We start from the raw sequence: 57,671 nt of genomic DNA, 5'->3' as shown, positions 1-57,671 counted from the left end.
ACAGGTTGCCAGCGGCGTTGAAGCTTTGATTGTGCCAGGCTCAGGTCTGGTAAAACAGCAGGCTGAACAAGAGGGCCTGGCGGATATCTTTATAGCGGCAGGCTTTGAATGGCGTGAACCGGGTTGCTCTATGTGTCTGGCAATGAACGACGACCGTCTGGGGATGGGTAAACGCTGCGCATCAACCTCCAACCGCAATTTCGAAGGGCGTCAGGGACGCGGTGGCAGAACCCACTTGGTGAGCCCGGCTATGGCAGCAGCCGCAGCAATTGCGGGTCACTTCACTGATATTCAAGGAGAGCAGGCATGAGTGTTTTTCATTGCGGATTGTTAGCACCACTGGATAAAAATAATGTCGATACCGATCAGATCATTCCTAAGCAATTCTTAACCTCTACCAGCCGGGACGGCTTTGACAAGGCGCTTTTTTACGACTGGCGCTACACAGAACAAGGCGAGCCGGATCCGGATTTTATTCTCAATGCGCCGCAATATCAGGGTGCCAGCGTGTTGCTGACACGGGATAATTTTGGCTGTGGTTCATCGCGGGAGCATGCGCCCTGGGCGCTCAAACAATACGGCTTTACCGTGATCCTGGCACAGAGTTTTGCGGATATCTTTTTTAACAACTGTGGCAATAATCAGATGCTTTGCATTAGCCTGCCAGCGAGCACCCTGGATAGCCTGTTTGGCTTGTGTGAGCGCCAGGCCGATATTCAGATTGAAGTCGATCTGGCAGCTCAGCAACTGCGCAGTGAGCACTTTGCGCCGATTGCATTTGATGTTCGCCCGGACATTAAAGCCCGACTGCTCAGTGGCTTGGATTTTATCGGCGAAACAGAGCAGCTCAATGCCCAGATAGATCAGTTTGAACAGCAGCTTCAGGCGACACGCCCCTGGCAGTAACTGTGTGATCACCGCATTTAATTGGCAAAGGCCGCTAAGTGAATTACGCTGCGGCCTTTATTATTTTTTAGGAACAATGATATGAAACTCGTTTATGCAGCCGCTTTGCTGATCAGTGGCACAGTCATGGCGCGCCCGGCGCCACTAGTGTCTATTCCCACGCATGATGCGTTCTTCGACCAAATCAAGCAACATTGCGGAAAAGCGTATGAAGGCAAAGTGACCGTCGATAATCAAGGGCCCAGTGCGTTCAGCGATGCGCGTCTGATCATGCACGTACGTCGTTGTAACGACCAAGAGCTGCAAATTCCGTTTCATGTTGGCCAAAATGCTTCACGCACCTGGATCATTACCAAGACAGGCAGTGGCCTGAGCCTCAAGCACGACCACCGTCATAAGGATGGCAGTGATGATGAATCGACTATGTATGGCGGCCATACAGTCGATGCGGGGTATGACAATGTGCAGTCTTTTCCTGCGGATCAGTACTCCAAGGAGTTATTTGTAAAGCGCGGTATTCCACAGTCAGTGGGTAACACCTGGCAGATGTACATTTACGATGAGCGCTTTACTTATCGTCTGGTAAGAGAAGGACGTGAGTTCAGAGTTGATTTTGACCTGACTAAACCCGTTCAGGCACCCAAAGCACCCTGGGGTTATCAGGACTGATAGGGTTGCACGGCAGGATTACGCAGCTCAGCAGTTAATACTGAGCTGCGCGATTATTATGGCTTTTTCACGCAGCGCACTTCTACTTGCAGATCGGGCGCATAAGGTCTGGGGTAGGTGGGCAAGCGGTCAAAGTTCTGCACCCCCGCGATCACGACCAATTGCGGCAAGCTACCCTGACAAAGCCGTTGGCTGTGCCTGAGCAAAAACACACTTTGTTGCAAAAAGTGCTGATAAGTATCCGATCTTATCTGTAAATAGTAGTGGTCATCATTATACTTAATCTGTTCATAGTGCACTTTGTGATCAAAGTCATAGAGCTTTTCGACGACGCCATTGGGCGGCGGAGTATAGCTGCTACAGGCACTGGCAAGTAAAGAGAGTGCAACCAATGGCAGGGTGCGTCTTACTTGTTTAATCACCTGAGTTGTCATAAAGCGTAGCTGTGGCATACAAAACCTGTTAATCCATTATCACCTTACTGAAGTGTATCATATTTGGAGGTGCGCTTGTTTGCACAACTGAGAAAGTTCATTAATACGTTGGCCGAGCAGCCACCATCTCAACAAGCTCCCGATTTTACCACGGCCCTGGCTGCATTAATGGTCGAGATTATGCGCGCCGATGGTGAAGTCCATGTCGATGAGTGCCATATGATAGCCCGGCTACTGACCCAGCACAGTGGTATTTCAACACAGGCCAGCGAGCTTATTCGCGATCAGGCTATCGAGATGGTGGATGAAGCGATTGATTTACATCGGTTTGTACGTGTCGTCAACGCGCATACCGGGGAGTTGGAGCGCATAGAAGTAATAGAGCTGCTGTGGCTGGTTGCTTTTGCCGATGGTCGCTTAGACCCTCATGAGGAGCATATGGTCAGAAAAATCGCTGGTCTGCTCTACGTGGCGCACGCTGACTTTATTTCAGCAAAACTCACTGCCTGCCAGCAGCTAAAGCTCACCGACTAGTGGGTGAGCTGAGCCGTCCCCAGTTCCGTTTTGCACGACTGGATGGCTTCTTTGATCAGGAAGTTGACCAGAGTCGGTGAAATACTGTACATCTGGGCAATTTCTTTTTGCTTTAACCGCCCGTCACGATAAAAACTCACCACGTTTTGATGGCGTTTAGACAGCTTAGCAATGGTGTGATTCACCTTCTCAGACAGCTGTGCGTCAATAAAGCGGGTTTCAATGTTAGATTCTTCATCATCAAAGTGCTCGCCATGCACAGACTCCATATCTACCAGGCTTTCCCGGCTCTGTTTGCGCAACATGTCGATGGCGATATTGCGGGCCACCTGATAGCAAAAACTCTTTGAGTTTTTAACCTGGCAATTCTGACAGGCAGACATGCCAGACAGGCGAATAAAGGTATCTTGTAACGCATCCTCAGCGAGATAGGGGCAGCGCAGAATATTATTCAAATAAGCGAGTAGCTTAGCTTCGTTTTCTGCAATGACATTTGACCACTTTTCACACGACTGCGGCACGGTAAGTTCTCCTGGTGTATTTGAATTAGATCCGTTATGGCGAATGATAATAGTTATCACTATTATGTTATTTCCTTTTGTATTTTGCCGTCAAGTAATTTTCTACTCTAATGCGGGCCTTAAATAGGGTCTGTGTGGTGAGCCTTGCTGTCCTGTTTGCATTGACTCACCAGCGGCACCTTAATAGCGGGTGTTGTGGATTGAGCGCATTGGGGTGGTTTTTTGTTTATACCTCGCGTCTAGCAAAAGAAGTCTCTCAGTCTGTTTTCTGGGGGGTTCTGTGTATATCTAAACAAAAGGATTACTATGAAATTATTTACACTGAGTATTGCAGGGCTCGCCATTTTTACGGGCAGCGCACAGGCTGCTCCACTTTTCCCTCCGGCCCTGACCCATGCTCACAGCAATGAAGCCGTTAGCGTAACCCGCACCCAGTTTGGTATAGCGCATGTTAAAGCGCAGAGTTTATATGGGCTGGGTTATGGTAATGCTTATGCTCAGGTGCAAGATCACGGCTGTCTGCTGGCTGACGGCTACCTGCGGCTGCGTGGTGAGCGTGCCCAATACCTTGGTGCACATCGTCACGAAGGAGATAACCATTACCTTATATCGGATATTGGTTATCGTATTTTGGACTTGCCAGGTCGGGCTGCACAGCAATATTCAAGCTTATCAGCAAGCACGCGCGCACTGGCAGAGGGCTTTGCCGCCGGCTATAACCACTACCTTGAGGAGGTTGCTGCGGGCAATGAACAGCTGGGTGAGATCTGTCGCGATGCTCCCTGGGTTAAACCCATCACCGCACAGGACGTGATTGCCAATGTATTGCTGATGGGCGTGCAGGGCAGTGTGGGTCGGTTACTGCCACAGTTAGTGCAGGCCAGGCCGGACAACGGGGCCACGCCAGCACAGCAGGATCGCACTATGGCACTGACACCTGCCGAGCAACTCACACAGGGGTCAAATGGCTGGGCGATTGGTAAAACCCTGAGCCACAATGGCCGGGGTATGGTACTGGCCAACCCACATTTTCCGTTCAATGGTAATTTCCGTTTCTGGACCCATCATGCCACGGTGCCGGGTGAACTGGATGTAATGGGCGCTTCCGTTCTGGGTATGCCCGGCGTGGTCAATATCGGCTTCAACCGTAACCTGGCCTGGACCCACACCTACTCAACGGCACTGCATCATGTATTTTATGAATTGACGCTGGACCCGGACAATCCTCGCCGCTATCGGTATGAAGGACAGTGGCACACTATGCGTGAGCGTGAGATCCAGGTGGCTGTGAAAACGGCAACGGGGATGCAAACGCACACCCACATGGCGTATGCCACACACTTTGGTTTAATGCTCGAAGACGCAGAGCGTTTTCCCTGGCAGGACGGGGTGGCCTATGCGGTCAGTGATGTCAATCTGGATAATTTTTCTGCCATAGATCATTGGCTGTCTTACAACCGGGCCGAGTCAGTTGCACGATTGCGTGCAGCATCCAGACGCTTTAACGGCCTGTCTTTCAATAACACGCTGGCAGCAGATAAATATGGCAACGCCTTCTATACCGATGATTCCAATGTCCCTAACCTTTCAGCGGCTGCGTTGAGCTGGTTACAGACGAACCCCAAATCTGCAGCCATTTTTGCCGCCACAGGCCAGGTGGTGTTGCCAGGTGATCGCGAAGAGATGATTTTCGATGGGGCCGTTGAGCTGGCCGAGGCACCGTCACTCAGCCGTCGTGATTATGTGCAAAATTCCAATGATTCATTCTGGCTGAGTAATGCCTCACAGCCACTGCGCGATGTCTCTCCTTTGTATGGTCAGGTAGATGTACAGCAGTCGGAGCGCAGCCGCTATGCCTATGCATTACTGCGCTCAGGGTCGGGACGAGATGGCCGGTTCAGTCTCGACGAACTTGAGCATATCCTGCTGGGCAACGGCAGTTATTTTGCCAGTGAGCGAGGGGTTATCGCGGGCTTATGTCAGCAGTATGCGGGTCAGCGCTGGGCGTTGAACGACCAGCTGGAGGTCGATGTCGATCCCGTTTGCGGCGCATTTGCACAATGGGATGGACGCTTTGATTTGACATCAAAAGCGGCCCATCTGGCGCGGGAGTTTTTCCGTGTGCTCGACAAGCACGAAGACTTTGCGGTGCCGTTTGACCCCAGATTGCCAACCACCACGCCACACACACTGAAATCGGACCCAGATATTCTGCGAAAACTGCTCCGTGCTGCGGCCGATTTAGCGCACTATGGGTTTGCGCTGGATGCACCATTTGCCGAGATCCAGTATTTGCAAAAAGGCACGGAACGCTTGTCCTGGGCCGGGCCTGAACATCAAAGTGGCGGGTTTAACGTGTTTGCCACCCACAACACGATGGACTTGACCAGCTTTGCGGCTGAGGCATCACCGCCACTGACCAGTGTGGTTGATGGCCGACCCCTGTGGTCCGGACTGCGCGAGGAAGGCTACGGCGTGAACTTTGGCTCCAGCTGGATGATGGTGGTGGGCTTTGATGATAACGGACCGGTTGCTCGCGGCCTGCTGAGTTATTCGCAAAGTGCCAATCGCGACTCAGAGCATTTTAGTGACAGCAGTCGTCACTACAGTGCGCAACGGGGATTAGTTGAATTGCCATTCTACCCCTGGCAGGTGTCCATCAATAAGCTCAGCACCACCAAACTGATCGTGAAAAAAGACTAAAAAACCCGGACTGTCGCGCGTCACTATGCCGACAGTCTGATTTTTGGAGAAAACGATGAGCTTTGATAATGACAATGGCACCTTCAAGGTCCTGGTTAACCATGAAGAACAATACTCACTCTGGCCTAGTTATAAAAGCGTGCCAGGTGGTTGGCAGGATGTGGGTGTCGAAGGTGATAAAGAGACCTGTCTGGCCTACATCAATACGCACTGGACTGATATGCGTCCGTTGAGCCTTCGCCAGGCGATGGATCAGTAAGTTTTCCGGCGTCGCCTGATAAGCCTAGCTGCTGATCAGCGCCAGTGCGGGGCGAACACCCAGCCGCACTGCCTTGCCACACTGCCAGTTTATTCACGGAGTACCCCATGACCGCCACGACGATAATGGATCGCCTTGCCCACCACGCAGCACAACAGCCCGAGCAAACCGCGCTGATCTGCGTAGATAAAAAAGCACATACACGCTTTAGTTTTCAGGCCTTGTATGAACAGAGTTTACAGCTGGCAGGGCATCTGCAGCATCACGTCAGTGCGGGGGATCGCGCCCTGATCCTGATGGATACCGGCATTGAATATGTGACCAGCTTTCTCGCTTGTCAGCACCTGGGGGTGACCGCTATCCCGAGCTTTCCACCCGAGTCGACCAAAGCGCAACACATTGCCCGTACCGTGGGCATTGCCGAAGACGCCAGTGCCCGGCTGGTGCTAACCACCTCTCGTTTTAGTGAAACGGTCGCGGGCATGTGCGAGGCACTGGATGGCATTATTATCCAGGTGGTGGACGAATTAAACACGCCAGCGGCCGATGCGCCTCGCCACCCGGCGCACAGCGACGAAATTGCCTTTTTGCAGTACACCTCGGGCTCAACCGCCAAACCAAAAGGCGTGATGGTCAGCCATGGCAATTTGCTGGCCAATGAAGCGGTGATCACCGAGCGAATGCAAACCACCCAATCCGATGTGATGGTCAGCTGGTTGCCGCTGTTTCATGATATGGGACTGATTGGCGGGCTGTTGCAGCCGATCTACGTTGGTTATCCGTTGGTATTGTGCTCGCCACGATTCTTTATGGAACGCCCGGCGCGCTGGCTACAGCTGATCGGTGAATATGGCGGCACTGTCTCAGGTGGCCCCGATTTTTCTTTCCGTTTATGTCTGGAGCGGATCCGCGATAAGCAACTGAGCGAATTAGACCTGAGCAGTTGGCGCGTCGCCTTCTCCGGTGCAGAACCCATTCGCCACGATACTCTGCTGGATTTTGCGGAGCGCTTTGCGCCGCAGGGGATGCAGGCATCGGCCATTTACCCTTGCTATGGTTTGGCCGAGGGCACCCTGATGGTGACGGGTACCCAAGCCGGTGGCGGCGCCGTGATCCGTGCCTTTGATAATCAGGGGCTGGCTGCGGGCCGCGCAGAGCTGGCCGATGCCCGCGATCTGCGCGACAGCGATGCATACTGCCATCAGGTAGGCTGTGGTCAGGTCGCCAGTGGCCACCTGCTCAGGATCACGTGTCCACAGTCACATCAGGCACTGGCCGACGGTGAAATTGGTGAGATCTGGACCGCCGGACCCAGCATCGCGCTGGGGTACTGGCAAAATGAACAAGCGACTCAGGACACCTTTGTGGAGCTCGACGGTCACCGCTGGCTAAGAACCGGTGACGTTGGCTATATGTTCGACGGCCAGCTCTATATCTCGGGCCGACAAAAAGACTTGATCATCATGAATGGTCACAATGTTTATCCGCAGGATATTGAGCGCGCCATTGAAGCTGAGCTGAGCTTTGTGCGTAAAGGCCGGGTCTCGGCGTTTCCGGTCCCCAGTGCCGAGAGTGGCGAAGGCATTGGTCTGGCAATCGAAACCAGCAACAGCTATCGCAATGAGGTCCCGGCGCAGCAAACGGCGTTGATCGTTCGTGACTTTATCACTGAGCACTTTGCTGCCTGTCCTGAGCTGGTATTGCTCCTGGATCAGGGGGGCTTGCCAAAAACCTCCAGCGGTAAGCTTCAGCGCAGTGCCTGTTTGAAGTTACGCAATGCCAACGAGCTGGCCAGTTATGGTGATTTTAACCTGGCTCAGCTGCAACAACTGACGGCGCAAGACTCGCTGCCCGGCAATGCCCACTGGGATCACCTGACCCAACAACTGGCACAGTGCTGGCAAGGCGTGCTGCGTTATCCGGTTAACCACGACGATGCAGACTTTTTTGCGCTGGGGGGCAGCTCGATTAAAGCCGCTCAGTTACTGGCACAGATCCAGAGCGAACTGGATTGTCAGCTCGACCCCAGCAGCTTGTTCGCAGCGCATCGCTTTGGTGATTTCTGCCAGCGTGTACGAGACGTGATGGATGCACCCAGTGTGCAGATCGCTGCGCAACAGCTGGATGATTACCCACTCAGTGCCCAGCAACAAAGGCAGTTGTTCTTATGGCAACTGGAGCCAGGCAGCAGTGCCTATCATATTGGCGCAACGATAAAATTATCAGGCGCAATTAATCCGCAGCGTCTTGAGCAGGCCTGTGCACAGGTACTGGCCCAGCAACCTGCGTTGCAACAAGCCTATTTTAAAACGGCCGAAGGCCAGTGGCGTCAGCGCACCGCTGCGCAGCCTTTGCAGTGGCATTATCACGACCTCAACGAGGCTGCGGATGCAGCCACGCAGGCGGATGCCTTGCAGCGTACTTGCTATGAAACCCCGTTTGCACTGGGCGACGGAGAAAATTTCCGTGCTTCATTGATCCGTGAGTCTGAACAGACATATCGCCTGGTGCTGGTTATGCACCACATTGCCAGTGATGCCTGGAGCTTTGATTTGCTGCTGGGGGCCATCTCGCATCACTACAACACGCAGGGTGAAGGCGCGCTCGACAGCAGCGACATCCAGTATGGTGATTTTGCCCTGTGGCAGCAGGAGTGGCTGACCTCAGAGGCCGCCGCGACGCAGCTGGCTTACTGGCAGGAACGGCTGGATGGTCAGGGTGATGAAGAGTTGCTGGTGCCTGAGCAGGCACGACGCAGCGATTTGGCAGCGCCCATGGGCGTGATGCGTTTTACCCTGGATCACAAACACACCGACAAGCTGCAACAGCTGGCTCATGGTCAAAATGCCAGTTTGTTTATGCTGTTGCTGAGCAGTTTGCAGGTGCTGTTTTATCGCCTCAGTGGCAAACGTCAGCCACAGATTGGTGTGGCGGTGGCCAACCGCAATCTGGCACAGCTGCACAAGCTGGTGGGCTTTTTCATCAATACTCAGGTGATCCGTGGCTCGGTATCTCCGGAGCAGAGCTTTACCCAGTTGCTCGAAGCGTGTAAACACACAGCACTGGAGGCACAGCGTTATCAGGATTATCCGTTTGAAAAGCTGGTGGAAGTGCTGAATCCACAGCGCGCACTGGGACAGACACCGCTATTCCAGGTGATGTTTAACCACCTTGAACAGGATGTGGCTAAGGCACTGACGCTGGCCGACTGCGCCACAGTTGATGCGCAGTCATTGCAGCAGCAGGCGCAGTTTGACCTCAGCATCGATTCGCGACTGGATGAGCAAGGCCAGCTGAGCATTGAATTACAGTACAATCAGGCGCTCTATCAGCACAGCACCATAGCGCGATTGTCTGCGGCTTTTCAGCAGCTACTTAATCAGCTGCCACAACAGGCGCAGCAGGCCATTGGCAATCTATCTTTGGGTACTGAACTGACACACATCCCGGCGGCAACGGGCGCTGATGCGTCGGCACCCGCTGCACAGTGGCTCACATCAATCAGCGAGTATGCAGCCAGCAATCCGGATGCCACGGCGGTAATTTTTGACGACCAGCACTATAGCTATGAGTGGCTGGAGCAAACGGCCAACCGGCTCGCACATGGTCTGGTCGCTCAGGGTCTGACAGATCAGGTAGTGGGGATCATGCAGGCGCGTAAGCCTCTGATGCTGGCCTCGGTGTTGGCGTGTTTGAAGGCCAATGCCGCCTACTTACCGTTAGATCCTAACTTCCCGCAAGCGAAGTTAGCACATATGGTTAGCGACAGTGGCTGTGCGGCGATACTCGGTGAGCAGACTGACAGCTCCTTACCTGTGCCCTGTATTTCTCCGGTTGCTTTACTTAGCGAACATCATGAACACAGCACCCCGCCTGTGGTGCTACATCATGCTCATTCACTGGCCTACTTAAACTATACCTCTGGCTCGACGGGTCAGGCGAAGGGGGTGGCGATTGAGCATCAGGCGCTGGCCTGTTACATCGAATCGGCAAAAGCGTTTATTGAACTAAGCCACGCCGATGTTGTGCTGCAATTTGCCACCATTAACTTTGATGCCTTTGTCGAGCAGCTGTTCCCCAGCTGGGCTGTGGGCGCTGCCGTGGTGTTACGTGGCGATACGCTGTGGGATGCCGACACCCTGTACCAGCAAGCGCAGCGTCACAAGATCAGCGTGATGGATCTCAGTGCGGCCTATTGGCGCAGCATTGCCGCCAGTTGGGCGCGAATGGCGACCACCACGCCATTGTCACTGCCCCATTTGCGTCAGGTGCATTCGGGTGGTGAAGCCATGTCAGAGCAGGGCATTACGGACTGGCGCTCGGCAGGTTTGGGTGAGGTGCGTCTGCTTAATACTTACGGACCAACAGAAATCGTGGTTGAGGCCGCTATTCATGATTGCCGCACCCTGACAGCGGGCGAGCAGGTTCCGCTCGGTCATGCCCTGAATGGTCGCCGCCTGTATGTGCTCGACAGCAACCTTCAGCCGGTGGCCGAAGGCCAGGTGGGTGAACTTTATATCGGCGGCGAGCTGCTCGCGCGCGGATACTGGCAACGTCCGGCGCAGACGGCTACTTGCTTCATTGCCGATCCGTTTGCAGATGATGGTGCGCGCATGTACGCCAGTGGCGATCTGGTTAGCTGGCAAAATGGCGCGCTGCATTATCATGGCCGCAGCGATCATCAGGTTAAAATTCGCGGTTTCCGGGTTGAGTTGGGTGAAATCGAAACCCGCTTAACGCAGCTGCCGGACGTCGATGTGGCGGTGGTGATCACCGAGCAGCAGGCACAGTCGTTAAGCCTGATTGCCTATGTACAAAGCGAGCGCCATGACGACCCGGATTATGCACTCAGGCTCAAGCGTGCGCTGACCGAGCAGCTGCCCGACTATATGGTCCCGGCGCAGATTGTGGTGCTGGCACAGCTACCTGTTAATGCCAGCGGCAAGCTGGAGCGTCAGCAACTGCCAAAAGTCCAGCCCGCGCAGGCGCCGGTAGCCAGTACGGCAACCAATCAGACAGAGCAGGCGCTGGAAACAATCTGGATGAAGCATCTGGCGGTCGCTCAGGTTGACCGCAATGCAAACTTCTTCGATCTTGGAGGCCATTCGCTGTTGCTGATGGCGGTCTTCGACGACTTAAAACCGCAGTTTGCCCAGTTGCAGCTGACCGACTTATTCGCCTATCCCAGCATCGCCAGCCTGGCTGCGTATCTGGACCAGTCACAAACAACACAGTCACAAACAACGAGCGCCCCGAGTGGCGCCCGGCAGCGCCGCGGCATGGGTGCCGTCGCTGCCCGTAAACGTAAAGTAAGAGAATCATAATCATGTCAGAACAGCACTATAGTGAACTGGATATTGCCATCATAGGAATGGCCGGGCGTTTCCCCGATGCGGATAACGTCGATGCCTTGTGGCAAAATATTCGTGCCGGCCGCTGCGCCGTGCAAAGTTATGACGACGAGGCGCTGCGCCGCGCCGGGGTGAGCGAGTCTGACTTAAACGACCCGGACTATGTGAAACGCGGCATACCATTTGACGGACTGGCGCAATTTGATGCCGAGTTTTTTGGCTACACGCCAAAAGAGGCCGAGCAACTGGACCCTCAGCAGCGTCACTTTTTACAAACCTGCTGGCATGCCATGGCCCATGCCGGACTGACACAGGGTGAGCTGACCGGCGTTTATGCCGGGTGTGGTGTCCCTGCCTATCTGATGCAAAACTTGTTGCAGGGACAGCAGCGCGATATCACCAGCCTGCTGGCGCTGACCAACGGCAACGACAAAGATTCACTGGCGACCCGGGTGAGCTATGAGCTGGACCTCAAAGGTCCGGCGGTCACGGTTCAGACTGCTTGTTCTACCTCACTGGTTGCGGTGCATATGGCGTGTAGGGCGCTGCAAAACTTTGAGTGTGACTCGGCCCTGGCAGGCGGGGTATGGCTTAATCTGACGCAGGATCAGGGGTATCACGCCCCGGCCGGTGGCAGCTTGTCGCCATCTGGTCAGTTGAGTGCTTTTGGTGAGCAGGCCGATGGCATATTGATCGGCAGCGGCAGTGCGGCCGTGGTATTAAAGCGTTTGGCGGAAGCGCAGGAAGACGGCGACCATATTCTGGCGGTGATCAAAGGCTCTGCCATCAATAATGATGGCCGCGACAAGGTCGGCTACACCGCGCCGAGCGTTAATGGCCAGGCCAATGCGATTATGGCGGCGCTGGAGTTTGCAGACATTGAGCCGCACAGCGTGGGCTACATTGAAGCCCATGGCACCGGCACTGAGCTGGGAGACCCGATTGAAATTGCTGCACTGAGCCAGGCCTATGGTGGTGACATAAAGCAATACTGTGCGATTGGCTCGGCCAAAACCAACCTTGGCCACCTTGATGCCGCAGCTGGGGTGACTGGCCTTATCAAGGCGGTCCAGGCGCTGCGTCATAAGGAGTTACCGCCCAGCCTGCACAGTCAGCCTTTGAACAGCAAAATCGATTTTGCCAACAGCCCCTTCTACGTTAATACTGAGCTGAAACCCTGGCACAGCGAAGGCGTTCGTCGTGCAGCGGTGAGTTCATTAGGCATGGGGGGCACCAACGCCCATGTGATTCTGGAAGAATACAGCCAGCAAGGCACGGAGCAAAACAGCAATGCGCCTTGGCACATGCTGCCGATCAGCGCCAGCAGCCAGAGCGCGCTCATTCGCCAGACTCAGGCGCTGGCCGACACATTGCAGCGCTCGCCAGAGCAGTTTGCCCAGCTGGCTGCCCAGTTGCAGCATAAACGCAGCGCGCTGGCGGTGCGTTATGCCTGTGTGGCAGAAAATGCCGAGCAGGCCATTGCGCAGCTGCTGCGTGAGCCGCAGGGCGATAAAGCAACAGCGCCTCGGGTAGCATTGATGTTTTCAGGGCAGGGCTCACAGTATGTCACCATGGCCCAGCCATTACTGCGCTCAGTACCGGCATTTAAGGCCGCCTTTGATGAGGTAATGGGGCATTTCCCAGAGACCTTACAGCAGGAGCTGCACAGCGTCTTTAGTCCGGCAGACAGCGAGATCCTGACGGCCAATCAGCTACTGAATCAGACCCGCATTACGCAACCTGCCTTGTTTGTGGTCGCTTATGCCATGGCAAAATGTTACGAAGCCCATGGCGTGGTCATCAGTGCCATGCTGGGCCACAGCATTGGCGAATATGCGGCGGCTTGTCTGGCTGGGGTGATGACCCTGGAAGTGGCAACTCAGCTTGTTACTGCACGCGGTGAAGTGCTGCAAAACATGGCACCGGGCACCATGCTTTCTGCTATGGCCGATGGTGAAACCATGGCGCCTTATCTCAATGATGGGCTCGACATCGCGGCGCTGAACAGCCCGACCAATACCGTGATTGCCGGTACGCGCGAAGCGATTAAGGCCTTGCAGGGTGAGCTGAAAGCGGCCGATATCGCCGCAACGCGCCTGCACGTTTCACACGCTTTCCACAGCCACCTGACCGAAGCCGTTTTACCTGACTTTGCCAGCACGCTGGAGCAGGTACTGAGTGCATCGCCGCTGCACGCGCCGGAGGTGCCGTTTGTGTCTAACATCACAGGCGACTGGATCACCGCCGAGCAGGCCTGCTCAGCGCAGTACTGGCTGGATCATATTCGTCAGCCGGTGAACTTTGTGGCTGGTGTGAAGGTACTGGCACAGAGCGCTGATGTGCTGATTGAAGCCGGACCGGGCGATACCCTGCAAAAACTGGCCAAGCAAACGGTGAGTGAAGACAAGGTCGTATTGCACTCCGTGTCTCACGCACGCGACCTCAAAGCGCCATTACCACCGTTTGCCAAAACCTTAGCTAAGTTATGGCAGCTCGGTTGTGCGATTGACTTTGCACAGCTTACAACGCGTCCACATGGCCAGGCCAACCTGCTGCCTGAGTATGTGTTTGCGGATACCGAGTACTGGGTTGAGCCAGGTGCCGTGACAGCAACGACAGCGGATGTGACCAACAATGCGGTTCAACAAGGCGCGCAGCTTTATGCACCGCAATGGCAGCAGTGCGTTGCGCCTCAGGGTGTTGCGTCACTGGCTGGCAAACGGGTGTTGCTGCTGGCAGCCGATGTGCCTTTGGTCACACAGCTGAGCGCAGCGTTAACCGAGGCTGGTGCCCTGCTGACTCAAATCTGGCAGGGTGAGGCATTTTCAGCCATCGATGCACAGACTTATCGCTTGAATCTGCAAGATGCAGCGCAACTGAGTGAGCTGGGTGCGGCGGTAGGGGAGTTTGATCAGGTGATCGACACCCGCTTTATGCAATCACAAAGTACCGATGTGCTGGCCTATAACACTTTACTACCTGTGGTGCAGTGGCTGATGTCGCTTGGCGGACGTCCGCTGAGTATCGTCGCAACTGAGCTATTTAATGTGCTGGGCGATGACGTGGTTAGTGCACAAAAAGCTTCCCTATTAGGCCTCACGCGGGTTGCACCTTTGGAGCTGGCAGCACAAAGTTGTCAGGTACTGGCACTGACGCAGCAGATGGCAGACAGCCCGAGTCAAAAACTCAGCAATCGTCTGGTCGCTGATCTGGCTCGGGGGGAAGGGGAAATTGCCTATCGCGGTACACATCGTTTTACTTTAACGCAAACTGCCGTGACCGTTCAGCCTGCACCAGGTGTTGCACCTGAGGTGACATTAATCACAGGTGGATTAGGCGGCATTGGCCTTACGCTGGCGCAGCATCTGGCCGGACAGGGACATACTCTGGTGCTGCAAACGCGCCAGTCAATGGCAGAGCCTGCGCAGTGGGCACAGCTGAGCGAAGATGAGCAACAACCGCAGAAGGTGCGTGCGCGCTATCAGCAACTTCATGCTCTGCAGCAAAGCGGCGCCAGGCTAAAAGTGATCAGCGCCGATGTGACTGATCTGACACAGATGCAAATCGCGCTTAACGAAGTGCAGGCAGAAACGGGCCCCATGACTCAGGTGATCCATGCCGCGGGCTTGCCCGGCGGTGGTTTGCTTCATGAGATCTCGCCAGAGCAGGCACAGCAAAGCGCCGTGGCCAAAGTGCAGGGCACACAAACGTTATTGCAGCTGTTTGCCGATACGCCATTGTCGCGCATGGTGCTGTGTTCCTGTCTTGCTTCCATTGTGGGTGCCTTTGCGCAAAGTGATTACTGCGCCGCCAACAGTTATCTGGACGCGGTTGCGCAGCAGGACCACCCATTTACCGTGCAGGTACTGAACTGGGATGCCTGGATAAACACGGGGATGACGGCCAATATGACGCTGGCTGATGGACTGGGGCTGAGTCACAACGAGGCGTGCCAGTTACTTGATGCCGCATTAAGCCTGGATTTGCCTCAGGTTTATTGTGCCAGTACCGAATGGTCACAATTGTGTGCGGCAACGCGGGCCACGGAGCAGGCTCTGCTGGCACGATTGAACAAGCCAAAAGGCCATGCGCGCCCTGAACTGGCGGTAGAATACGAAGCGCCAGAGAGCGAGCTGGAGCATAAGCTGGTCGCCCTGTGGGCCGAGTATCTGGGTTTTGAGCAGATCGGTATTTTCGACAACATGCTGGAGCTGGGTGGCGATTCGCTGGTGGCGATCCAGATGCTGGCCAAAGCCAAACAAATGTTTGCCGTTGAGCTGGAACCGGCCGCATTCTTTGAAGATCCAACCATAGACAATCTGGCCTTTATGATTGAAGAGCAGCTGGTGGCTCAGCTGCAATCTCACTAACTTCTTCTTGCGGCCTCATCAGAGGCCGCATTTTTATCTTTGCTTACCAGCATCCCATCGCTTTTTTGATAAATAACTAGCGCGCAACGCTTGCGTTCTTTTGTGTGACATTATAACATTTCTGCATTGTTATAATGTAACGTTGAGATTTAAGGTAGTATTGATGATTTTCAGAGCAAAGGTCCTGGCAGCGGCTGTATCAGCCATCTTGTTGTCTGCGTGTGGTGGCACAGATCACACCGTTGAGCGCACAGCGCAGCCTGCAGTAGCAGATGAGTCTAAGGCTGAAGAAGCGAAAGCGACAGAATCTGAAAAAGCAGCAGAGCATGACGAACATGATCATGATGAGGGCGTGACTGATGTAGCAGGGCGCCTGGTGGTCAGCAGTGCTGACAGCAACGTGCTGCATGTTTACTCAACCGCCGATCAGTCTCTGATTGACTCAATTGGCCTGACCTATACACCTCAGTATTTATATGGCTCTGAAAACCACCGCTATGCAATTTCGGTACAGCGTACCGACGGCCTGGTGGAGTTCTTAGATGGGGGTTTATACCAGGAGGCGCATGATGACCACTTCCATGCCCATCAGGATGCACCGGTCGCTGTGTCATTTCATCTTGAGTCGGTAAAACCGACCCATGTAACGGTCAGTGAAGGCGGTATCGCCGTGTTCTCTGATGGTGACAAAGAGACTCAGCAAAACGCGTCAGTGGCGATGTTTAATGAATCGCACATCAGCGGTGCGAACAAAGAGGTGGCGGTGTGGGAGTACAGCACTTACATGCACGGCGCAGCGCAGGCACGCGGTGAGTACCTGATCAGCACATTGCGTGACAGCAGCAGCGAGTCTACTTTGCCGGCACAAATTGGTTTGTTCCATGCCCATGGCGACCACTTCCATGATGAAAAAGTATTCGATGTCAGCTGTCCGGCTTTGCACGGTAGCGCGCAAAATGAAACAACCATCGCCTTTGGGTGTGCCGATGGCGTAGCGCTGATCACGCAAGCGGGTCAGGCTTTCAGCGCAAGCAAAGTTGCCAACCCGGAGAGCTTTGCCGAAGGTCAGCGTGTGGGCGCTTTGAAAGGTCACCCTCACAGTGATCAGTATATCGCCAGCGCCGGTGGTCAGTTATTTATGCTCGACAGCCATGACGCTGAATTTGCAGCGCTTAAGTGGCAAGTGACCACAGATCATCGCGTCAGCCACTATGGCTTCAGTGCCAGCGGCGAGCATGTTGTGGTCATGGATAGCGCAGGCAAGCTCAGTGTCTTTGCCGCTCACGAACACGATGGTGAGCACCACTGGGAAGCTGAACATGAAGTGATGGTCAGCGACGGTGCACTGGCCGAGGGTCAAAGCTTCTCACTGGCGTTTTCTCAGGCCGAAGAGGCGGTATTTGTCAGTGATCCGCTCAAGCAACAGATTAAGAAATTTGATTTAGAAGCCGGTGAATGGTCGCAGACCTTTGAGCTGGATATCGTGCCTGGCAAGCTTGTGTGGCTGGGGATAGCCAAAAGCGAAGCAGCGCACGACGAGCACGAACACTAATACCAAATTGTCATAACCATTTTTGTAGTGTTAGTAAGCCATCTCGGGTCAAACCAGGTGGCTTTTTTCTTGCCCGCAGATTGGCACTGGGACCTATTTGTGAGACGCTGCCTGCTCTATGAATAGTAACCAGGACATATCATGCAGATCCGTATCGCAACGGCAGAAGACCTGCCTATTTTACGTCAGCTTGAGCAGGCCATAATCGCTGCCGAGCGCCCCTATAATCAAGCCATTAAGCCACAGGATGCGCGTTACTATGATTTACCAGCCCTGCTTGACTGTCCCGACAGTCTGCTGGTCGTCGGTGAGCAAGACGGCAAGATTGTGGCTACAGGTTATGTCCAGCATCGGGACTCGAAAGCACAGCTGGTACATGCGCGCCATGGTTATCTGGGCTTTATGTATGTCGATCCGGATTATCGCGGTCAGGGCCTGAATCAGACGATCATGACGCACCTGATGAACTGGAGTAAGCAGCAGGCGATCCACGACTTTTATCTGGATGTGTACAGCGACAATCAGGCTGCGATACGGGCCTACGAAAAGGCTGGGTTTAGTCCGTGTCTGCTGGAGATGAAAGTGCATCTGGGTGAGCAATAGGGAAGGTTATTTCCCAGTTTGTGAGCGTGATATTATCTTTTTGATAATAATTATTATTTTTACTAAATTTGCTGTTTTTTACTTCGTCTGGTTGTCGGAAATACAACTAGGATGAAATAATGGACAAACTCAAATACAGCTTACTGCCGCTCGCCCTTGCCGTATCAAACGCCGTGATGGCCGATGATGACGCTGAACTCAAATCAATTGAACAGATAGTGGTATACGGAGAAAATAAACAAAACTCTCTGAAAAATACCACCTCTTCGATCGCCGTAATTGATGAAGAGCAACTGAAAAACGGTCAGCACAGTTCTTATCTGAACGCGCTACAGGGGATTGCCAACGTGATTGTCACCGGTGGCCTGCCTTCAATCCGTGGTCAGGAAGGGCAAGGTGTTGCTGATGGGTTTAGTTCGTTTTCGTCGGGTGCTAAGCCGCGTATTTCTATGATGCGTGACGGGGTGGCCGAACCATTCGTTGCTAAAGTGAGTGGTGATTTAGGCCTGTGGGATGTCGAGCAAATCGAAGTACTGCGCGGTCCTCAGTCTTCCAACAGTGGCCGTAACAGCATTGGCGGTGTCGTTTATATCAAAACCAAAGAGCCGTCACTGACTGACTTGGAAGCCGCAACGCGCATCGGATATGCCAATCAGGATAGTCAATATGAATACGCCGGTGTTGTCTCTGTTCCCCTGATTGAAGATCAACTGGCGGTGCGCACCAGTGTGCAACATATCGAAGGCGAAACCTATCTGAACTTTGTTTACGATAAGGGCTATCCATTTGATCCTAAAGAGTATGATAACACCCGTACCGACATCAAAGTGAAGTGGCAACCGGCAGGCGTCAGCGGCCTGGACATGCTGCTGCACTATGTTGATAACTCTGAAATGGGCGAGCGTCAGTGGGGTTTTGAAGGGCCGGATCTGGACGAGCATTTAGTCACCAGTGAATATGGTCGGGATCCGGCAACGGGTGAGCGCGTATTCGTTGGCACGTATGCCCGTGACAAACGCACCGATTATGAGCGCTGGTCACTGCGCACCCGCTATACAATCAACGATGCGTTTAATTTTGAGCTGATGATCTCAGACTCAGACTACGACTATGTGTTTGAGCAGTATCCAACTTACTGGCATGTGAGCATGGCCGACGGTGGTCGCACCTATGACGCGAAAGTGTCTTATGATGGCGGTGAGCGTGTCTCTGGTTATGTTGGTTACTATTACAATGAGCGTGACCAACAGTTTATCCGCCAGGGCTGGTACGATGGCTATGATGACAGTGACTCAAAAGCCATTTATGGTGAGTTTACCTTTGCTGTGGGCGAGCGCAGCCGCCTTATCGCCGGTGGCCGGGTTGAAGAAGAATCTCAGTATCGGGTATTTAATGGCTTTGGCGGACCAGTGACTGGACTGGGCTTTACACTGGATGTCGATAACCGCATTTATCTGCCAAAAGTGGCGTTTCTGCATGACCTGACCGAAGACACCACGCTGAATGCCAGCTTCAGAAAGGGCTACAGTTCAGGCGGTGGTGATTTCCATTGGGGCAGCATGAGCAACTACATCTTCAAGCCAGAGTATGTGGATACCTTTGAGCTTGGCGCCCGCTCTAGTGTTCTGGATGGTCGCCTGAACCTGGCAGCCAACGTATTCTACAATGATTTCACCGACTACCAGTTTAATGGCATCGCGGAAAGTGGCCTGGCGCGTGACTACAAAATCATTAACCTGGGTCAGGTTACCAGTTATGGTCTGGAAACAGAGGCGCGCTTTGCTTTCAATGATGAAGTCACGCTGTCGGCCAGCCTGGGTCTGCTGAACAGCACCATTGATGAAGCCAATGCACAAAACCGCGCATCGGAAGGAATGGATCTGCCGAAGGCGGCGGATGTGACGCTGGGGCTGGGTCTGGAATACTGGCCAACGGACAGCATTCAGCTAACTGCACGCAGCAATTTCGTTGGAGATTACTACAGCAAGCTGGGTGGCAAGGCAGAGCAAATGGTGGGTGATTACACGCAGTTCCACTTCTCTGCGGCCTATATCGCCGAGCAGTGGCGTGTCAATGCTTACATTAATAACGCCTTTGACGAGAAAGGGGTGATTTATGGTGAGCGCGATGCTGGCACTGGCCGATACAAGTATGGCGATCTAATCGACCCTCAGACTGTGGGTATTTCCTTTAATTACACTCTGTAATCCCCGTCCGAGTTCAGGTGCCTGTGGGCACGGGCACCTGATTTTAACCACGATTTATCTGCAATCGTCCGGTTTACACTATCTTTGCCCGCGCACTGGATTTTTACCTCTGACATTCGTCTAGCAGTCATATTTTGAAATCAGAATTTAACTGACTGCAGTGGAGCCAGAATGTCACAGCAAAGACGCACCAGACGAAACCGTGCAATGTCCTCTCTTAGTGCCCAGGATCAACAAAAACTTCAACAGCGTATCAGTCAGGCCAGCGAGTCATCTGGTCAATTGACTGTGCAGCTTGAGCCCGGCGAGCGGGTGCCGTTGACGGCCGCGCAGCAAATCTTGTGGTACGCCTGGAAGCTGGCTCCCCAGGATGCTTCCTATAATCTGGCCGGAGCGCTGCATTTTGAGGGTACACTGGAGGTGGCCAAGGTGCAGGCCGCATTCGAAGCCTTGCAGGCTAAGCACAGTGCCTTGCGGATCTGCTTTGTTGAACAGGACGAGCAAGTCTGGCAGCGAGATGGTCAGTATCAGACAATCACAGTGGCCCAGCTGAGCCATACCACAAACGGGCAGGATCCAGTCCGTCAGTTTGTTGAGCAGCCTTTTGATTTGTGCGGCGAACCTTTGTTGCGCATCGCCATTGCTCAGGAGCCGGGGCGTGCCAGCCTGATTGTCACCATGCATCATATCATCACCGATGGCACCTCAATGCAGCAGCTGCTCAATGAGTTTGTGACCTTGTATGCGGGAGAGGTCAAAGCGGTTGAGCCCGTACCGGGTTTCCTGGAATTTGCCAAATGGCAAGCTGAGCAGGAGCTGGATGCGCTGCACAAGGCACAGCTGGCCGTATGGCAACAGCAGCTGGCGGACTGCGACGAGGCATTGCGCTTACCTGCCAACCATCAGCAGCGTCACAATCCCCCTTACGAGGTGGCATTTGAAACGCAGCAGATCCCCGCGACGCTGTGGCAAAAAATCAGCACCGTGGCGGGTCAGTATCAGATCACGCCTTACCTGCTTTTACTGAGTGCATGGCAGGTTTTACTGGCCCGTCTCAGTGGCAGTCAGACGATCCGCGTTGGCGTGCCAATTGCCAACCGTCATCGCAGTGAAACCCAGAATGTGGTGGGCTATTTCGTCAACACCCAGGTTATGCCGTTGCAGCTGGCCGATACGGATACTTTTGCTCAGCTGCTGGAAAAAAACCGGGTGATGAGCGGGATTGCACAGAGCAACCAGGACTTGCCCATCGATCAGCTGGTCAGTGCCCTTAAACCAGCTCGCCAGATGGGCGTGCATCCAATTTTTCAGGTGATGTTCAATTACCTGCGCCGCGACAAGCGTCAGTTCAGTCAGATGGCCGAGCTGAAGCTGCTCAATACCCAAATGTACCGATTTGGTATGCCCTTTGACCTGCAACTGGATGTGATTGAAGATGTCAGCGATGGCACCAGTTTAAACCTGGTGTACGCCAGCGAATTGTATAGCCAGGACTTTGCGCTGCAATGTCTGGCTCAGCTTAAGACCTTGCTGGAAGCCTGTCTGAATGAACCACAGCGGCCTGTGTATACTCAGCCGGTGCTGGAGCAGCAGGATGTTGCACAGTTGCTGCTTAATGGCACAGGCCCGCGGGGCTTTGAGTACACTCACCCCGTGACCAGACTGATCAGCGAGCAAAGTGCGCGGACCCCACAGGCGGTGGCGCTGCGTTTTGCCGGGCAGAGCCTGAGCTATGCAGCGCTGGAACAGCGTACGAACCAGCTGGCGCATTATCTAAATCAGCGCGGTATTGGCGCGGAAGACAAAGTGGCGCTGGTGTTCGAGCGTAGTCTGGAGATGGTGATCAGTATTGTGGCGGTCGTGAAGGCCGGCGCGGCGTATGTGCCGCTGGAGCCCTCATTGCCCGAAGAGCGTATTGCCTATATTGCCGGCAGCAGCGGGTTAGCGCTGTTTCTTGGTGACGACTCACTGCATCGCTTCAGCGCTCTGGATGAGCAGGTCCAGCGGGTGCACTATCCGTCAGTGGCACTGAGCGACTACCCGTCGCATTTGCCTGCCCATGACATTGCCCCGACACAACTGGCGTATGTGATCTACACCTCAGGGTCAACCGGCAAGCCCAAAGGAGTAGGCAACCAGCACAGCGCTATCTATAACCGTATTGCCTGGCAGCAGTCGGCTTATCCGATTGGCCCAGACGACAAGGTGCTGCAAAAAACCCCGTTTGGCTTTGATGTGTCTGTGTGGGAGTTTTTCTGGCCGCTGATGTACGGTGCCGAGCTGGTGATCGCCGAGCCGGGTGCCCATAAAGACAGTAGCCAGCTACTCGATACCATCAAGCAGTACGGTGTCACCACCTTACACTTTGTACCCTCTATGCTGCAGGCCTTTATTGGCCATGAGCAGGTACATACCGCCACCAGCATTCGCCGCATTCTGTGTAGTGGTGAAGCCCTGCCCAGTGAAGTACAGGCACAGGCGCTCAATAAATTGCCAAAGGCCAAACTCTATAACTTGTATGGCCCGACCGAAGCGGCGGTGGATGTCAGTCACTTTACCTGTCATGGCGACCCGGCCTTGCCGGTGCCGATTGGTGCGCCGATTGCGGGGATCCGTTTGTACGTGCTGGATCAGGCGCTGAACCTGTGCCCGCAAGGGGTGGCGGGCGAACTGTACATTGCCGGAGACGGCTTGGCTCGCGGGTATATGAACCGCCCCGACCTCAGTGCAGAGCGCTTTGTTGCCGATCCCTTTATGCACGATGGCAGCCGCATGTATCGCAGTGGCGATTTAGTGTGCTGGAATGACGAAGGTCAGCTGGATTATCTGGGCCGGATTGACCATCAGGTCAAAATTCGTGGTTTTCGTATTGAGCTGGGCGAAATCGAAGCGGCACTGTACGCCATCGACGGAGTCCGTGAAGCCGTGGTGGTGGCCACGGGCAACGGCGCATCTCAGCGTCTGGTGGGGTATGTGTCGGCCAACGCAGACGCGTCTGTGGACGGTCCAGAGCTGAAACTGGCACTGGCCGACAGCTTGCCGGACTACATGGTACCTGCCGTGATCATGGTGCTGGCAACGCTACCGCTGAACAGCAATGGTAAAATTGATCGCAAGGCCCTGCCTGCGCCCGATGCACAACAGAGTGTGGCGTACCTTGCGCCGCAAACACCACAGCAGCAACAGCTGGCTGAGATCTGGCAAACCGTACTGGGCGTGGCGCAGGTTGGCCGGCTGGATAACTTTTTTGCTTTGGGCGGCGATTCCATCAGTGCCCTGAAAGTCATTGCGCTGAGTAAAAAGCGCCAGCTGGCAGTGGATATTCAGAGTGTGCTCAATGCCCCCACGCTTGAGGCATTGGCCGACAGCCTGACGGATGCAACAAGCGTGGTTGAGATTGCACGTCAGGATAAGGCTTATACGGGATTATCGTTTGCGCAGGAGCGGCAATGGTTCCTGTGGAAACTGGACCCCAACAGCAGCGCCTATCATATTTCCGGTTCGCTGCATCTCAGTGGTGAGCTCAATACCCACGCGCTGCAATATGCCTTTGACCACCTGCTTGCTCAGCATGAAGCGCTGCGCACTTTGTTTGTTGAGGATGACGCGGGCACAGTGCGTACTCAGGTGTTACCTGAGGGGCGTTGTGATATTCGTTATCAGGCACCCGAGTCTGACGTCGCCCGCGCCGAGTTTAAGCAACAGCTAGTCTCGACCCCCTTTGATTTAACTCAGGGGCCGTTGCTGCGGGTGGGCGTGATTGCCGATGACGCACAGCAGCATGAGCTGGTGGTGGTGATGCACCATATTATTTCCGACGGCTGGTCGCTAAAACTGATCGTGGCCGACTTTGTGCGGGCCTACGAAGCGGCCTGCGCGGGTGAAACCCTGACCCTTGTACCGCAGGCATTGCGCTACAGTGACTTTGCCGCCTGGCAGCGCGACTGGCTGGCCGCGGGTGAAGAGCAAAAACAACTGGCTTACTGGCAGGAACGACTGGGTGATGAGCACACCCCGCTGGCACTGCCGGCAGACTTAAATAGTGAGGATGACAGTCAGCGCAATCAAACGCGCTCGGTACGCTTGTCCAGTGCCCAGCGTCAGACGCTGAGTGATTTTGCCGCCGCGCAGGGCGTAACCCTGTTCAATGTCCTGATGACGGCCTGGCAGGTGTTACTACACAAATACAGCGGCCAGCGGACAATCCGTGTGGGTATGCCGGTGGCAAACCGTCATCACAGCGGCACTCAGGATATTGTTGGCTTCTTTATTAACACCTTAGTGATCGACGCGCAGATCTCCGCCGAGCTGGCGTTGGGCAGTGTTATGACGCAGATTAACGACGCACTGCGCGGCGCGCAGGCGCATCAGGATCTGCCCTTTGAAAAGCTGCTGGATCATCTGTCGCTGGAACGTCACTTAGGCGCGTCGCCACTGTTTCAGGTACTATTTAACCATCAGCGCCTTGAAGATGGTGCATTACGCCAGTTTGCCGGCCTGAGTGCACAAGAAGGGCAAGCGCCCACCGGCGTAGCACAATTTGATCTGGTGCTGAACTCTCTGGAGCGTGAAGACGGTACGCTGGAACTGGCGCTGGATTATGTGGTGAATAAGTTCAGTGCAGCCCGCATCGACGCCCTGTTGTCTGGTTTGCAGTGCATACTGACGGCCATGCGGATCGATTTACAGCAGCCTGTTGGCGGGTTAAACGTTTTGCCACAGGCTGAACTGGATCGTCTGACACCTGCACCGGCGCTGTATCAGGCCGAGCACCTGCCCGGCGCTGACATCGCGACGCAAATACAGCAACAGGCGCAGCGCTCCCCGAATAAAGCGGCATTGAGTGTTGCGGGGCAAACCCTGAGCTATGCTGAGCTGGAATCGCGCGCCAACCAGTTTGCCCAGTATCTGCGCGAACAGGGCGTCGACCATGAGTCGCGTGTTGCGGTGGTGTTCTCTCGCCACATTGATACGGTTGTGGCGTTTTTGGCGGTACTGAAAGCGGGCGGCTGTTATGTCCCGGTGGATGCGCAACTGCCATCCGAGCGGATTGAAACCATCGCGGCGCAGTGCAGCCTGACGGTGTGTGTGGGCGACTCCCTGAGTCCGGTGCTCCCGGCGGCGCTGGTGTATCAAAGTAGTCTCTGCGCGCATTACAGTGAAAGTGCATTGCCTCAGTCGCGTCATCCGCAGCAGCTGGCCTATGTGATTTACACATCAGGCTCAACCGGAACGCCCAAAGGTGTGGCGGTCTCGGATCTGGCGCTGTCAAACCACTGCGCAGCGGTACAGTCTTTGTATCAGTATCAGGCAGAAGATCGCTGTGCCATTTCGGTGTCGTTTGGTTTTGACGCGTCCATTGAACAGCTGTGGGGGCCGCTGCTGGTCGGTGCCACTGTGGTGCTGGATGAATTTAAACTGCTTAGCCAGCAGGAGCTGAACGACTTTATTACCGCACAGCGCATTACCGTGGCGGGCTTCACCCCGGCGTATATTCAACAGTTTGACACCTTACCCGCGCAACTGCGCTTGTGTATTGTCGGCGGCGAAGCCTGGTCAGCGCAGCATTGCCAGGTGCTGCTGCAAAGGCTGCCGCAGACCACGTTTGTTAATGCCTATGGTCCGTCAGAAACGGTGATCACACCGCTGGCCTGGACTCAGGCCCAGGGCCGTGAACTGCAAGGCGGATACGTGCCACTGGGTCAGCCTATTGGTCAGCGTGGTATGGTCATTCTCGATGACAGCCTCAATGTACTGCCGTACGGCATGACCGGCGAGTTGTATCTCAGCGGGGTGGAAATGGCGCGGGGTTATCTGGCGCAACCGGGCCAGACGGCCGAGCGTTTTGTGGCAAACCCCTTTGCCGACGATGGCTCACGCTTGTATCGCACGGGTGATCTGGTGCGCTGGAATGCGCAAGGCCAGCTTGAGTACATGGGCCGGTGTGATCATCAATTAAAGATCCGTGGCTACCGGGTTGAAGCCGGGGAGATAGAAGCGCGTCTGCTGGCCCACAGTGAGGTAGAAAAAGCCATTGTGGTGGCCGATGAGTCGCTGGGCTCCACGCGTCTGGTGGCCTATGTCAGTGGCCGTGTTGAACACGCGCCGCAGGCCGATGCACTCAGCGCGTCGCTGGCCGAGCAGTTGCCCGATTATATGGTGCCCAGTGTGATTATGGTGCTGGAGCGCATGCCATTAACCCACAATGGTAAAATCGACCGCCGTGCCTTGCCACAACCGCAAAGTAGCCAGCGCCTTGATACCTTGCCACCGCAGGGGCCGCAGGAAGTACTACTGGCAAACATCTGGCAGCAGCTGCTGAATCTGGCGTCGGTTGGTCGTGAGGATAACTTCTTTGCGCTGGGCGGCGACTCTATCCTGAGCTTGCAGATCATTGCCCGATTGCGACAGCAGGGTTATGCCCTGAGTGCCAAGCAAATTTTTACCCATCAGAGCATCGCTAAGCTGGCACCACTGATGACTCGCATTGCAGGCGATGCGCAGGCGCAACAGCAGGTATCCGGCGAGGTGGCTTTACTGCCCATTCAGCAGGCCTTTTTTGCGCGGACCATGACCAATCGGGCGCACTGGAATCAGGCAGTGATGCTGGCGCTGGATGCACCGATTGCACAGCAAACTCTGCAGACACAGTTCGCGTCGTTATTGCGTCACCACGATGCCCTGCGTCTGAGGTATCAGCAGGACGACGCGGGTCAGTGGCAGCAGCGCTATAGCGATTTTGACCCGGCCATGGCGCAGCAATGTCTGTGGTATCGCGATGCCAGCGCGGATGAGATCACGCTTATTGCTGAGCAGGCGCAGCGCAGCCTGGACCTGCAAGCGGGCCCGCTGCTGCGTGCCGTGCACCTGACTCTGGATGATGGCAGTGCTCGTCTGTTGCTGGTGATCCACCATCTGGCCGTAGATGGGGTATCCTGGCGTGTCCTGCTTGAGGACTTTACGACGCTGTGGCAATACCCACAAGCCGAGCTGGGAGCCAAGACTCACAGCGTGCAATTCTGGGCAAAGCAGTTACAAAGTTATCCGGCGCAACACGCCGGGGAATTCGACTGGTGGCAGCAACAGGTGCAAACGCATACCACATTGCCTGAGCTGAACCCTGCCGGCAGCCGCCTGTATAAAGACGTTGAGCAGGCTGAGGTGGTGCTGGACTCTGCACTGACCCAGGCGCTTCTGACTGAATCAGGGCAGGCTTATCGCACTCAGGTCAACGACCTGTTGCTCAGTGCGCTGAGCGAGGCCTTATTCCGCTGGACCCGGCAAACCGTGCACACCATTAACCTCGAAGGGCACGGCCGTGAACCCTGGTCTGAACAGGTTGACCTGAGTCGCACTGTGGGCTGGTTTACCAGCCTGTTTCCGGTGACCCTGACACGCCACGATACGCTGGCCGATACCATCAGGTATAACAAAGAACAGTTGCGGGCGATCCCTAACAAAGGCATAGGCTATGGCGCATTTCGTTATTATGGCTCAGCTGAGCAGCAGGCCGTGCTCAATTCACAGGGACTGGGCGAGATTGAGTTCAACTATCTGGGACAGCTGGACAGCGCCGCAAGTCAAGCCGACAACTGGCGTCCGGCCAGTGAAGACAGTGGCATGACGCTGGACCCTGAGTATGTCATGGATAGCGAGCTGTCTATTCTTGGTCAGGTACTGGGCGGACAGTTGCAACTGCGGATCCGCTATGCGCCTGCGCGCCTGCCTGCCCAGGCGGTGGCACAATTTGCCGCGCATCTTAAGCAGGCTCTAACCCAGGTGATAGGCCACTGTGGTGACACAAGCGCAACGCTGACGCCGTCCGATCTGCCTCTGAGCGGACTGACGCAGACACAAATCGACAATCTGCCGCTTGCGCTTGAGAATATCAGTAATGTATATCCGCTCTCGCCGATGCAGCAGGGCATGCTGTTCCAGAGCCTCTATCAGGGGGGCGAAACCTATATTAACCAAAGCTGCTTTATGGTTACGGGTCTGGATGTGGCTCGCTTTAAATCCGCCTGGCAGCAGGTGATTGAACGCCATGACGCGCTACGCACCGGGTTTGTTGATGTTGACGGTGTGTCGTTGCAGTATGTCACCCGCTTAGCCGAGCTGGACTGGCAGACGCTGGACTGGCGTGACCGGCCGGTCTCTGAGGCGGCGCTGAAAGCGTTTGCCAGACAAGAGTCGCGTCGCGGCTTTGATCTGCAAGGCGAACCGGGCCTGAGCAGAATGCGCATTATCGAGCTGTCAGACGGTCGCCATGCCTTAGTCTGGACCATGCACCATATTCTCACCGATGGCTGGAGCCGCTCTGCGATGTTGGGTGAAGTGCTGATGGCCTACGAAGGGCAAACTTTACCGCCGGTGGCGGGTCAGTATGGCGATTATATTGGTTACTTAGCGCAACTGGATGAGGCGCAGAATCGCGCCTTCTGGCAGCAACAACTGGCGCCACTGGAAGAGCCCAGTTACCTGAGCGGCACTCTGAGCAAGCCTCAAAGTGGCCAGTTTGGTGGTTTTGATATCCACCTGTCGGAGGCTGAATTTGCCCAGCTGGTGGCTTTTTGTCAGGACCATCGCATTACCCAGAATACCCTGGTACAGGGCGCCTGGGCGCTGCTGCTGAGTCGTTATCTGGGTCGCGATACTGTGTGCTTCGGTGCCACAACCTCAGGTCGTCCAAACGACCTGGCTGGTTACGAAGCCATCCAGGGCATGTTTATCAATACCGTGCCTATGGTCACTTCAGTGGATCCGGCTCAGTTGCTGAGCGATTGGCTACAGGCCCAGCAAAGCACGGCGCTGGCGGTGCGTGAGCATGAGTTTACGCCGCTGTACGACATTCAGAAGCTGGCAGCACAGTCACTGGAACTCAGCCGCGAGGGCTTATTCGATACCCTGTTGGTATTCGAAAACTACCCTATTGATGAGGCCCTGTTACAGCAGGACGCACGCCAGACCCGGTTTGAGATCCTCGAAGACCGTGAAGAAACCAACTTCCCGCTGACCATCAGCTTTATTCAGGAAGACACTCTACGACTGCACTTCAGTTATCAGGGAAGTGAGCTGGCCGAAGCCGATGTGAAAGCACTGGCTGCGCAGTACAAAACACTGATCCTGAATATGCTACAGGCACCACAGGCGCGCTTGTGTGCGTTTTCACTGGTCAGTGAAACACAGCAACAGACCTTGCAGGGTCTGGGCTTTGGTGAGTCTATCACGCCGCTGCATTCGGGCGCGGTGGAGCCAATTTATTTGCCGGGCGGTGAAGTACCACAGCTCGGTGCGACGCAATACCAAGATGTGGTCTCGACGATTAACCGACTGGCGGAGCTGACGCCAGATGCCGAGGCGGTGATCTGCGACGGACGTAGCTACAGCTACAAAGAGCTGGCCGACAAGTCTAGTCAGCTGGCCTACTATCTTCGCGAACAGGGCGTTAAGCCCGAGCAGCGCGTCGGTGTGGCACTGGCGCGAGGCATTGATTTACCGCTGGCCTTTTTGGCCATTCTCAAAGCTGGGGCGGTGTATGTGCCGATGGATCTCAGTTATCCGCAGGAACGTCTGGCCTATATGATCAAGGATAGTCAGATGGCCCATATCCTGACCAGCGACAACAGCCTGGATGATATTGCCTGCGGCGCTACTTTGCACCCGTTTGCCGACATTGAGCTTGGCGCGCACTGGCAACAGCCAGCGGTGTGTCCGGCGCAGGGCGCCTATCTGATCTACACCTCGGGCTCGACCGGTAATCCTAAAGGGGTGCTGGTCAGTCGGGCGTCTATCGCGGCGCATTGTCGCGGCATTGGTCGCCGCTATGAAATGCGCCCCAGTGATCGCGAGCTGATCTTTATGTCGTTCTGCTTCGATGGTGCGCATGAGCGCTGGCTGACGGTGCTGACCCATGGCGCGGCTGTGGTGATCCGTCCGGAACGTCAGTGGGACTTACACGAAACCTATCAGAACCTGCACCAGCAGCGGGTGTCTATTGCTGTCTTCCCGCCGGTGTTCCTGCGTGAGTTGGCGGCCCATGTCGAGCAAGTCGGTAACCCGCCGCCGGTCCGGGTTTATTGTTTTGGTGGCGATGCGATGCCACAGGCCACCTTTGAGCTGGCCCAGCGGGTATTAAAACCCGACTTCTTTATTAATGGTTATGGTCCGACCGAGACTGTGGTCACGCCACTGACCTGGAAAGCCCTGCCGGGCAGCGAGTTTGATGCGGTGTATGCCCCAATAGGCGAGCTGGTCGGTCAGCGTCAGGCCTGGCTGCTCGACAGTCACCTCAACCTGGTGTTGCCAGGACAGGTGGGCGAATTATATCTGGCCGAAGAAATTGGCCTGGCACGGGGTTATCTGAACCGTCCGGACTTAACCGCCGAGCGCTTTGTGGCTAACCCGTTCGCCAATGATGGCAGTCGTCTATATCGCACCGGTGACCTGGTGCGCTGGAACGAGCAGGGGCTGATGGAATACCAGGGCCGGACCGACCATCAGGTGAAAATTCGTGGTTTCAGGATTGAGCTGGGCGAAATCGAAACCTTGCTGCGCAAGCGCCCTGAAGTACGTCAGGCCGTGGTCGTGGCGGATGAAACCCCCAGTGGTAAGCGTCTGGTGGCGTATGTCAGTGGCCATCAGGGCGAGCTGCCCGATGAAGCCGCACTCAAAGCCATGCTGGCGGCCAGTCTGCCGGACTACATGGTGCCCGCAGTGATCATGACACTCAGCGATTTGCCGCTCAACAGCAATGGCAAAATAGACCGTAAGGCGCTGCCTAAGGCCGAGCTGCAAAGTGAAGTCAGTTATGTCGCGCCACATAATGAAACGGAAGCCCTGATGGCCGAGATCTGGCAAACGGTGCTGGGCGTAGCTCAGGTTGGGCGTCGGGATAATTTCTTTGCGCTGGGCGGCGACTCCATTTCCGGGCTGAAAGTGATCAGCCTGTGGCAGCAGCGCAGTGAGCAGCCGCTGGCACTGAAGCAACTGTGGCAGGCGAGCGATTTGGCGGCGCTGGTGGCGACTATGCAAAACGCCGATAACTCCGTATTGCAGCCGCTGAACCCGCACACGGACAATGCCGAGACCTTGTATTGCTTCCATGAAGGCAATGGCCTGACGGCACCATACCGCCCGCTGGCCGAGCAGCTCACGGATCAGTTTAACTGTGTCGGGGTGGCGCCGGCGGCGAACCTGTCAGACATCAATGGCCTGACGGCGCTGGCCGAGTATTACGCTGAGGCGCTGATGACGGTGCAGCCGCAGGGGGCTTTCCATTTGATGGGCTGGTCGCTGGGTGGCGCACTGGCGGTGCAGGTGGCTCGGGCACTTAAAGCACAGGGGCGGACTATCCGTCAGGTGTATCTGGTGGACAGCTGGAACCCGTGTAGCGACTTTGCTGCGACGCAGCTGAATTGGTCCGACTGGGCGCAGGAGTGGATCGGTGGGGCTGCCCAATCGGTCGACGCTGAATTACATCAGACGTTTGTAGCTGAGCTCACTGCCGCCTTACAGCAAGACCTGAAGGATGCAGATACGCTGGCAACCTGGCTGGTGGCAAATCGCACTCGTTTTGCCGAGCTGTTCAACGAAGAGCTGCTGCTGTTGCCGGAGCAGGAGCTTGGTAAACTGCTGTCCGACGGGTTTGAGCTGTACCGACTGGCTCGGATGGAACCGACAGGAAATCAGCCTGATTACACCCTGGATGGCGTGACCGAACGGGCGCACGCCTGGTGGTCAACGGATGCCGACCCCGCAGCGACGGCGGCCTATCAAACCATGCTGGGCAGCACAGTGACGGCGACCCACACAGAGGATGACCACCAGCAGATCATCCGTGCTGCAGCGGTTCAGACCGATTTGATAGCTAAGCTTACTCAGCGGGATTAACCTCCCGCTACCGCTTAAAAAGCCGCTGCAAAGCGGTTTTTTTATGTGTTTTTAGTGGGATAGCAGTGTGTGGTTTATATGAAGGGGGGCGGAAAAGAAAAAACGGGCTCCGAGGGAAGCCCGTAACAGGGAGATCACAGCTCGAGGGCGTCGACAATCTCAGCGGAGCGCACCGCCAGAATAGACAGCAGAGAATCACTGATCCCATGGGTTTGCTCGTTCACGCCCTGGGTGAAGATCTTCGGCTTGAACTGTTCGCTGGTCTCCAGCTGATAGTGACGGGTAATGTTAGGTTGTAACCACTCACTCACCTGCTCAAGCAGCGGTGAACGGCTCGGATACTGGTAGCCGGTGGCCAGCACCAGCTGATCGTACTCCACCTGGCTGACACCATGGACGTTTTCCAGCTCCAGTACCACTTTGCCCTCGGCATTAATGCGAGCACCATTGACACTGGTGCGGTTGCGGATCGCCAGACGATCTGTGCCGTTGAGTTTTTGTTGGTACAAGCTCGCGTAGATGTGGTCGATCAGCGGCTCATCGACCACCGAATAGTTGGTGCTGCGGAACTCGTTAAAGTAACGATCTCTTTGCTCCGGCGACTTGCTGAATACCACGTCGGTAAAGCCGGGATCAAAGATCTCATTAACAAATGGGCTGGAATCGGCTGGTTTCATGGCACCGGCACGCATGATCATATCGACCTCAGGCTGCTCGGTCATCGCTGCCAGATCGGCAAAGATCTCGGCACCACTTTGACCGGCACCAATCACTGCAACGCGATCGCCGCCTTGTACTTTGTCCTTGTTATGCAGATATTGCGATGAGTGCCAGACGTTCTCGGCGTCCTGTAGGGCATCGAATGGCGCTGGTACTTTGGCAGAGCCACCGACACTGACCACCAGGTGCTTGGTCAGGCGCACACTTTGCTGACCTTCATTGTCACGACTGATCACTTTAAGATGATCAACCTGGCCGTCCAGTAATACAGGCTCTACCGCGCACACCTGCTCGCCAAAATGACAGTGGTCGCGAAAGTGACTGGCTGCCCAACCCAGGTAATCATTAAATTCATGTCTTGACGGATAGAAGGTTTTCAGGTTAATAAAACTATCGAGACGCTTGTTATGGTGTAGGTAGTTGATAAAGCTGAAGTGGCTGGTTGGGTTGCGCAGCGAGACCAGATCCTTTAAGAAGGAGATCTGCATTGTCGTGTTATCCAGCAACATGCCGCCATGCCAGAGAAAGTCCGGCTGTTTTTCGATAAAGCAGACTCGATCGCTCAGTTTGTTTTGTTCCTGAAGGGCGATTGCCAGGGCCAGGTTGGCGGGACCAAATCCAATCCCAATCACGTCGTATAGTTTCATTGTTTTGCCTTTGATTACCTTAACCACACGCAAAGCTGCGTGAAATAGTGTTTCTTGCCTTTATGGACGAAGGCTGCGGGCGTTTCTTTAGGGTTGAAGCAGGGGAAATCAGCACAAAGCGCGATGAAAAAAATCGTATTGATCCAGGGCAAAAACCTGGTAATTAATGTGAATTTTTTACCCACTGACTCGTCTAGCTAATCAAATGGGCAATGGTTTTATTTTTGTCTGTACTTTCAATAACTAATAATGAATGGGTAAAGGGATATGCAAGTTGCCGGAGCGGCTCTAAAACGCTGTACGACGTTAAGTGAGCAGGCCATTGCACTGACTCAGAAACTGGTGCGTTATAAATCTATTACCCCGGACGATGCTGGCAGCTTTTGCTTCTTAGTCCGCAAATTGCAGTCGCTTGGTTTTGACTGCCATGAGGTTACACGCCAGGGTGTCCGCAATCTGGTTGCTAAACAGGTGTTTGGGCCCGGTGAGACGCTGGCCTTTGCCGGACACCTGGATGTGGTGCCACCGGGTCCGCTGGAGTTGTGGCAATGTCCCCCCTTTGCCGCCAACATTCAGGATGGTCGGTTATATGGTCGTGGTGTTGCGGATATGAAGGGCGCAATTGCCTGCTTTATTGCCGCCGTAGAATCTATTCTGGCGCAGTGTACGCGTGGCAGCCTGATGTTTTTGATCACCTGCGATGAGGAAGGGGAGGCGGAGCACGGCACGGCCGCGCTGATGAGCCATCTCAAACAGCAGGGCGTCGATCATTTGCCGGATTATTGTCTGGTTGGTGAGCCATCGAGTCGTAAAACGCTGGGTGATGTACTCAAAATTGGTCGTCGTGGCTCTTTGTCTGCGCACATCCGGGTGTACGGGCGTCAGGGTCATGTGGCTTATCCGCACAACTGCGACAATGCCACCCATCATACAGCGCGTTTATTACAGCGCTTGCTGGCGCTGGAGTGGGATAAAGGCACTCCGCAGATGCCGGGTACCACATTTCAGGTGACCCAGCTTAACAGTGGTGAGTTTGTGGATAACGTGGTGCCAGGCGCCTGTGATGTGTGTTTTAATATCCGCTATAGTAGCCGTTTTAACGAAGCGGAGCTGAAACGTCTGATCGACGACATTTTGCTGGATCTGGATTTAAATTACGACATCGAGTGGCAGCGTCCCTGTGCGCCGTATTTTAATCAGGCGGACGAGTTTGTGGCCCTGATCTGCAATGCCATTGAGGCGGTGGTGAGACAGGTGCCGGTACTGACTACAGATGGCGGAACCTCCGACGGGCGCTTTATTGCCTCCAGTCACACTCAGGTAATTGAATTTGGTCTCAGAAACGACAATATCCACCAGGTGAACGAATCGGCCGACGTCCAGGACATTGCCGATCTGGCGCACATCTATCAGTTAGTGATCCAGGCGTTTTGTCTTGACCCGCAACGCATTATGGATGCGCAGGCCGAACAGCTGGAGGCGTTGACCTAATCGCTCAGGAGCATGGGGCGAGACGTTAAAACGTCGCGCCACCGTCAATGGTGAGTACCTGCATGGTGGTATGGGAAGACAGGCTGGATGCCACAAACACGATACTGTCGGCAATTTCCTCGGCCGTGGCCAGCTTTTGTAACGGGATCCCCAATTTGTACTGGGCCGCAAAGCCATCGATCACCCGCTGGGCGCCCTGATCATCGCGCCACATGCCCGTCTGCATTGGTGTCAGCGTCGAGCCGGGCGCTATGACATTGCAACGCACACCGAAGTTAGCCAGCTCCAGTCCGGCTGTGAGGGTCAGCTGAGTCACCGCAGCTTTGGATGCGCAATAGGCCGCCATTTGCTGGCGTGGCGTATTTGCGGCATTGGAGCCGACGGTTACTACCGCGCCTGTGCCTTGTTGTTTAAAGTGGGGCGTGCAGGCACGCAAAAAGGTAAACACGGCCGTGCTGTTGACGTGCTGGCAGTGTTGCCACTGCTCAAGCGTCAGCTGCTCTAAATCACCCAGCTCCAGTACCCCGGCAACACTGATCAGGTTATACGGGGCAAGACCTTCAGCGATCAGCGTGTTCAGCTGCTTAGCGAGCTGCTCAGGGGAACCTAAATCACATTCCACCGCACGATGCAGCGCACTGAGGTCGCCAAACTGGCGATCAAAGCCAATCACTTTGGCACCCAGGGCATGAAAACGCTGCGCGGCGGCCAGGCCGATGCCCTGACCCACCCCACTGATCCATACCAGCTTGTCGCGATATTCCTCTTTGAGTCTGGTATCAAACAACATGCTCTGCTCCTGCGCTGAGTGCTTCGATCACCGAATGGAGTGTGCGGTTTGGTTGTGCTGACCAGCAGCGGGCAGCAGCAAAGATCTGTGCCTGTACCTGCTGTTGCTCAGCATCAGTGTAGCGCGCGACATTGGCGTCGGTATCCAGTTTCGCCGGCTGGTCCTGCAATAAATGCCATTGCAGCATAATGTCGTCGGTGGCTCCGGCGCTGAGAATATGCGACTGGCACGACACCGCACCATACTTCGGGCTGCTGGAAAACGGCAACAGGTTAACCGTCGGACCATATACATGTGGGCTCAGACCCTGTTTGTTGCGCTCGCGCTTGAGTTCTTCCACCCGGAAGGTTTGCAGCGATTTCAGCGCTTTGATCCCCTGATTGATCACCCGGCAGCACTGGCTGAGGGTCATTTCAGCATCCAGCTCCAGCGGCAGCGGCATCACGTTGCTCTGCACACAGGGGGTGCTCAGCTCTACCTGGTGCTGGCGGTTCATCATGATCATGCCGAGAGTGACATGATACTGAGCGGATTTAGCGACCAGCGCAGCGCACACGGCGGCGATCAGCAGCTCGGCATGAGCGGCCTGACACAAAGTCGCAGCCGACTGAATGGTATGCCAGTCTGCGCGGCTCAAAGTGGCACTTTGGCGGCGATTCGCCTCAGTGACATCTGCATCTTTGTCACTAAAGCTCTGTGGTGGTGGCGCGTTTTCCAGCCAGGCGATCAGCGTGGCTTTAGCCACCTGCTGACGGGCCAGATAGGTTTCGCTGCGTTGCCATTCGAGCAACTGGCTTTGTGTACCAAAGCGCAGATTGGGCAGTGTCCGGCCTTTTTGCAGTGCGTTGTAACTGCGGTTCAGCGCCTGTGTGAATAGGCCAAACCCGTAGCCGTCGAGCAGCAAATGGTGGCCGACAATAAACAGCAGGTCTTGCTCTGGCGTTCGTACCAGCGTCAGTTTGAGCAAGGCTTCATCGGGCAATGAAAAACTCTGTGCCATATAGGGTGCAACAAAGTCATTGGCAAAGGCCTGAATGTCTTCTGGCTGGGTGTCCTGAGTTTGAATGTGGATTTGCGGCACGTCCTTGTTCGGTCGAAGCTGAGGCACAAAACTGGCGTCATGGACAAACCGGCTCGCCAGGCAGTCACTGCTTTGCCAAACGTGGGCCAGCGCCTGTTGTAACATGGTTGCCGAGATCTGACCCTGAAACTCGATACATTCGGCGACGTTAAATAAAGTACCCCGGCCGCTGATGGTATGCAGCAGCCACATGGCCTGCTGTGAGTCGGTTAATGGCAAAGCGCTGGACATCAGTCCTCCTTACGCTCTTCGAGTAGCTCAACCCAGGCGGCCAGCGTCGGGATCTGGGCCAGTTCAATAAAGTTGGTTTCTATACCTTGCTGCTGCCACAGGGCAATCAGGTTCATCACCTGCACGGAATCCAGGCCATAGTCGATAAGGCTTTCGTGTTCATCAAACTCATCGGCTTCGCAGTCGATCAGTGGCAGGATATGCGCTTTAAGGCCTTCAAGCGTGGTAATGTCCTGCGTTTCTTCGCCCAGGATCTCGGCAACCGTCGCCACTTTACCGCAGCGCCCGGCCACAAAGTTCAGTGCCATCAGGTGCTCATCGCGGCTGAAATCGGCAATCGCATCGGCAATGACAAAGGGCTGAATATCACGCATAAAGGCGTCGACCGCGGTGGTCATCACGCCGATATGGCCATAAATACCAACGATCATCAGCTGATCACGGCCACGTTCACGCAGTTGCTGTTCAAAGTCGCACTTTTGAAAAGCACTGTAGCGCCATTTGGTCAGCACAACGTCCTGCTCGGAGGGGGCCAGCGCATCAACAATCGGTTGCTGGGCCGGGTCTTGCAGGCCGGGGCCCCACATATCGCTCAGCAGCCCGCGCTCATGCTGGCCCTGTTTGATTGGTTGCGCGGTGTAAAAGACCGGAATGCCCTGCTCGTAACAGAACTGTTTAAGGCGCTGAATGTGGCTGATCATGGTTTCAATCAGCGGATTGTTGTCACCATAGTAGCCAACAAAATAATGTTGCACATCGTGGATCAGTAAGGCGGCACGACTGGCATCAAGCTGCCAGTCAACGCGATTTTCGGGCAACTCCGCAGCGCGGGGTAACGGGTAATGGGATAGCTTAGGAATACTCATAGTGTTTTTGCTTCTTTTATTAATCAGGCCTGGCCGTCGAAGGTGGCGCGCAGGGCTTTTTTATCGACTTTACCCACCGCAGTCAGGGGTAAGTCGGCGACAAACTGGAATTTATCGGGCACTTTAAAATCGGCGATCCCCAGCTGGCGCAGATACTTGCGCAGTTGCAGCGGGGTGAGCTTTTCGGCTGCGACCACAAAGGCACAGCTTTTTTCGCCTAAGGTGGCATCGGGCATAGAGACAATGGCAACCTGCTTGATGTGCTGATGACCCAGCAAATGGTTTTCCACTTCTTCGGCCGCGATTTTCTCGCCGCCCCGGTTGATCTGATCTTTATCACGCCCAACCACAATCAGGTGGCCGGAGGGCAGTTGTTTTACCAGATCGCCGGAGGCATAAAATCCGTCTGCATCAAATGCACTGGCGTTATGCTGAGGTGACTTGTAATAGCCCCTAAAGGTATAGGGGCCGCGGGTCAGGAGTCTACCTGCTTCACCGGGCGTGACCGGCTGGCCGTGTTCATCGACCACTTTGATTTCATCGTCGGGACTGATAGGGCGACCCTGAGTGGTCAGTACCAGCTCGTCGTCATCATCGTGGCGGGTGTAGTTGACCAGCCCTTCAGCCATGCCAAAGACTTGCTGAAGCTGGGCCCCCAGCAACGGCCTGACCTGCTCGGCCACCGTGCGGCTGAGTTTGGCACCGCCAACCTGGATCAGCGCCAGGCTGCTCAGGTCATGCTGGCTCTGTGGGGCATGTTGCAACCACAGTTGCAAGGCCGGTGGCACCAGCGCAGTGTGGGTGATGGCAAAGCGTTCAATTAAAGGAAAACAGTGGCTGGGGCTGGGATCGGAGGCCAGGATCACGGAGCCGCCGGCGGCGAATACACCCAGTGCACCGGGTGAGCTGAGTGGGAAGTTATGCGGAGCCGGTAGGGCACACAAATAGCGGGTATCGCCATGCAGCTGGCAAATATCCCGGCTTGCGACCACAGAATAGAGGTAATCATTGTGGGTGCGCGGGATCAGCTTCGGAGTACCGGTGCTGCCGCCAGAAAGCTGGAAAAACGCCACATCTTCTGGATTGAGCTTTGGTGCATTAAAGGTACGCGTTTGTAGATAGGCCTGTTTCAGTTCGCTATTGCCTTTGGTGTGATCGACCATGATGTGGCTGATACAGGCAAAACGATTATACAGCTCGTGCGTGAACGACTCATCGGCAAACAGCGCCTGAGCTGATGAGACGATCAACAGCTTGGGCTGCAGAATTTCGCAGTAGCTTTGCAGCTCAGTGCGCTGATGATTAAACAGGGCACACACAGGGGCAACACCGAGTTTAAGTAGCGCAAAAAAGCTGATGTAAAACTCCACACAGTTGGGCAGCTGAACCAGCGCCGTGTCGCCTGATTGCAGCCCCTGGCTGGCCAGCTGCGCCGCCAGGTTCGAGCTGTAGTCATCCAGCTGCTGATAGCTCAGCTGTCGGTTGGCATCGGCCACGGCAATGCCTTGTCCGTTGTGCGCCAGTTGCTCGTACAAAATACTGGTGAGCGGTTTATCCTGCCAGTAGCCCTGGGCGCGGTAGTGGGCGGCCAGATCTTCGGGCCACGGGGTATATTCAATACTCATAGTGTGTGTTTCGTTGCTAAGTGATAGGCATGCCGTACGTCCAGCGCGTTCAGCATAGTGTTTAATTTGGCTTCGGTTTCCAGCCATTCTGAGCTGGGATCGGAGGCGGCGACAATGCCGGCACCGGCAAACAGGGTCGCCAGGTTGGCTTGCAGGTAACCACAGCGGATCACCACCACCCACTCACCATTGCCCTGGTTGTCGCACCAGCCGACGATCCCGGAGAACAGTCCGCGGCCATGTCCTTCCAGCGCATCAATGTGTTGGTACGCAAGCGCTGTGGGCTTGCCGCACAACGCCGGTGTCGGGTGCAGGCGGTTGGCCAGTGCAATCGCACTCTGATCTGGGGCTTTGAGTGTGCCTTCGATCACGGTAGATAAATGCCACATAGTCGCCGTGCTGAGCAGATCGGGCTGCTCAGGGATATGCAACTGGTTGCAGAGCGGGCCGAGGATCTGGGCCATGTCCTGCAAGACCACGGCGTGTTCAAAGCGGTCTTTTTTCGATGCGAACAAAGTGGCGCGGCGCTGGGCTTCAACACTGGGACAAGGGTCGCGGGGGATGGAACCGGCCAGCGGATTACTAAAAATCTGCTCGTTTGTTTTGCGCAGCAGTAACTCCGGGCTCACGCCCATCAGTACGCCGGCATGTTGCTCAGCGTGGGCATCGTGCAACTGAGCAGGAATTGAAAAGTGATAGCCACTGGGGCTTTGTGCCAGCAGTTGTGAGAGCACACCCACCTGGTCCAGCGGCTGTTCAAAGTGCAGTTCAACTTGCTTACTGAGGACGATTTTATCCAGCTGGCCATCGGCAAACAGCTCTTTGGCGTCGCGCACGGTTTGCTCAAAGTGGGCTCTGTCCTGTTTGTAGTGCACTGACTGCAAGCGATTGGGTGTCTGCGCGCCAGCCTGTTGTGCGCTCAGGCACTGCGCAAACAATTGCTTGTCCAGTGTGCTGACCTGCTCCGGGATAATAAACTGAGCCTGTTGTTGCTTACAAAACGGCACCACACCGAAGGCAATGGCCTGGCCGTTGCTTCTGGCGGCATGTTCGTCCAGCTGTTGCTTAAGTCTGCTGGTCAATGCCGCATTGTCATTGATGGGTAAGGTAAAACGTCTGGCCACACCGCGGCTTATCAGGCATGACGGCCCGGACACAAATAAACAGTCCTGCTCGGGCCGGAACTCGCCAAGTTCGTGCGTCTGGGTGGGCTCGGATAATTGACCAGCATGCATGGTTTACTTTCCTCTGTTGACTCTGTCGATAGCAACGCTGATGCAAACTGCACTCAGCGAGATGTGACCAAGACGACTCATTGCGAAAAAGATTTAGTCCCGTGGGCAATTTGCTTGCGGGCGGTTTTGCGTGCCGCCATAAACTCCGGGCGCTTGGGGCAGTCGCCGCAGTAGTCTTTGTGCGGGTGGGCGTGCAGCAAACAGCAGGCACCGCGCACCCGCTTGCCTGCGGCCATATACTCGTTACGCTGTGCGCGGAATAACGGGTTGGACTTGTCCTGCCAGCAATCTTGGCTCAGCAGGGAGCGCATATCCTGTTGCAGCCCAGAGGCATCGGGCAATACACTGGCGATGGTGGTGCTGATGTGGCGCAGGCGGTAGACCAGGTTGCTCCACAATACCCGCTCGGTGACGCCAAACTGACCACTGAGAAAGGCATGCAGAGGGGCAAAATGCGCAAAGAGCAGTGAATGATATTTCGCCGCTGTGCTGCTGGCAGGCGCAAATGGCTGGCCACAGGTTGGCAGCATCAGCCGTTGTGTGGCTAAACACAGTTGTGCGTGCTGCGCCGCTACGGGCAGCGCTCGGTTGAGCACGCTGTGGCTGAGCAGCACGCTCGGCAGCACCCTCACGCAATAGCGCATATGCCAGACGGAGGCTTGTGCCCGGGGGGAGTCTATCCCCTCAGTGCGTGCCCAGCCGGCTATGGCCCTTTTTAACGCCGTTAGCTCGGCAAACTGCTGTGCCAGTGTCGGCAAGTCCGGGGTCTGTGACAAAGTGACGGCCTCGCCATATTCCCGAAAGGGCCCCTGAAAAAACGGTTGTAATGTTGGAAGCAAGCGGACCTCTTGGTTGATTTGCTACAAATACCGATACCTAGACGTTTTGTGGGTGAATTTTTTTACTCCCTGTTCGTCACCACCTAAAGCAAATCCACGTCAGTAAAGAAGAGAGACCCCGTGCTTGCAAAATTGATCCGTAATACCTGGTGGCGCTTTATCGCCACCGCACTCAGCAGTGTGTTGTTTGGTTTGATCAGCGTGTCGCTGGTTGCGCTGATCAACGAAATTATTAACAGTGATCAGGCTGACCGCTCTGAGAAGTTTATCTGGTTTGCCGTACTGGCCTGTCTGGGGGTGAGCCTGCAACTGGCTTCTAAGTTACTCGCTGAGCAGCTCAGTCAGCAAAGCCAGGCCACGGTACGCCGAGAGGTGGCAGAGCACGTGATAGGCGCGCAATTCAGCCATGTTGAAGCACAGGGGGCTGGCAAGATTAAATCCTGTCTGACCGAGCATAGCCTCAAAGTAGCGGAGTTTTTCCAGAGCCTGCCGAATATTCTCAGTAATGCCATGGTGGTGCTGGGTAGTTTCGTTTACATGGCGTGGCTTGACTGGCAGGTGTTTTTATTCGCCCTGCTGACGCTGGTACTGGGCTCGGTGGGCTATAGCCTGGCCAATGCTAATGCGTTTCGAAAAGTAACGGAGGCAGCGAAAATTCAGGATACTTTGTACGATCAGTTCGATGCCATTTATGCCGGTGCAAAAGAGCTCAAGCTACACCGCAAAAAGCGTGAAACCTTCTTTCAGGATGTGATTGGCAGCACCATTACTTTATTGCAAAAGCGTCGGGTGCAGGGTGCCAGTATGTATCATTATGCCGCATCCTGGGGCGGTTTTAGTGTCTTTGCCTTTATTGGCGGTGCGCTGTTTTATCTGTCCGCACCTGGGGCAGACAGTGGTAAGGTGATGTCGGGCTTTGCGCTGTTATTTCTGTATATGCTGACGCCACTGGAAGTGATGCTGGCCGCCATCCCTAAAGCCGCCGCCGCGAAAGCCTCGGCCAATACCATCGCCACGTTAACCAAAGAAATGGCGCTGATGCCGAGCAGCAATGAGGCCATGAACGACTTTAACGAACTTACCCTGACAGATATCAGCCACGGATATTACCACGAGCAAAGTGACGAGGTGTTTGCCCTGACCCCGATTAATCTGACGCTGCGCAAAGGCGAGTTAGTCTATCTGGTGGGGGGCAACGGCAGCGGTAAAACCACCTTTGCCAAGTTGCTGTGTGGTCTGTTTGAAGCGCAGCAGGGACAGGTACTGGTTGACGGGCAAGCGGTGCGCTCGGCACAGTTCGATGATTATCGCCAACTGTTCAGCACGGTATTCAGCGATTTTTATCTCTTTGATCGAGTCCTGGGGTGTCAAGGAAAAGCGCTGGAAGATAAAGGCAATGCCTTGATCCGCAAGCTGAATCTGCACCATAAAGTGGCGATTAAAGACGGCGCGTTTACCACCCAAAAGCTCTCGCAGGGTCAGCGTAAGCGGCTGGCGTTGGTGGTGGCCTACATGGAAGACAGACCGTTTTATATCTTTGATGAATGGGCGGCGGATCAGGATCCGGTCTTTAAAGACGTGTTCTATCGCGAGCTGCTGCCTGAGCTGAGCGCTCAGGGCAAAACCGTGCTGGTGATCACCCATGATGACAAGTATTTTGGCCTGGCCGATCGGCTGCTTAAAATGGACAACGGCTGCCTCAGCGAGCCTGCCAGCGCGGCGGCTGCTCAGTCATCAGCACAGCAAACGGCGCTGGCTTAGCGCGCGGCGCGCAGGCAGCACTCGGTCAGCACCAGCTCGTCACTGAGCTGGTAATAGACGCTGATCCGGGTGCCCTGTGGCAGGGTTTCATGCAGCGTCTCGGTGAGCGCAAAGTGTAACTGATTATCGCTGTGCTCAATCAGGCATGCGGCCTCAAAGCCAAAAAAGCGCTGTACCACAGGGTAGAGCGCTTTATAAATGCTTTCTTTGGCGGAGAAGATCAACGTCAGCGGGCAGCTCTGAGCATTACTCAGCTGTTCAAACGCCGCCAGCTCTGTCTTTGCCAGGATCTGGGTTTGTAGCTCCTGTTCCTGCTTGTCTGACATTTTCCTTTCCAAGTCTATGCCCAACCCCCGTACCGTGGGGTCATCGCTGACCATGGCCATGGCTAACTCCTGGGTGTGGCTGATGGTGCCCTGGATGCCATGTGGCCAGATAGGCGCGCGACTGTCTGCACTGGCAATCACAGTATGAGGCAATCCCAGCATTTGTAGTGCCTGGCTGGCACAGTGGCGTCCGGCCAGGTATTCGGCCTTGCGCTTGGCAACAGCACGGCCGAGTTTATCGGGCAACGGTTGAGCATAGCGGGCAAAATCACTGTCCTGATAATCCGCAACGCAAAACGCGCTGCTGTAACTGGCGAATGGCAGCTGGGGGGTGAATAATTCGGCTGGTGTTAACGACATATGACTCCCTCAATTAGTGGCAGTCAGTTTACCGATATAGGGAAAGGTTGCAAGCACGCTTTGGTGCAAACGTGCTGTGTTAAGGTTGCTGTGGATTGATCACGCAGGGCACCGATGGCAGCACTCTGTATTCTCCGCTTGTGGGATAATACAACACACATTGCTCGCCGCGTTTTTGCAGTTCGAAACCTGTGATGCCGCCTTCTCTGTTGCCGACAATGGGTTGTCCATAGGGGTCCAGCGGGTTGCCTTTTTCAAGGAATAGCGTGGAGTGCTGCATAAACACGTTGTGCGCCAGCTGAGGTGCCGTGCCGCCCTTGAGGGCGACAATGGCATGTTGAATTTCACGGATCATATCCGGTGTGGTTTGTTCAATTAAGGCCGCATAGACAGGCGCTGCTTTACTGGTCTGGCACCCTGTGAGCAGCAAGGCCAGTAAACTGGCAAACCATCCCGAATATTTCATGGTTATTGTCCTGTGAGGGTTGTGTGGATAGCACCATGACGCAATGGCTTAAATGGCAATGTCACTGCGTTATGCTCACTTGCTTGCTCGCTGTTGTCAGGCTTGGCAGACACCCCCGATGCTTCGCTGATCAGACAAGCCCCGGTAATGCTGTGATGCAGGGCGCTTGCCAGCAGTTGTTCGTTCTCATCACCTAATGCATGGCTTAAATCGTCGCTCACCTGACAGCCTGGTACTTTCGCATCCAATCCGGCTTCGCCGCTTATCTGGCTGGCTGGTGTTGGGGTGAAGCCATTGGCGTAGTCACCAAAGCCTTTTTCATTGGCAGACTTAGACTGAATGGTGTAATACACCATGCCACAGTTAGGCGCGGGTACGAAACCATAGGGTTTACCTCGCGTAGTGGTGCCGATTTGGATCACCTCTATATCAATACCCCGCAGACCATTGATAACCATCTCACTCGCAGAGGCAGTATCGTCAGTGGTTAGTACATAGACTTTGGACAAGTTCAGGCTTGGCAAAGTGGTGTCATTCATAAACTCGTTGCGGGTCCAGTCAATTCGGCGAGGCTCGAAGGTGTAGGTGCGGTTGTCGCTCTGGCGTTTATCATTGTAGGTGGTCACCCCGAAATTGCGGCTCAGTGAGCTTTCTCCGGCCACCATATAACCCAGTTGGGCTGCGCTATGAACAAGGCCGCCGCCGTTGTAACGCATATCCAGCACCAGCTCATCGACGTTACGGTTTTTAAAGGTATCGAAGGCTGCGATCAGTGGCGCCTGCGCAGTGGGGATAAACTGATTAAACTGGACATAGCCGAAGGTTTTGCCACCGTGCGATATGACCTTAGTGTTTTGCACCGGGGTTTGCTCAAAGTCGACGGCCGTCATGCTGGCTGATTTATCTTCGCCCTGTACTGGGCGAAAAACAAAGGTGTAGGCCTTTGGAACACTTGGAAACAGGGCTTCATTGAACAGTGTGACATTATCGCCGTCAATAAAGTCTTCGCCATCTATGCTGACCAGGCGGTCACCTCGGCGCAGGCCACTGGCCGCTGCCGGTGAGTTTGGCTCAACATAGGCAATGGTAAAATTACGATCGGGTGAGGCGGTTTTAATAGCCGACCAGTGAATGCCATAACTGGTGGCTACACCTGACTGGCGTTCCTTTTGGTAGCTTTCGTAGGTGGTCGAAAAGTGGAACTCATCTTTGAGCGAGTTATCCGGGTTACGTTGCGTGGTTTTTAACTGTTCGAAATAGCTTGCCACGGTGCTGAAGTCGCTCGGATTGTTATCGGCAATTTCGTCGTACCACAAGTAAGTTTCGTTGCTGAATGAGCGCAACCACATTTTTTCATGCATCATTGTCCCGGCTTTGTCAGGATAGGGCTGATTATTGTTATATGGATCTTGCCCGGTGCGCGGGGTGGCACAGAAGTTTATGAAGTTTGTCGCGGGTGGAAACACACCCGCCTGCCAGCTGGGCTCAGTGCTGCCTCCGACGCTGTCATTACCAGAATTACCACCTGAATCTCCCCCTGAGTCTCCACCGTTATTATTGTTATTATCTGGGGTTGTTACAGTGCCAGAATCGCCACCAGTGCCGCTCTCTGTACCGGCGCCTCCGCATCCAGAGAGCGCTGTGAGGGTTAAAGCCAATCCGATGGCAAGGTGTAAGTTGCTGAATTGCATCATGGTTTTTTCCTGTCTATTCATTGCGCTAAAAACTATCAACACTCTTTCTACAATACAATAGATAGACCGGGTTGACTGTTAATTAATGTCAACGGCGGCACAAATATTGAGTGTAAGCCATTGAGGGGTTTTAGAACAGTTGATTTGGTATAGCGCGTGACGTTAGCGCATTTGCTGACGGCGCCTGCGCCAGGGGGGCGACTGCAATAACAGCAACATGCCACTGAGACAAAACGCTACGCTGCTGGCGGCAAAAGTGATCAGCAAGGGATTGTTGAAATCATCCCGCTCGTCATAATCCATAATATGTAACATCCAGAAAAAGTCGAAAATACGCCACAGCGAACTGCGAACGGTGATCACCTGACCACTGTGCGCATCCAGATAGAGGGTTGTACTCAGTGTGTCGGCAAATGTGACTTGCCACACCCGGGGGCGATACTGCACCTCTCGGGGACCTTGCACGAGCAGGTGTGCTGAGTCGATGGGGCTATCGCCGAGGAAGTGCGCTCGGGCATTAGCGCGGATCTGGGCTTCGCTCGGGGCTGGAAAGGGCGCGCCGGTGGCGGTGAAATAGGCCCGTTCAGTACCTGTGGCAATGATCATCGGCTGGTCTAAAAAGTGACTCAAGGTCAGGCTGTTAAATCCTGCAACACGATTCGCCAGCTGATTGAGGTTGGCGGTGTAATCAACGTAAGTGAAAGGATTGTCCAGCGTGCGCTTGGCCAGATGTTTGCCATGTACCATATCCAGCGGAATGGCGCTCATAACCAGGCCGCCGAGTAACCAGGCAAAGAGCTGCAATGCCAGCAGGTAACCTGCCAGTTTGTGGAATTTTCGGATAGGTTTGAAGCTGGATTTATTCATAGTGGTGTTTTTTCGTCAAAATTGCTGATAGCTTATGAGAATTCGCGTAAAATCAGTAGTGACATATTGTCGCACCTGCCAATCGACCGTGTTCTGGCGCTGAACATGACCTGGATCTGGCAGCGAACCATTCAGAAAAGAAACAAGGTAATTGCCCCGTCATGTCAGAAATCCAGTTTTTAAATGTCGACTTAGAGTTAGAATCCAAGCAGGATATTTCTGCCCTGGTTGCGGATCTTAAAAAGAACGCCGTGGTACTGCACTATGATCAGGATGAGTATCGTCAGCTGGCCAGAATTGAAGCCAGTGCCGAGGTGACGAGCCCGGACAAAGCCATCAATCATTTGTGTGAACTCATTGAATCATGCTCTAAGTCAGCACTCAAGCAGTGGCTGGGATGTTCGAAACGGACTTTTGATATTGGTTTTAGCTGTGGAGAGCAGCCAAAATGTTATTCTCAGGCGCTACATGTCGACACGCTATTACGGATCTCGGCCATTGGTGCCGGGATGGAAATTACTCTGTATCCTGCTGAAAAGTAATGACTCCTGCGTCTACGAGGCTCGACCACCTTACGTGAGCCACATCACGCTATTGGCTTTCGCAATGTTGAGCAGCCTCAGGCGCTGCATCTGGATACTGACTTCGGCGCTCTGTCGTCGGTGCAATCGATGCGGGTATGGAAATCACTCTGTACTCTTGTGAGAAGTTATGACTCCTGCTTTAACTCATGGGTTCAGGCGCTCTGGCCGGCTCAGGGTTGCCGGTATATTGCCTGTTTGGCACTGTTTCCTTGCCACTAATAATGAACCAAACCAAATAGAGTCATCACTCTTGTTGCTTAAAAGATCTAATTCTTACTTGTTTTTTAATATCTAAAGCACTTGAAAAACATAAATATATTCATTTTTTGTTAATTTTCTTATGTAAATTTTATATTAATGTGTTGATAATTTGATTTTCGTGTTTTATCTTGTTCTGGCACACGAGAGGTGGCTTCCCGTGGTTCAGGTGAGGCCGGAACAGGATTATTTCTGGAGAATTATAACAATGAAACGCATATCTCAGATGACCTTATCTGCACTGGCCCTGAGCCTGAGTGCAGCAGCAAGCGCAACCGCAGCTCCGGCTGAGGCCGTTAATAACCTGGCAGCGCCGCTGGCGCAAATTGACCGCTTTAATCCACAGGCCTTCCAGGTCAGTGATATCAAAAAAGTGATGGCGAAGTCTCTGGCGCAAGAGTTGTCGCAGCAGGGTTCACGCTGGCAGTCAGCACTGGCCAGTCAGCCACGTCTGACGGTGCAGGATATGCAAGTGTCACAACAGGCACAATCATTGATTGGCCAGGCAAGCACGCAAACTCGGCTATTGAAAGGCTTGCCACAAAGCGACAGCAACCTCTATCAATTGCGTCTGGCTTCGGCTGACATGCTGAGCCAATGGCAGGAAGGCGAAGAGCCGTTGATCGCCTTTGCACCGAAAGGGGATGATAAAACCTGGATCCATGTCGAAGCCTATGACAGTGATGGCCAGCTGCATCTGTTAGATGCGCAGCAAATGCCGCAGCGTCCGGTGCTCGTACTGGAGCTGGATCAACAGCAGGTGCGCCGTGAAGGGCTGGCCGTGATGCAGAACATTTTCAGCAGCGCCAGAGAAACGCAATCGGTTGAGCGTTTTTCAAATAATATGCTGCAAACGAACCAAATGACGATTCAGTCAGAAGCCATTTCGACCAGTGTTTTGAAACGTATTCGCCTGAACAATGATCAGGAGCCCTGGGTACTGGGTAAAGCGGAAGTCTACGGCATTGTCACAGGGGTAAGTCCGTCACGGGATGAGCCAGTTCTGGATATTGTTGATATGCCCTACCTGGATCATGACGGCACTGACTACACGCCAAACCAGATCCTGATCCACTGGGAGCGTTATCGCTGGCAGGCCGCAGATGTATTACTGATGGAGCAGGATGACAACACCAACTACAAAGATTTAGCGACGACTTTCCTGGACATCGTCACTCAGGTCATGCGCACCATTCCGGATCCCAATGTACAGGGTTATGCGATCATTCCTCAGCTGACCAATCAGTTGATAAAAGCGATGCCAGATCACTGGTTCAGCAACGACGATGACTATGTAGACGTGTTTTACACCTTATTTGAGGGCCAAAATTACAGCGGTTACATGGGCGCCAGCAACAACGCAAAAATTACTCTTTCTCCCTTAACCATAGAGCCCAGATAAACGTCTGTGGCTGTTCACTGGCGTTAGCTTATTAGCTCACAACCCGTTGAGTAGGTTACGGTCTAACGGACTAGGCCGGTTTTTTATTCTGCAGCGAGCATACCTTGGTATGCTCGCTTTTTTATTAGCTTAGACCTGGCCCTACTGGCCACTCTGATACTGTTCGGAGGAGGAGCGGTATAGCCGTTTCCTGAATTAAGCATACTCACCTCCCATCATCATGTAGCCTCCTCGTCACATGAACGATAAAAGACAAGCAGAGCAATGTGTTCAGGGCGTGCAGTTTAGGGCTTTGCGACAAACGGTCAGGATCATTTTGCGCGGTGGTGGATTGAAAGTCGATGTATGAAAGAAGGCAAACCTGTGAAGGTAAACCTGTAAAGGTAAACCTGTGAAGGTGAACCACAGTCTGCCTTTTGATTCGGCTCAGCCACGGCCTTGTGCGCTGAGCCTGATACCTATTACTGGAAGGGCATGAATTACCAGATCTGCTCTACAAACTCAGGGTGGTCCACAAACGGGTTGCGGTTGCCCTGGAACTGATAGGCACCTTCGTTGCGGGCACGCTCCAGTGCATCAACCGGATCGGCCTGATGCCAGCGTTTGAGCATAGTAACTACCCAGGCCTCAAAGACCTGATCACTGCTGCCATTAAGTACCGCATCGCTGTAGCTGGAATTGTTCTGCCAGCTACTGATACGATCCTGATAGCGTGTGGCCATATAAAAATAAGCGCGGGCAAAGTCGCCCTTGAACTGATCAATCGGCTCAAACACAGTACCGCTGTAACCTATGCCCGAGGCGCTGCCCACTTTACTGCCGTTGCTTGAGACATAAGTACTGCTGCCCACTTCGCCAAACGGGAAGCTGCTGCGGCGGTTATTCACATAACCGTCGGAGGCAAAGATATGGTGAATGTCTGAGTTCATGGGCTCAATTTTGCCACCAAACCAGCTTTTCGGGAATGAATGCTCACGGTTGTAGCAATCGCCCTCAATGCGTGCGGTGCCACACTGATCGCCCACCGCTGTAAACTCGTGACTGTCCGTGCCGGTTGGCTTTTCAGAGTAGCGGTCCAGCACTGTGCCATTGTTCTCAAAGTAGCGGTCGCGCTCGTATTGATCAATGAACGACCAGATAGCGCCATAACCCTGATTATTATGGCTGGCAATGATGTTGTGCAGGGCCGTTTTCAGGGCGTAACCCGATAAACCCGCAGCAGCACTGTAGTAGCCGGTAGGCGTATCACCACCACCGTCGCCACCGCCATTATCGGTGCCCAGCGTGAAGCTGTGCGAAGCCGATGACGTGAACTGGCTACCTGACGCTATCGTCCCGGATGGACCGTTCAGGCTATATGAACCGTTTCCATAACTGCAACAAATGCCGTCCCCATAGCTGTCAGATATCGTAAAAGTGTATGAACCGTCGGTTAAGCACAGGTTTTCACTGTAGCTCTGACTGGCACCATAATTCTGACCGCTGGCAACAGTCGTATTTGACGCGTTTTTAATCACCCAGCTGGTTTCCTCACCGTACTTGTCTGTGGTCAGGTTGAAGGTCAGCGCATTGGCCTGACAGGCCCCACCGGTAGGCGGTGGCGTGCTCGTAGTGCCGCTGGGCTGAAAGTTATCAACATACACGGTTTCATTGCCATCAAATCCGCTGACGTCATAAAAGCGCAGTCCTACCGTGATTTGGCCATTGCTGGTGGCCGTATAATCATGGCGCAGTTGTTGCCATTGGTTTAACTGTTGCGGATCCGAATAATTGTGATAACCGTCAGCGACCAGGCGAGCCCTGACGCCGCCTTCAGTATGGTAGACCCAGGTACTGAAGGTGTAGGTTTTGCCGGCCTCAACCGTGACGGTTTGCGCCAGATCGGTATTCCCCTGCGTTGTTGTCAGCACATTGACGGCCGCCGCCGTTTGTCCGCTGTAAACGCGATTCTGTTCGGTAGTCAAAGAGATACCCGAATCAATGGTGGTCCAGTTGCTGGGTTTACCCAGCTGCCACTGCTCGAAATCTCCGTTGTCTACCTGTCCCCATGCCATGGTACTGAGCAGGCTTAACGCGCTGCCAGCCAGGCCCATTGTCAGGCACAAAGGCCCTTTTATTGTAATCATTTTATTATTCCCGTGTTCTATTTTTAATTTATATTGTTGTTTGGTTGTAAAAAACCGAGTGGGAGTTTAAAGGGTTTTTGTTACATTGTCGTTAACTTTTTAATTGTAAAAATCGGTACAATTATTTTTAATCTGTTTTATTTGGAGTTTTTGAATATCCATAACCAAATGGAATAACAAAGCAGATACTGTTCTTTTTGTCGTGCGGTGAGTTGCGTATCCTGCATGCTAAGAAAATGACCGAATTGCATCTATGGGCGCGGGTGGAACCGCCGGGCAGTTCGGCGGGGCAAGCTATCTAAGGGTTATGGGGAAACAATCATCATGTTGTTAAGTCAACTCAGTGCCGCGGCCAGTCCGCTGACACAAGAACAACTGCAAAAATTACAGGGGTTAGTGGCGGAGCTTAATCCGATCCAGCAGGCCTGGGTCAGTGGTTATCTGGCTGCCAATGCCAACACCGCCGCACTAGCCGGCACTTTAGGGCAGGCACCTGCGGCGGCTGCAGAAGCGGCACCTTTGACGATTTTATACGGCTCTCAGACCGGTAATGCCAAAGGGGTTGCGGCGCAATTAGAAAGTGCTGCTAAAGCACGCGGCCTGCAAACCAAGCTGGTTAATATGGCTGACTACAAGCCTGCGGCGCTGAAGAAAGAGCAATTTATCGCTGTGGCTGTTTCGACCTATGGTGAAGGTGAGCCACCTGAAGACGCAGAAACCTTGCACGCCTTTTTGAGCGGTAAAAAAGCCCCGAAACTGGACGGTGTTAAAATCGCAGTGCTGGGCCTGGGTGATTCAAGCTATGAATTTTTCTGTCAGACGGCCATTGATTTTGAAGAGCGTCTGCAAAAGCTGGGCGCCGAGTCTGTGGTTGCGCGTGCTGATCTGGACGTAGACTATGAAGAGCAGGCAGCAGCCTGGATTGACAGTGCACTCGATGCCTTTGAACCTGCGCTAAAGGCACAGCAACAACAAGGCGGTGCTAACGTAGTGGCCATGCCGCTGGCAACGGCAGGTGCGCATGCCAGCCAGTACACCAAACAAAACCCGTTCAGCGCAGAAATCTCTGTGGTTCAGAAGATCACTGGCCGTAACTCGACTAAAGATGTTCGCCACGTCGAAATTTCACTCGAGGGGTCTGACATTCAATATCAGCCGGGTGATTCACTGGGCGTCTTCTTCCTCAATGACGAACAACGTGTGGACGAAGTGATTGCCCTGCTTGGTCTTGAAGGCGACAGCGAAGTCACGCTGGGTAACGAGACATTGACACTGCGTACAGCTTTGATTGAAAAGCTGGAACTGACTCAGTCTTACCCTGGCTTTGTTGAAAAGTACGCGGCTGCAACGAATAACGCAGAGCTGAGTGCACTGGCCAGTGATAAGGCGGCGCTGCGTGAGTACATCGAAGCGCGTCAGATCTTCGATATCATCAAGCAACAGCCTGGCACGCTCAGTGCGCAGGCACTGGTCGACAGCTGTCGTAAGATCCAGCCTCGTTTGTATTCTATTGCGTCGAGCCAGGCTGAGGTGGACGAAGAAGTGCACCTGACCGTGGGTCTGGTGGAGTTTGACGCCTTTGGTGAAACCCATCAGGGCGGTTGCTCTGGCTTCCTGGCGCACCGCGTTGAGGAAGGCACGCAAGTTAAAGTGTTCAGTGAGCATAACGACAATTTCCGTTTGCCAGCAGATGACAATACGCCCGTGATCATGGTCGGCCCGGGTACCGGTATTGCGCCATTCCGCGCCTTCTTGCAAGAGCGCGAGGCACGCGATGCTGAGGGCGACAACTGGTTATTCTTTGGTAACCCGCACTTTACTCAGGATTTCCTGTATCAGGTTGAATTACAAAAGTACGTGAAATCGGGCGTACTGAATCGCATTGATCTGGCCTTTAGCCGGGATCAGGCAGAAAAAATCTACGTTCAGGACCGTTTACGCGAAAAGGGTCAGGACGTATATACATGGTTGCAAAATGGTGCGCACTTTTATGTGTGTGGAGACGCCAGCCGTATGGCCAAGGACGTTCATCAGGCATTAGTAGACATCGTTAAGCAGTATGCAGGCAAGAGCGACGAGGAAGCTGAAGAGTATCTCAAAGAGTTACGCAGCGCGGGTCGCTATCAAAAAGACGTGTACTAATCCTGCGGGATTAGTCTGTACACACCGTCACAGTGTAAGAATTTAGGAATAAAGATGAGCAATAGCGATTACAAACCCAACAGTAAGCTCGACCCGAACGCCAAACTGTCTGATAACGAGCGTTTGAAAACCCAGAGCAACCTGCTGCGTGGCACCATTAAAACCGACTTGGGCGATCAGCTGACCGGCGGATTTACTGACGACAACTTCCAGCTGATCCGTTTTCACGGCATGTATCAGCAGGATGACCGCGACATTCGTGCCGAGCGACTCAAGCAAAAGCTGGAGCCGATGCACAACGTCATGCTGCGTGCGCGGATGCCGGGCGGGATCATCAAGCCACATCAGTGGTTGGCGATTGATAAGTTTGCCGAAGAAAAAACCGAGTATGGCAGCATTCGTCTGACCACGCGTCAGACCTTCCAGTTCCACGGTGTATTGAAGCCACACATTAAAGAAATGCACCTGACGCTGAATGATGTGGGCATTGACTCCATCGCCACCGCCGGTGACGTAAACCGTAACGTACTGTGTACCACCAACCCGGTTGAGTCTGAGTTGCACCAGGAAGCCTACGAGTGGGCGGCACGCATTTCTGAGCATTTGCTGCCAAAAACCCGCGCCTACGCCGAGATCTGGCTAAACGGTGAAAAGCAGGAAACCACCGAAGAAGAGCCGGTATTAGGTAGCACTTACTTACCACGTAAGTTCAAAACCACAGTGACTATTCCACCGAATAACGAAGTGGATGTGCACGCCAACGACCTGAACTTTGTCGCCATTGCTGAAGACGGCAAGCTGGTCGGCTTTAACGTTCTGGTGGGTGGTGGTCTGGCCATGACCCATGGTGATGTGAACACCTATCCACGTAAGGCGGATGACTTTGGTTTTATCAGCCTGGACGACACGCTGGCGGTAGCCGAGCACGTGGTGGGTGTACAGCGTGACTGGGGTAACCGTGCGAATCGTAAGAATGCGAAAACCAAGTATACCCTGGATACCTTTGGTACCGATGCGTTTAAAGCGGAAGTAGAAAAACGTGCCGGTGTGACCTTTGCGCCGAGTCGTCCGTATGAATTCACCCATCGTGGCGACCGCATTGGCTGGGTTGAAGGCATTGATGGTAAGCACCACCTGACGGTATTTATTCAAAGTGGCCGAATTTTGGATTACCCGGGCAAGCCGCTGAAAACCGGTTGCCGCAAAATTGCCGAGATCCATCAGGGCGATTTCCGCATGACGGCGAACCAGAACCTGATCATTGCGGGTGTGCCTGCTGAGCAAAAGGCGGAAATTGAGCAGCTGGCCCGTGAACACGGCCTGATCGATGACACGCACACCGAGCAGCGTAAGAACTCGATGGCCTGTGTGTCTTTGCCAACGTGTCCGCTTGCCATGGCAGAAGCAGAGCGTTACCTGCCTGATCTGATTGAAAAAACCGAAGTTATCCTGGCCAAACATGGGATTGCTGATGACGACATCATCTTGCGTGTGGTGGGTTGTCCAAACGGCTGTGGCCGCGCCATGCTGGCAGAAATTGGCTTTGTCGGTAAAGGACCGGGCAAATATAACGTGTACCTGGGCGGTAACCGGGCCGGGACGCGGATCCCGAAACTGTATCTGGAAAATGTCGGTGAAGAGGTTTACCTGCCGGCACTGGACGAGCTGATTGGTCAGTGGGCCAAAGAGCGTCAGCCGGATGAATGTTTTGGTGACTTTGTGATCCGTAAGGAAATTGTGGCTGAAGTTAAGGTATCTAAAACCGACTTCCATGCATAATACAGTGGGCGCTCGGCGCCCCTGACCACAGCTTGAGTTGTGGTGGAACACTGGGAATGAGTAATGAGTGACTTTAAACAAATCCTGACACTGGATAAGGCCTCACAGCAGGCATTATTGAATGATGCCAACGGCATGCTGGCGCAAAAGAGTGTTGAAGAGCGGGTGGCCTGGGCACTGGAAAACTTGCCAGATAACCCGATTTTATCGTCCAGCTTTGGCATCCAGGCCGCAGTGATGCTGCATCTGGTAACCCGTCAGCGTCCAGATATTCCTGTGGTACTGACGGACACCGGGTATTTGTTCCCGGAAACCTATCGGTTTATTGATGAGCTGACTGAACAGCTGAACCTGAATCTGAAAGTCTATCGTGCGATACAGGGCCCGGCATGGCAGGAAGCCAAGTACGGTAAGCTGTGGGAGCAGGGCGAAGAGGGCATTAAGCGCTATAACACGCTGAACAAGGTAGAGCCGATGACCCGTGCACTGAACGAGTTACAGGCTGGAACTTGGTTCAGTGGTTTACGCCGTCAGCAGTCTTCGACCCGTGCCGACAAACAGATCTTAGAGATCAGCCGAGGGACGGTGAAAGTGTATCCGATCATCGACTGGCACAACCGCGACGTGTATCAGTATCTGACCAAACATGGCTTGTCTTATCATCCGCTGTGGGAGCAAGGTTATGTGTCTATGGGTGATGTGCATACCACCCGTAAACTGGAGCCAGGTATGAGCGAAGAAGAAACCCGTTTCTTTGGCCTTAACCGGGAATGTGGCTTACACATTGACGGGGATGGCATTTAAACGCCTCTGTCAGAGCTCGAATATAATAAGCGGACCCGGCGATACAGCCCGGTCCGCTTTTTTGTCACAAATGAGACAGAAACGCTACACTGTGACTAACGAGGGGAAAAGAGTGGGTGAATGCGATGCGCACAATATGCAGTTTGTTTGTTCTGTTGCTGGTGTCAATCAGTGGTCACAGTGCTGTCTCGCCCCTGCCACCGACAGGAAGCGAGTTGTCGGTGTTGCGTGTCGCCTTACCCTACAACGCCTTTCCGCCTTTTGTGACCGGCGACCCTGAGCGCCCCGGTGTGCTCCCTGAGCTGCTAACCCATTTTACTCTGAATGGCGCGCCGGTGGACGTAGATTATATTCCGGAAGAGCGCTCAAAAAAGCTGATCAGCCACGACAGGATCCAGGTGCGAATGGAGTCAGAATCCTGGTACCGGGGTGATAGTCCCATGTGTTGGAGCCCCGGGTTATACTGGGTAAAGGACGTACTGATCACCCATCAGGACGCCGTAGTACCCACACAGGGTTATCAGGATTTCATTATGCTTGGCCGGTTTGGCTACACCTACCCGACCGTAGAGGAGGAACTGACACAGGGGCAGTTGCAGCAGAAGCTGTTTTACTCTGAGCGGGAGATGCTGGATGCGCTCGCCTCGCCTGTGAAAGAGGACCGTCGCTTTGCGCTGATGAGTCTGCCCGCAATTCGCTGGCTCCAGCTGAGCAATCCCAAATTTGTCACTGCGCTTAAAGTGCATCAGGTGGTCGATACCGCGGCATTGCAGTTACAGTTTAATCGCAGTGCGCTGGGACTAAAAGGCTGCGCACAATTTCGTGATTTCTTTAAGCGCTTTCGTCACTCTACCGAATATCGCTCTATACTGTTAAAGTATGGCCTCGATATAAAAGGAGTGCCGCAATGAAGTATGCAAGTTATCTGTTAATTATGGTGATGCTGGTCGGCGTGGCATCGCTGTTTGTTTTAAAGCGGCCCGACGGCCGTACCTGGCTCAGCCTTGATGATATCCTCGGCAAGGCGCAGACGCAGGTCCAGCAAATACTGGATGAGTCAAAGCAGCAGCTGGATAAAGCGGTGGATATCGTAAACAGTTCGGATGAACCTGCGCCTCAACAAAAACCCAGTAAAATCTATAAATGGCAGGACGCCCAGGGCAACTGGCACTATTCAGATCGGCCAAATGCCCGCGGGCATAGTGAAGAAATGACGCTGGATCCGAGCAAAATCACCATTATGGCGGCGGAAAATACCGAGATCCTTAAGCAGTTAAAAGAGCAACAGGATGCCGGCCGCATTCCCAAAGATTTACCCGCCAACATGAGCCCGACCGACATTAAAAAGCTGGTTCAGGATGCGCAGAACATCGAAAAACTGATGCAGGAGCGCAGCAAAAAGCTTGAAGAGCTCTAGCCATTAAGCTGTGCTTCAACATACTCGGCGATCGCCAGACTGGCGGTCAGCCCGGGTGATTCAATACCAAACAGGTTGATAAGAGCATTAATCCCATGGTGATGGTGCCCTTCAATCACAAAATCCTGCCCCTGACTTCGATAGAGCTTAGGTCTTATTCCC

At 54.2% G+C, this 57,671-nt stretch carries 36 protein-coding genes (2 of these 36 cut by a window edge); 21 read left to right on the top strand and 15 right to left on the bottom strand.

Features of this window, described 5'->3' with window-relative positions; all coding sequences use genetic code 11:
• The 3 genes from leuC to C3B51_RS03890 all read left to right on the top strand — a co-directional run.
• Positions 1 to 310: the end of a 3-isopropylmalate dehydratase large subunit gene (leuC, locus tag C3B51_RS03900; protein WP_130244236.1), read on the top strand. 1,094 nt of this gene lie to the left of the window's left edge; only the last 310 of its 1,404 coding nucleotides appear in the window; its start codon lies beyond the left edge, outside the window; the stop codon is at positions 308 to 310.
• Entirely contained in the window at positions 307 to 906 is a 600-nt protein-coding gene (leuD, locus tag C3B51_RS03895) for a 3-isopropylmalate dehydratase small subunit (RefSeq protein ID WP_125716911.1), read from the top strand. Before leuC ends, leuD begins: the two co-directional genes overlap by 4 nt.
• Before the next feature lie 81 nt (positions 907 to 987).
• Positions 988 to 1,575 (top strand): hypothetical protein, encoded by a 588-nt coding sequence (locus C3B51_RS03890; RefSeq protein ID WP_125716912.1) that lies wholly within the window; start codon positions 988 to 990, stop codon positions 1,573 to 1,575.
• A 56-nt stretch (positions 1,576 to 1,631) separates the two neighbouring features.
• On the opposite strand, the gene C3B51_RS03885 is transcribed toward C3B51_RS03890, so the two are convergent.
• Positions 1,632 to 2,027, bottom strand: coding sequence for a hypothetical protein (locus C3B51_RS03885; protein ID WP_125716913.1), 396 nt, complete (start codon positions 2,025 to 2,027; stop codon positions 1,632 to 1,634).
• A gap of 51 nt (positions 2,028 to 2,078) precedes the next feature.
• On the opposite strand from C3B51_RS03885, the gene C3B51_RS03880 reads away from it, so the two are divergent.
• Positions 2,079 to 2,543 (top strand): TerB family tellurite resistance protein, encoded by a 465-nt coding sequence (locus C3B51_RS03880; protein ID WP_346427711.1) that lies wholly within the window; start codon positions 2,079 to 2,081, stop codon positions 2,541 to 2,543.
• Here C3B51_RS03880 and C3B51_RS03875 read toward each other — a convergent pair.
• Positions 2,540 to 3,064: an RNA polymerase sigma factor gene (locus tag C3B51_RS03875; RefSeq protein WP_010383862.1), complete on the bottom strand. Its 525-nt coding sequence runs from the start codon at positions 3,062 to 3,064 to the stop codon at positions 2,540 to 2,542. The two genes, C3B51_RS03880 and C3B51_RS03875, sit on opposite strands and share 4 nt — an antisense overlap.
• Positions 3,065 to 3,370: 306 nt before the next feature.
• Here C3B51_RS03875 and C3B51_RS03870 point away from each other — a divergent pair, with 306 nt between their 5' ends.
• From C3B51_RS03870 to C3B51_RS03835, 8 genes are all read left to right on the top strand, one after another.
• On the top strand, positions 3,371 to 5,767 hold the full coding sequence (locus C3B51_RS03870; RefSeq protein ID WP_130244235.1) for a penicillin acylase family protein: 2,397 nt from the start codon (positions 3,371 to 3,373) through the stop codon (positions 5,765 to 5,767).
• Positions 5,768 to 5,822: 55 nt separating this feature from the next.
• Positions 5,823 to 6,026, top strand: a complete 204-nt coding sequence (locus C3B51_RS03865) for an MbtH family protein (RefSeq protein ID WP_046007095.1) — start codon at positions 5,823 to 5,825, stop codon at positions 6,024 to 6,026.
• Between the two features lie 107 nt (positions 6,027 to 6,133).
• Positions 6,134 to 11,350 carry a non-ribosomal peptide synthetase gene (locus C3B51_RS03860; RefSeq protein WP_130244234.1) on the top strand — a complete coding sequence of 1,739 codons (5,217 nt, stop codon included), beginning with the start codon at positions 6,134 to 6,136 and terminating at the stop codon, positions 11,348 to 11,350.
• A gap of 2 nt (positions 11,351 to 11,352) precedes the next feature.
• Positions 11,353 to 15,747, top strand: a complete 4,395-nt coding sequence (locus C3B51_RS03855; RefSeq protein ID WP_130244233.1) for a type I polyketide synthase — start codon at positions 11,353 to 11,355, stop codon at positions 15,745 to 15,747.
• A 163-nt stretch (positions 15,748 to 15,910) separates the two neighbouring features.
• A complete protein-coding gene (locus C3B51_RS03850) occupies positions 15,911 to 17,299 on the top strand; it encodes a hypothetical protein (protein WP_130244232.1) in 1,389 nt (462 codons plus the stop codon).
• A 141-nt stretch (positions 17,300 to 17,440) separates the two neighbouring features.
• Positions 17,441 to 17,902, top strand: coding sequence for a GNAT family N-acetyltransferase (locus tag C3B51_RS03845; RefSeq protein ID WP_130244231.1), 462 nt, complete (start codon positions 17,441 to 17,443; stop codon positions 17,900 to 17,902).
• Positions 17,903 to 18,021: 119 nt separating this feature from the next.
• Complete coding sequence (locus C3B51_RS03840) at positions 18,022 to 20,109, top strand: TonB-dependent receptor (protein WP_130244230.1); 2,088 nt, start codon at positions 18,022 to 18,024, stop codon at positions 20,107 to 20,109.
• 171 nt (positions 20,110 to 20,280) lie between these two features.
• Complete coding sequence (locus C3B51_RS03835) at positions 20,281 to 31,998, top strand: non-ribosomal peptide synthetase (protein ID WP_130244229.1); 11,718 nt, start codon at positions 20,281 to 20,283, stop codon at positions 31,996 to 31,998.
• 134 nt (positions 31,999 to 32,132) lie between these two features.
• On the opposite strand, the gene C3B51_RS03830 is transcribed toward C3B51_RS03835, so the two are convergent.
• Positions 32,133 to 33,365, bottom strand: coding sequence for a lysine N(6)-hydroxylase/L-ornithine N(5)-oxygenase family protein (locus C3B51_RS03830; protein WP_130244228.1), 1,233 nt, complete (start codon positions 33,363 to 33,365; stop codon positions 32,133 to 32,135).
• Positions 33,366 to 33,632: 267 nt separating this feature from the next.
• On the opposite strand from C3B51_RS03830, the gene dapE reads away from it, so the two are divergent.
• Entirely contained in the window at positions 33,633 to 34,856 is a 1,224-nt protein-coding gene (gene dapE, locus C3B51_RS03825) for a succinyl-diaminopimelate desuccinylase (protein ID WP_125716924.1), read from the top strand.
• 25 nt (positions 34,857 to 34,881) lie between these two features.
• On the opposite strand, the gene C3B51_RS03820 is transcribed toward dapE, so the two are convergent.
• The 6 genes from C3B51_RS03820 to fhuF all read right to left on the bottom strand — a co-directional run bounded on the left by C3B51_RS03820 (position 34,882) and on the right by fhuF (position 41,523).
• Positions 34,882 to 35,646: an SDR family oxidoreductase gene (locus tag C3B51_RS03820; RefSeq protein WP_130244227.1), complete on the bottom strand. Its 765-nt coding sequence runs from the start codon at positions 35,644 to 35,646 to the stop codon at positions 34,882 to 34,884.
• Positions 35,636 to 36,958 carry a condensation domain-containing protein gene (locus C3B51_RS03815; RefSeq protein WP_130244226.1) on the bottom strand — a complete coding sequence of 441 codons (1,323 nt, stop codon included), beginning with the start codon at positions 36,956 to 36,958 and terminating at the stop codon, positions 35,636 to 35,638. Before C3B51_RS03815 ends, C3B51_RS03820 begins: the two co-directional genes overlap by 11 nt.
• Positions 36,958 to 37,824 (bottom strand): isochorismatase family protein, encoded by an 867-nt coding sequence (locus C3B51_RS03810; RefSeq protein WP_125716927.1) that lies wholly within the window; start codon positions 37,822 to 37,824, stop codon positions 36,958 to 36,960. Before C3B51_RS03810 ends, C3B51_RS03815 begins: the two co-directional genes overlap by 1 nt.
• 23 nt (positions 37,825 to 37,847) lie before the next feature.
• Positions 37,848 to 39,449 carry a (2,3-dihydroxybenzoyl)adenylate synthase gene (locus tag C3B51_RS03805; protein WP_130244225.1) on the bottom strand — a complete coding sequence of 534 codons (1,602 nt, stop codon included), beginning with the start codon at positions 39,447 to 39,449 and terminating at the stop codon, positions 37,848 to 37,850.
• Positions 39,446 to 40,684 carry an isochorismate synthase gene (locus tag C3B51_RS03800; RefSeq protein WP_125716929.1) on the bottom strand — a complete coding sequence of 413 codons (1,239 nt, stop codon included), beginning with the start codon at positions 40,682 to 40,684 and terminating at the stop codon, positions 39,446 to 39,448. The genes C3B51_RS03805 and C3B51_RS03800 overlap by 4 nt, the downstream gene beginning before the upstream one ends.
• Positions 40,685 to 40,761: 77 nt before the next feature.
• Positions 40,762 to 41,523 carry a siderophore-iron reductase FhuF gene (gene fhuF / locus C3B51_RS03795; protein WP_130244224.1) on the bottom strand — a complete coding sequence of 254 codons (762 nt, stop codon included), beginning with the start codon at positions 41,521 to 41,523 and terminating at the stop codon, positions 40,762 to 40,764.
• A 120-nt stretch (positions 41,524 to 41,643) separates the two neighbouring features.
• Between fhuF and C3B51_RS03790 the strand changes: the two genes are divergently transcribed.
• Positions 41,644 to 43,284: a cyclic peptide export ABC transporter gene (locus C3B51_RS03790; RefSeq protein ID WP_130244223.1), complete on the top strand. Its 1,641-nt coding sequence runs from the start codon at positions 41,644 to 41,646 to the stop codon at positions 43,282 to 43,284.
• Here the strand turns inward: C3B51_RS03790 and C3B51_RS03785 are convergent.
• The 4 genes from C3B51_RS03785 to C3B51_RS03770 all read right to left on the bottom strand — a co-directional run bounded on the left by C3B51_RS03785 (position 43,281) and on the right by C3B51_RS03770 (position 46,997).
• Positions 43,281 to 43,970 carry a 4'-phosphopantetheinyl transferase family protein gene (locus C3B51_RS03785; protein WP_130244222.1) on the bottom strand — a complete coding sequence of 230 codons (690 nt, stop codon included), beginning with the start codon at positions 43,968 to 43,970 and terminating at the stop codon, positions 43,281 to 43,283. The genes C3B51_RS03790 and C3B51_RS03785 overlap by 4 nt on opposite strands.
• Before the next feature lie 79 nt (positions 43,971 to 44,049).
• The gene (locus C3B51_RS03780; RefSeq protein ID WP_052713239.1) at positions 44,050 to 44,436 is read right to left on the bottom strand and encodes a hypothetical protein; all 387 of its coding nucleotides are present in this window, start codon (positions 44,434 to 44,436) and stop codon (positions 44,050 to 44,052) included.
• 2 nt (positions 44,437 to 44,438) lie between these two features.
• Entirely contained in the window at positions 44,439 to 46,130 is a 1,692-nt protein-coding gene (locus tag C3B51_RS03775) for a S41 family peptidase (RefSeq protein WP_206076596.1), read from the bottom strand.
• Positions 46,131 to 46,292: 162 nt separating this feature from the next.
• Positions 46,293 to 46,997 (bottom strand): hypothetical protein, encoded by a 705-nt coding sequence (locus tag C3B51_RS03770; protein WP_130244221.1) that lies wholly within the window; start codon positions 46,995 to 46,997, stop codon positions 46,293 to 46,295.
• Between the two features lie 161 nt (positions 46,998 to 47,158).
• Between C3B51_RS03770 and C3B51_RS03765 the strand changes: the two genes are divergently transcribed.
• Positions 47,159 to 47,539 carry a hypothetical protein gene (locus tag C3B51_RS03765; protein ID WP_046006139.1) on the top strand — a complete coding sequence of 127 codons (381 nt, stop codon included), beginning with the start codon at positions 47,159 to 47,161 and terminating at the stop codon, positions 47,537 to 47,539.
• Between the two features lie 508 nt (positions 47,540 to 48,047).
• Positions 48,048 to 49,241 carry a DUF3103 family protein gene (locus tag C3B51_RS03760; RefSeq protein ID WP_130244220.1) on the top strand — a complete coding sequence of 398 codons (1,194 nt, stop codon included), beginning with the start codon at positions 48,048 to 48,050 and terminating at the stop codon, positions 49,239 to 49,241.
• A 479-nt stretch (positions 49,242 to 49,720) separates the two neighbouring features.
• Here the strand turns inward: C3B51_RS03760 and C3B51_RS03755 are convergent, their stop codons facing one another.
• A complete protein-coding gene (locus C3B51_RS03755; protein ID WP_206074692.1) occupies positions 49,721 to 51,367 on the bottom strand; it encodes an endonuclease in 1,647 nt (548 codons plus the stop codon).
• Between the two features lie 324 nt (positions 51,368 to 51,691).
• On the opposite strand from C3B51_RS03755, the gene C3B51_RS03750 reads away from it, so the two are divergent.
• The 5 genes from C3B51_RS03750 to C3B51_RS03730 all read left to right on the top strand — a co-directional run bounded on the left by C3B51_RS03750 (position 51,692) and on the right by C3B51_RS03730 (position 57,509).
• Complete coding sequence (locus C3B51_RS03750; RefSeq protein WP_130244219.1) at positions 51,692 to 53,509, top strand: assimilatory sulfite reductase (NADPH) flavoprotein subunit; 1,818 nt, start codon at positions 51,692 to 51,694, stop codon at positions 53,507 to 53,509.
• A 54-nt stretch (positions 53,510 to 53,563) separates the two neighbouring features.
• The gene (gene cysI, locus C3B51_RS03745; protein ID WP_130244218.1) at positions 53,564 to 55,288 is read left to right on the top strand and encodes an assimilatory sulfite reductase (NADPH) hemoprotein subunit; all 1,725 of its coding nucleotides are present in this window, start codon (positions 53,564 to 53,566) and stop codon (positions 55,286 to 55,288) included.
• A 63-nt stretch (positions 55,289 to 55,351) separates the two neighbouring features.
• Complete coding sequence (locus C3B51_RS03740; protein ID WP_130244217.1) at positions 55,352 to 56,092, top strand: phosphoadenylyl-sulfate reductase; 741 nt, start codon at positions 55,352 to 55,354, stop codon at positions 56,090 to 56,092.
• 125 nt (positions 56,093 to 56,217) lie between these two features.
• Positions 56,218 to 57,003: a hypothetical protein gene (locus C3B51_RS03735; RefSeq protein WP_130244216.1), complete on the top strand. Its 786-nt coding sequence runs from the start codon at positions 56,218 to 56,220 to the stop codon at positions 57,001 to 57,003.
• On the top strand, positions 57,000 to 57,509 hold the full coding sequence (locus C3B51_RS03730; protein WP_130244215.1) for a DUF4124 domain-containing protein: 510 nt from the start codon (positions 57,000 to 57,002) through the stop codon (positions 57,507 to 57,509). Before C3B51_RS03735 ends, C3B51_RS03730 begins: the two co-directional genes overlap by 4 nt.
• Here the strand turns inward: C3B51_RS03730 and C3B51_RS03725 are convergent.
• Positions 57,506 to 57,671: the 3' end of an NAD(P)/FAD-dependent oxidoreductase gene (locus C3B51_RS03725; protein ID WP_130244214.1), read on the bottom strand. Its footprint extends 932 nt past the window's final position; 166 of the gene's 1,098 nt are visible here — the last part of the coding sequence; the start codon falls outside the window, past its right edge — the gene reads right to left on this strand; its stop codon occupies positions 57,506 to 57,508. The two genes, C3B51_RS03730 and C3B51_RS03725, sit on opposite strands and share 4 nt — an antisense overlap.

The sequence above is a fragment of the Pseudoalteromonas rubra genome (assembly GCF_004212645.1).
GTDB lineage: Bacteria > Pseudomonadota > Gammaproteobacteria > Enterobacterales > Alteromonadaceae > Pseudoalteromonas > Pseudoalteromonas rubra_G.
Note: the sequence above shows the minus strand (reverse complement) of the source record. Positions and strands in the feature narration are given on the sequence as shown.

Excerpts from the sequence above, each read along its gene's own strand:
- leuD (WP_125716911.1), top strand. The coding sequence starts at position 307 with ATGAGTGTTTTTCATTGCGGATTGTTAGCACCACTGGATAAAAATAAT.
- C3B51_RS03890 (WP_125716912.1), top strand. The coding sequence starts at position 988 with ATGAAACTCGTTTATGCAGCCGCTTTGCTGATCAGTGGCACAGTCATG.
- C3B51_RS03885 (WP_125716913.1), bottom strand. The coding sequence starts at position 2,027 with ATGCCACAGCTACGCTTTATGACAACTCAGGTGATTAAACAAGTAAGA.
- C3B51_RS03870 (WP_130244235.1), top strand. The coding sequence starts at position 3,371 with ATGAAATTATTTACACTGAGTATTGCAGGGCTCGCCATTTTTACGGGC.
- C3B51_RS03865 (WP_046007095.1), top strand. The coding sequence starts at position 5,823 with ATGAGCTTTGATAATGACAATGGCACCTTCAAGGTCCTGGTTAACCAT.
- C3B51_RS03860 (WP_130244234.1), top strand. The coding sequence starts at position 6,134 with ATGACCGCCACGACGATAATGGATCGCCTTGCCCACCACGCAGCACAA.
- C3B51_RS03855 (WP_130244233.1), top strand. The coding sequence starts at position 11,353 with ATGTCAGAACAGCACTATAGTGAACTGGATATTGCCATCATAGGAATG.
- C3B51_RS03850 (WP_130244232.1), top strand. The coding sequence starts at position 15,911 with ATGATTTTCAGAGCAAAGGTCCTGGCAGCGGCTGTATCAGCCATCTTG.
- C3B51_RS03845 (WP_130244231.1), top strand. The coding sequence starts at position 17,441 with ATGCAGATCCGTATCGCAACGGCAGAAGACCTGCCTATTTTACGTCAG.
- C3B51_RS03840 (WP_130244230.1), top strand. The coding sequence starts at position 18,022 with ATGGACAAACTCAAATACAGCTTACTGCCGCTCGCCCTTGCCGTATCA.
- C3B51_RS03835 (WP_130244229.1), top strand. The coding sequence starts at position 20,281 with ATGTCACAGCAAAGACGCACCAGACGAAACCGTGCAATGTCCTCTCTT.
- C3B51_RS03830 (WP_130244228.1), bottom strand. The coding sequence starts at position 33,365 with ATGAAACTATACGACGTGATTGGGATTGGATTTGGTCCCGCCAACCTG.
- dapE (WP_125716924.1), top strand. The coding sequence starts at position 33,633 with ATGCAAGTTGCCGGAGCGGCTCTAAAACGCTGTACGACGTTAAGTGAG.
- C3B51_RS03820 (WP_130244227.1), bottom strand. The coding sequence starts at position 35,646 with ATGTTGTTTGATACCAGACTCAAAGAGGAATATCGCGACAAGCTGGTA.
- C3B51_RS03815 (WP_130244226.1), bottom strand. The coding sequence starts at position 36,958 with ATGTCCAGCGCTTTGCCATTAACCGACTCACAGCAGGCCATGTGGCTG.
- C3B51_RS03810 (WP_125716927.1), bottom strand. The coding sequence starts at position 37,824 with ATGAGTATTCCTAAGCTATCCCATTACCCGTTACCCCGCGCTGCGGAG.
- C3B51_RS03805 (WP_130244225.1), bottom strand. The coding sequence starts at position 39,449 with ATGAGTATTGAATATACCCCGTGGCCCGAAGATCTGGCCGCCCACTAC.
- C3B51_RS03800 (WP_125716929.1), bottom strand. The coding sequence starts at position 40,684 with ATGCATGCTGGTCAATTATCCGAGCCCACCCAGACGCACGAACTTGGC.
- C3B51_RS03785 (WP_130244222.1), bottom strand. The coding sequence starts at position 43,970 with ATGTCGTTAACACCAGCCGAATTATTCACCCCCCAGCTGCCATTCGCC.
- C3B51_RS03780 (WP_052713239.1), bottom strand. The coding sequence starts at position 44,436 with ATGAAATATTCGGGATGGTTTGCCAGTTTACTGGCCTTGCTGCTCACA.
- C3B51_RS03775 (WP_206076596.1), bottom strand. The coding sequence starts at position 46,130 with ATGATGCAATTCAGCAACTTACACCTTGCCATCGGATTGGCTTTAACC.
- C3B51_RS03770 (WP_130244221.1), bottom strand. The coding sequence starts at position 46,997 with ATGAATAAATCCAGCTTCAAACCTATCCGAAAATTCCACAAACTGGCA.
- C3B51_RS03765 (WP_046006139.1), top strand. The coding sequence starts at position 47,159 with ATGTCAGAAATCCAGTTTTTAAATGTCGACTTAGAGTTAGAATCCAAG.
- C3B51_RS03760 (WP_130244220.1), top strand. The coding sequence starts at position 48,048 with ATGAAACGCATATCTCAGATGACCTTATCTGCACTGGCCCTGAGCCTG.
- C3B51_RS03755 (WP_206074692.1), bottom strand. The coding sequence starts at position 51,367 with ATGATTACAATAAAAGGGCCTTTGTGCCTGACAATGGGCCTGGCTGGC.
- C3B51_RS03750 (WP_130244219.1), top strand. The coding sequence starts at position 51,692 with ATGTTGTTAAGTCAACTCAGTGCCGCGGCCAGTCCGCTGACACAAGAA.
- cysI (WP_130244218.1), top strand. The coding sequence starts at position 53,564 with ATGAGCAATAGCGATTACAAACCCAACAGTAAGCTCGACCCGAACGCC.
- C3B51_RS03740 (WP_130244217.1), top strand. The coding sequence starts at position 55,352 with ATGAGTGACTTTAAACAAATCCTGACACTGGATAAGGCCTCACAGCAG.
- C3B51_RS03735 (WP_130244216.1), top strand. The coding sequence starts at position 56,218 with ATGCGCACAATATGCAGTTTGTTTGTTCTGTTGCTGGTGTCAATCAGT.
- C3B51_RS03730 (WP_130244215.1), top strand. The coding sequence starts at position 57,000 with ATGAAGTATGCAAGTTATCTGTTAATTATGGTGATGCTGGTCGGCGTG.